49 protein-coding genes and 1 other annotated feature (2 of these 50 cut by a window edge) are annotated in these 57671 nt (G+C 36.9%); of the genes, 34 read left to right on the forward strand and 15 right to left on the reverse strand.

The features are described 5' to 3' along the window. The 5 genes from ytpR to AC3EA5_RS03600 form a co-directional block, all read left to right on the forward strand. Positions 1–258: the 3' portion of a YtpR family tRNA-binding protein gene (gene ytpR / locus AC3EA5_RS03580; RefSeq protein WP_488607099.1), read on the forward strand. Its footprint begins 348 nt before the window's first position; 258 of the gene's 606 nt are visible here — the last part of the coding sequence; its start codon lies off the left edge, out of view; its stop codon occupies positions 256–258. A 121-nt stretch (positions 259–379) separates the two neighbouring features. After that, positions 380–2659, forward strand: coding sequence for a DNA translocase FtsK (locus tag AC3EA5_RS03585; protein WP_488607100.1), 2280 nt, complete (start codon positions 380–382; stop codon positions 2657–2659). Positions 2660–2808: 149 nt separating this feature from the next. After that, the gene (gene murC / locus AC3EA5_RS03590; protein WP_488607101.1) at positions 2809–4107 is read left to right on the forward strand and encodes a UDP-N-acetylmuramate--L-alanine ligase; all 1299 of its coding nucleotides are present in this window, start codon (positions 2809–2811) and stop codon (positions 4105–4107) included. Positions 4108–4281: 174 nt separating this feature from the next. After that, complete coding sequence (locus tag AC3EA5_RS03595; protein ID WP_488607527.1) at positions 4282–4776, forward strand: DUF948 domain-containing protein; 495 nt, start codon at positions 4282–4284, stop codon at positions 4774–4776. Between the two features lies 1 nt (position 4777). Next, positions 4778–5338, forward strand: coding sequence for a YtxH domain-containing protein (locus AC3EA5_RS03600; protein ID WP_488607102.1), 561 nt, complete (start codon positions 4778–4780; stop codon positions 5336–5338). 53 nt (positions 5339–5391) lie between these two features. On the opposite strand, the gene pilM is transcribed toward AC3EA5_RS03600, so the two are convergent. Beyond that, a complete protein-coding gene (pilM, locus tag AC3EA5_RS03605; protein ID WP_488607103.1) occupies positions 5392–7533 on the reverse strand; it encodes a pilus assembly protein PilM in 2142 nt (713 codons plus the stop codon). A gap of 175 nt (positions 7534–7708) precedes the next feature. Between pilM and AC3EA5_RS03610 the strand changes: the two genes are divergently transcribed. Together AC3EA5_RS03610 and ccpA are read left to right on the forward strand one after the other, a co-directional pair. Beyond that, on the forward strand, positions 7709–8791 hold the full coding sequence (locus AC3EA5_RS03610; RefSeq protein ID WP_488607104.1) for a bifunctional 3-deoxy-7-phosphoheptulonate synthase/chorismate mutase: 1083 nt from the start codon (positions 7709–7711) through the stop codon (positions 8789–8791). Positions 8792–8978: 187 nt separating this feature from the next. After that, positions 8979–9986 carry a catabolite control protein A gene (gene ccpA, locus AC3EA5_RS03615; RefSeq protein ID WP_488607105.1) on the forward strand — a complete coding sequence of 336 codons (1008 nt, stop codon included), beginning with the start codon at positions 8979–8981 and terminating at the stop codon, positions 9984–9986. A gap of 688 nt (positions 9987–10674) precedes the next feature. Here ccpA and AC3EA5_RS03620 read toward each other — a convergent pair. From AC3EA5_RS03620 to AC3EA5_RS03630, 3 genes are read right to left on the reverse strand one after another with little or no spacing between them, the layout of a single operon-like run. Continuing rightward, positions 10675–11862, reverse strand: coding sequence for an acetoin utilization protein AcuC (locus tag AC3EA5_RS03620; protein WP_488607106.1), 1188 nt, complete (start codon positions 11860–11862; stop codon positions 10675–10677). Continuing rightward, positions 11832–12479 (reverse strand): acetoin utilization AcuB family protein, encoded by a 648-nt coding sequence (locus tag AC3EA5_RS03625; RefSeq protein ID WP_488607107.1) that lies wholly within the window; start codon positions 12477–12479, stop codon positions 11832–11834. The genes AC3EA5_RS03620 and AC3EA5_RS03625 overlap by 31 nt, the downstream gene beginning before the upstream one ends. A gap of 34 nt (positions 12480–12513) precedes the next feature. Next, positions 12514–13146 (reverse strand): GNAT family N-acetyltransferase, encoded by a 633-nt coding sequence (locus tag AC3EA5_RS03630; protein ID WP_394188386.1) that lies wholly within the window; start codon positions 13144–13146, stop codon positions 12514–12516. A 166-nt stretch (positions 13147–13312) separates the two neighbouring features. On the opposite strand from AC3EA5_RS03630, the gene acsA reads away from it, so the two are divergent. Continuing rightward, the gene (acsA, locus tag AC3EA5_RS03635; RefSeq protein ID WP_488607108.1) at positions 13313–15031 is read left to right on the forward strand and encodes an acetate--CoA ligase; all 1719 of its coding nucleotides are present in this window, start codon (positions 13313–13315) and stop codon (positions 15029–15031) included. Positions 15032–15161: 130 nt separating this feature from the next. Here the strand turns inward: acsA and AC3EA5_RS03640 are convergent, their stop codons facing one another. Further along, on the reverse strand, positions 15162–18119 hold the full coding sequence (locus AC3EA5_RS03640) for a transglycosylase domain-containing protein (RefSeq protein WP_488607109.1): 2958 nt from the start codon (positions 18117–18119) through the stop codon (positions 15162–15164). A gap of 107 nt (positions 18120–18226) precedes the next feature. Then, positions 18227–18428, forward strand: a binding site (T-box leader). Positions 18429–18479: 51 nt separating this feature from the next. On the opposite strand from AC3EA5_RS03640, the gene tyrS reads away from it, so the two are divergent. Continuing rightward, complete coding sequence (tyrS, locus tag AC3EA5_RS03645; RefSeq protein WP_488607110.1) at positions 18480–19745, forward strand: tyrosine--tRNA ligase; 1266 nt, start codon at positions 18480–18482, stop codon at positions 19743–19745. Between the two features lie 181 nt (positions 19746–19926). Here the strand turns inward: tyrS and AC3EA5_RS03650 are convergent, their stop codons facing one another. Further along, positions 19927–20742 carry a cobalamin-binding protein gene (locus AC3EA5_RS03650; protein ID WP_488607111.1) on the reverse strand — a complete coding sequence of 272 codons (816 nt, stop codon included), beginning with the start codon at positions 20740–20742 and terminating at the stop codon, positions 19927–19929. Positions 20743–20816: 74 nt separating this feature from the next. Then, positions 20817–21419, reverse strand: coding sequence for a 30S ribosomal protein S4 (rpsD, locus tag AC3EA5_RS03655; RefSeq protein ID WP_394188391.1), 603 nt, complete (start codon positions 21417–21419; stop codon positions 20817–20819). A gap of 374 nt (positions 21420–21793) precedes the next feature. Between rpsD and AC3EA5_RS03660 the strand changes: the two genes are divergently transcribed. Both AC3EA5_RS03660 and megL read left to right on the forward strand, forming a co-directional pair. Beyond that, positions 21794–23659: a sensor domain-containing diguanylate cyclase gene (locus AC3EA5_RS03660; protein WP_488607112.1), complete on the forward strand. Its 1866-nt coding sequence runs from the start codon at positions 21794–21796 to the stop codon at positions 23657–23659. 171 nt (positions 23660–23830) lie between these two features. Next, positions 23831–25048 carry a methionine gamma-lyase gene (megL, locus tag AC3EA5_RS03665; protein ID WP_488607113.1) on the forward strand — a complete coding sequence of 406 codons (1218 nt, stop codon included), beginning with the start codon at positions 23831–23833 and terminating at the stop codon, positions 25046–25048. A 324-nt stretch (positions 25049–25372) separates the two neighbouring features. On the opposite strand, the gene AC3EA5_RS03670 is transcribed toward megL, so the two are convergent. Then, positions 25373–25852, reverse strand: a complete 480-nt coding sequence (locus tag AC3EA5_RS03670; RefSeq protein ID WP_488607114.1) for a GAF domain-containing protein — start codon at positions 25850–25852, stop codon at positions 25373–25375. A gap of 20 nt (positions 25853–25872) precedes the next feature. Further along, positions 25873–26673, reverse strand: coding sequence for a histidinol-phosphatase HisJ (gene hisJ / locus AC3EA5_RS03675; RefSeq protein WP_488607115.1), 801 nt, complete (start codon positions 26671–26673; stop codon positions 25873–25875). Between the two features lie 146 nt (positions 26674–26819). Here hisJ and ezrA point away from each other — a divergent pair, with 146 nt between their 5' ends. The 5 genes from ezrA (at position 26820) to rarD (ending at position 32326) form a co-directional block, all read left to right on the forward strand. Next, positions 26820–28520, forward strand: a complete 1701-nt coding sequence (ezrA, locus tag AC3EA5_RS03680) for a septation ring formation regulator EzrA (RefSeq protein ID WP_488607116.1) — start codon at positions 26820–26822, stop codon at positions 28518–28520. A 67-nt stretch (positions 28521–28587) separates the two neighbouring features. After that, positions 28588–29721 carry a cysteine desulfurase family protein gene (locus AC3EA5_RS03685; protein ID WP_488607117.1) on the forward strand — a complete coding sequence of 378 codons (1134 nt, stop codon included), beginning with the start codon at positions 28588–28590 and terminating at the stop codon, positions 29719–29721. A 6-nt stretch (positions 29722–29727) separates the two neighbouring features. Continuing rightward, positions 29728–30930 carry a tRNA uracil 4-sulfurtransferase ThiI gene (gene thiI / locus AC3EA5_RS03690; protein ID WP_488607118.1) on the forward strand — a complete coding sequence of 401 codons (1203 nt, stop codon included), beginning with the start codon at positions 29728–29730 and terminating at the stop codon, positions 30928–30930. Positions 30931–31008: 78 nt separating this feature from the next. Further along, positions 31009–31209 carry an alpha/beta-type small acid-soluble spore protein gene (locus AC3EA5_RS03695; protein WP_394188399.1) on the forward strand — a complete coding sequence of 67 codons (201 nt, stop codon included), beginning with the start codon at positions 31009–31011 and terminating at the stop codon, positions 31207–31209. 214 nt (positions 31210–31423) lie between these two features. Further along, entirely contained in the window at positions 31424–32326 is a 903-nt protein-coding gene (rarD, locus tag AC3EA5_RS03700) for an EamA family transporter RarD (protein ID WP_488607119.1), read from the forward strand. A 48-nt stretch (positions 32327–32374) separates the two neighbouring features. Here the strand turns inward: rarD and AC3EA5_RS03705 are convergent, their stop codons facing one another. Then, positions 32375–33175, reverse strand: coding sequence for an NAD kinase (locus AC3EA5_RS03705; RefSeq protein WP_488607120.1), 801 nt, complete (start codon positions 33173–33175; stop codon positions 32375–32377). A 109-nt stretch (positions 33176–33284) separates the two neighbouring features. On the opposite strand from AC3EA5_RS03705, the gene sppA reads away from it, so the two are divergent. From sppA to AC3EA5_RS03730, 5 genes are all read left to right on the forward strand, one after another. Continuing rightward, entirely contained in the window at positions 33285–34298 is a 1014-nt protein-coding gene (gene sppA, locus AC3EA5_RS03710) for a signal peptide peptidase SppA (RefSeq protein ID WP_488607121.1), read from the forward strand. Positions 34299–34311: 13 nt separating this feature from the next. Beyond that, complete coding sequence (locus tag AC3EA5_RS03715; RefSeq protein ID WP_488607122.1) at positions 34312–34896, forward strand: RDD family protein; 585 nt, start codon at positions 34312–34314, stop codon at positions 34894–34896. Between the two features lie 27 nt (positions 34897–34923). Then, complete coding sequence (tpx, locus tag AC3EA5_RS03720; protein WP_488607123.1) at positions 34924–35430, forward strand: thiol peroxidase; 507 nt, start codon at positions 34924–34926, stop codon at positions 35428–35430. A gap of 81 nt (positions 35431–35511) precedes the next feature. Next, a complete protein-coding gene (locus tag AC3EA5_RS03725; protein ID WP_488607124.1) occupies positions 35512–36444 on the forward strand; it encodes a class I SAM-dependent methyltransferase in 933 nt (310 codons plus the stop codon). Between the two features lie 60 nt (positions 36445–36504). Beyond that, entirely contained in the window at positions 36505–37695 is a 1191-nt protein-coding gene (locus AC3EA5_RS03730) for an acetate kinase (RefSeq protein ID WP_488607125.1), read from the forward strand. A gap of 39 nt (positions 37696–37734) precedes the next feature. On the opposite strand, the gene AC3EA5_RS03735 is transcribed toward AC3EA5_RS03730, so the two are convergent. Both AC3EA5_RS03735 and AC3EA5_RS03740 read right to left on the reverse strand, forming a co-directional pair. Then, positions 37735–38184 (reverse strand): universal stress protein, encoded by a 450-nt coding sequence (locus AC3EA5_RS03735; protein ID WP_488607126.1) that lies wholly within the window; start codon positions 38182–38184, stop codon positions 37735–37737. Positions 38185–38257: 73 nt separating this feature from the next. After that, positions 38258–39571 carry a purine-cytosine permease family protein gene (locus AC3EA5_RS03740; protein WP_488607127.1) on the reverse strand — a complete coding sequence of 438 codons (1314 nt, stop codon included), beginning with the start codon at positions 39569–39571 and terminating at the stop codon, positions 38258–38260. A gap of 176 nt (positions 39572–39747) precedes the next feature. Between AC3EA5_RS03740 and ald the strand changes: the two genes are divergently transcribed. Further along, positions 39748–40863 (forward strand): alanine dehydrogenase, encoded by a 1116-nt coding sequence (gene ald, locus AC3EA5_RS03745; protein ID WP_488607128.1) that lies wholly within the window; start codon positions 39748–39750, stop codon positions 40861–40863. A gap of 101 nt (positions 40864–40964) precedes the next feature. On the opposite strand, the gene AC3EA5_RS03750 is transcribed toward ald, so the two are convergent. Next, positions 40965–42065: a M24 family metallopeptidase gene (locus tag AC3EA5_RS03750; protein WP_488607129.1), complete on the reverse strand. Its 1101-nt coding sequence runs from the start codon at positions 42063–42065 to the stop codon at positions 40965–40967. Between the two features lie 106 nt (positions 42066–42171). Here AC3EA5_RS03750 and AC3EA5_RS03755 point away from each other — a divergent pair, with 106 nt between their 5' ends. Together AC3EA5_RS03755 and AC3EA5_RS03760 are read left to right on the forward strand one after the other, a co-directional pair. Further along, positions 42172–42852: a metal-dependent hydrolase gene (locus AC3EA5_RS03755; RefSeq protein WP_488607130.1), complete on the forward strand. Its 681-nt coding sequence runs from the start codon at positions 42172–42174 to the stop codon at positions 42850–42852. A 108-nt stretch (positions 42853–42960) separates the two neighbouring features. Beyond that, positions 42961–44268 (forward strand): DRTGG domain-containing protein, encoded by a 1308-nt coding sequence (locus tag AC3EA5_RS03760; protein WP_488607131.1) that lies wholly within the window; start codon positions 42961–42963, stop codon positions 44266–44268. A gap of 35 nt (positions 44269–44303) precedes the next feature. Here AC3EA5_RS03760 and AC3EA5_RS03765 read toward each other — a convergent pair whose 3' ends face one another. Then, on the reverse strand, positions 44304–44612 hold the full coding sequence (locus tag AC3EA5_RS03765; RefSeq protein WP_394188418.1) for a YtpI family protein: 309 nt from the start codon (positions 44610–44612) through the stop codon (positions 44304–44306). Between the two features lie 94 nt (positions 44613–44706). Here AC3EA5_RS03765 and AC3EA5_RS03770 point away from each other — a divergent pair, with 94 nt between their 5' ends. The 8 genes from AC3EA5_RS03770 to AC3EA5_RS03805 all read left to right on the forward strand — a co-directional run bounded on the left by AC3EA5_RS03770 (position 44707) and on the right by AC3EA5_RS03805 (position 55092). Beyond that, positions 44707–45642, forward strand: coding sequence for a DHH family phosphoesterase (locus AC3EA5_RS03770; protein WP_488607132.1), 936 nt, complete (start codon positions 44707–44709; stop codon positions 45640–45642). A gap of 19 nt (positions 45643–45661) precedes the next feature. Then, entirely contained in the window at positions 45662–48745 is a 3084-nt protein-coding gene (gene dnaE / locus AC3EA5_RS03775) for a DNA polymerase III subunit alpha (RefSeq protein WP_488607133.1), read from the forward strand. 522 nt (positions 48746–49267) lie between these two features. Further along, positions 49268–49915, forward strand: coding sequence for a FadR/GntR family transcriptional regulator (locus AC3EA5_RS03780; RefSeq protein WP_488607134.1), 648 nt, complete (start codon positions 49268–49270; stop codon positions 49913–49915). Further along, on the forward strand, positions 49912–50781 hold the full coding sequence (accD, locus tag AC3EA5_RS03785) for an acetyl-CoA carboxylase, carboxyltransferase subunit beta (RefSeq protein ID WP_488607135.1): 870 nt from the start codon (positions 49912–49914) through the stop codon (positions 50779–50781). The genes AC3EA5_RS03780 and accD overlap by 4 nt, the downstream gene beginning before the upstream one ends. Next, positions 50774–51727, forward strand: a complete 954-nt coding sequence (accA, locus tag AC3EA5_RS03790; protein WP_488607136.1) for an acetyl-CoA carboxylase carboxyl transferase subunit alpha — start codon at positions 50774–50776, stop codon at positions 51725–51727. The genes accD and accA overlap by 8 nt, the downstream gene beginning before the upstream one ends. A 153-nt stretch (positions 51728–51880) precedes the next feature. Continuing rightward, a complete protein-coding gene (gene pfkA / locus AC3EA5_RS03795; protein WP_488607137.1) occupies positions 51881–52840 on the forward strand; it encodes a 6-phosphofructokinase in 960 nt (319 codons plus the stop codon). Between the two features lie 21 nt (positions 52841–52861). Further along, entirely contained in the window at positions 52862–54622 is a 1761-nt protein-coding gene (pyk, locus tag AC3EA5_RS03800; protein WP_488607138.1) for a pyruvate kinase, read from the forward strand. A gap of 86 nt (positions 54623–54708) precedes the next feature. After that, positions 54709–55092 (forward strand): FxsA family protein, encoded by a 384-nt coding sequence (locus tag AC3EA5_RS03805; RefSeq protein WP_394188427.1) that lies wholly within the window; start codon positions 54709–54711, stop codon positions 55090–55092. Here AC3EA5_RS03805 and AC3EA5_RS03810 read toward each other — a convergent pair. Next, positions 55079–56038 (reverse strand): AI-2E family transporter, encoded by a 960-nt coding sequence (locus AC3EA5_RS03810; RefSeq protein WP_488607139.1) that lies wholly within the window; start codon positions 56036–56038, stop codon positions 55079–55081. The genes AC3EA5_RS03805 and AC3EA5_RS03810 overlap by 14 nt on opposite strands. A 256-nt stretch (positions 56039–56294) precedes the next feature. Between AC3EA5_RS03810 and citZ the strand changes: the two genes are divergently transcribed. Next, complete coding sequence (citZ, locus tag AC3EA5_RS03815) at positions 56295–57410, forward strand: citrate synthase (protein ID WP_488607140.1); 1116 nt, start codon at positions 56295–56297, stop codon at positions 57408–57410. A 98-nt stretch (positions 57411–57508) separates the two neighbouring features. Further along, positions 57509–57671, forward strand: the start of a protein-coding gene (gene icd / locus AC3EA5_RS03820) for an NADP-dependent isocitrate dehydrogenase (protein WP_394188430.1). 1106 nt of this gene lie beyond the right edge of the window; the window shows 163 of its 1269 coding nt (coding positions 1–163); the start codon lies at positions 57509–57511; its stop codon lies off the right edge, out of view.

A 57671-nucleotide genomic window follows, 5' to 3' on the forward strand; every position in this document is an offset into this window, starting at 1 on the left:
CAAGTTAACGTTGGGAATGAGACCATACAAATAGTTTGTGGTGCGCCTAATGTCGACGAAGGTCAAAAAGTAGTTGTCGCAAAGGTCGGAGCTGTCATGCCGTCTGGTTTAGTTATTCGTGATGCAGAACTAAGAGGCGTACCTTCGAGCGGTATGATTTGTTCAGCAAAAGAGTTAGCAATCCCAGATGCACCAGCTGAAAAAGGCATTTTAGTATTAGAAGAATCGACAGAAGTAGGAATTCCATTTACAATCTAATACATTTTACAAGGCTAAGTATCCATTTTTAAGGATTCTTAGTCTTTTCTTTTTAGATTCATTTAAAACGCAAGGCAAAACTGATAAAATGGAAATATTGAAATGAAAAGAGGGTTTTATTTTGAAATGGTTGACCAATAAATTGCAACGCTTGTTTTCAACAGATCGAGAGGATTCTGTTGAAATCGAAAGTGAACTTGAATACACGGATACTAAAGTATACATAGATAAAAAAACACCGTTTCGTTTTCCTTTAATAAGTGATGACGAAAAAGAACATAAAAATGATGGTCACATTCCTCATGTGAAAGATGAAGAAGATCTAGAGGGAGACATCCAGCCTCTTTATATGCATAAGAAATGGCAACAAAATCGTCCGACTGCACCAGCCACTCAAACGATAAAAAAACCAGAAATCAAAGCGATTCCACAAACAAAGAAAATACCAGTGGCGACAAAAACGTTTACGCCGACTCAAGTTCCTTCACCCATACATGGATTTGCACGTCCGAATGTTAAAACGGGTAAGCCAATTGAAGAATTACTTGCTAAAAAAAATCTGGACGAGCCTAATGCGAGTAAAGCATTGAGGATTAGTACTGAGCCAGAACCATTAAAGATTAGTGAAAGACAAGAAGAAATACCGAAACCGATTATGTTATCTGAACCTACTCGGGAGATTCCAAATACTTCTGAATCCCAAAAAGAAATAATTATCAAAGAAGAAGTACATGAAAAAGAGATTCAAGCAGTTCAAGTTGAACCAGTTTTAGAAAAACCAACATCAAACAAAACCTTACCATTCAATGTCATGATGTTGAAATCGGATAAGCAAAAGCTTGAAAACAAAATGGACATGCCTTCTAAAGTACAAGCTAGTAACTCTTTTAACCAACCGGCTGCAACTGAAGTAGTTGCAACAAATATGGCACCTGCTATACCGATTGCACCAGTTCAAACGAAGCCAGCTGTTTTGCCAGCCGAAGAGAATGGGTACATCTTTCCGCCACATCAATTCTTAGTACCACCTGAGCAGAAAACACAGGACACTGAATGGATGGAAATGCAGGCAACGAGATTAGTAGAAGCGTTATCCTACTTCCAAGTAAAAGGTGAAATTATTCAGATGGTGCAAGGTCCTGCTGTCACTCAATTTGAAATGACAGTCGGGAATGGCACGAAAGTAAGTAAAATCAGAAATCTCGCAGACGATTTAAAACTGGCGTTAGCTGCAAAAGATATTCGAATTCAAGCACCGATTCCAGGTAAGAGTTCAATTGGAATTGAAATACCAAATCGAGTATCTAGACCGGTTCGTATTTCAGAAGTTGTAGATAGTGAGCCTTTTATCACGTCCGATTCACCATTAGAGGCAGCACTAGGACTAGACCTAACTGGTAAACCTGTGACCATTGATTTGCGAAAAATGCCGCATGGTTTAATTGCTGGAGCTACAGGTTCAGGTAAATCAGTATGTATTAACTCATTATTAATTAGTTTGTTGTACAAATCGAATCCTTCTGAACTGAAATTATTACTAATTGATCCGAAGATGGTGGAGCTCGCTCCATTTAATCATATTCCTCACTTAGTAAGTCCTGTTATTACCGATGTGAAAGCTGCGACTGCTGCTTTAAGATGGGCAGTTGAAGAGATGGAAAGACGTTATCAATTATTTGCGCATGTTGGCGTTCGTGATATTACTCGATACAACTCAATAGCAACTGAAAAACGTCAATTTGCACAAAAAATGCCTTATCTTTTAATCGTTATTGATGAATTAGCTGATTTAATGATGATGGCACCAACTGAGGTTGAGGAAGCCATTTGTCGAATTGCTCAAAAAGCAAGAGCTTGTGGCATACATTTAGTAGTATCGACACAACGTCCATCTGTAGATGTCATTACGGGCTTAATAAAAGCAAATATCCCAACTCGTATTGCTTTCTCAGTATCATCTCAAGTAGATTCTCGCACGATCCTGGATACACAGGGTGCAGAACGATTATTAGGACGCGGAGACATGTTGTACTTAGGAAATGGAATGTCAGCTCCAGTGCGTCTTCAAGGTACTTATGTGACCGATGATGAAATGGAAGCTATTATTGAACACGTAAGAAGCCAAGGAGAGCCTGAATACTTATTCGAGCAAGATGAGCTAGTACGACGACTCGAAGTTTCTGACGATCAAGACGAACTTTTTGAAGAAGCCTGTCGTTTCATTTTAGAACAAGGTTCTGCTTCTACCTCGTTACTCCAGCGTAAATTCCATATTGGATATAACCGAGCGGCAAGGTTAGTGGATTTAATGGAACAACATGGTTACGTCTCTGAGCAAAAAGGTAGCAAGGCGAGAGAGGTCTTTATTACTGAAAATGATCTCGAAGCATTATTTGGATGATTCATAGCGAATACATTTGTAAAAGGATGTATATGCTTTGTTAAATAGTAAGAAAAAACGTTCATTTCTTGAGAAGATTAATTGATGATATAATAGGGTAAGTAATTTAAGAGAAAAGTTCGGGTACCTTTCCCAGGAGGTTATATATAATGACATTGTTTCATTTTACAGGTATTAAAGGGTCAGGTATGAGTTCACTGGCTCAAATTTTGCATGATGCTGGAAATCAAGTTCAAGGGTCTGATATTGAAAAGCACTTCTTCACAGAAGATCCACTTCATAAAAGAGGAATTACGATTCTTCCTTTTAATAAAGATAATATTCAAGAAGGCATGACTGTTATAGCAGGAAATGCTTTTCGTGATGATCATGAAGAATTAGTTGAAGCTAAAAACAAGGGCATTGAAGTGATTCGTTACCACGTATTCTTAGGAGATTTAATGAACCAGTTTATATCAATCGGTATAACAGGATCTCACGGGAAAACATCAACAACTGGTTTGATGTCACATGTATTAGGTGGTCATGCGCCTACTTCATACTTAATCGGAGACGGAACAGGACATGGTACAGAAGATGCAACGTATTTTGCTTTTGAAGCATGTGAATACAGACGCCACTTTTTAGCGTACCACCCGGACTACATGATTATGACCAATGTAGACTTCGACCATCCAGATTATTTTGGTGGAATTGATGATGTATTTTCGGCATTTCAAACGATGGCCTTGCAGGTGAATAAAGCAATTATTGCTTGTGGTGATGATGAGCATTTGCAAAAAATTCAAGCGAATGTGCCGGTTGTATTTTATGGATTTGGATCTGAAAATGATTTTGAAGCTAGAAATGTAACCAAAACAACGACGGGTTCAACATTTGATGTGTTTGTTCGAAATGAATTCTATTACACATTTGAAATTCCATTATTCGGAGATCACACGGTTTTGAATGCCTTAGCTGTCATTTCACTTTGTCACTATGAAGGTATCAAAGCTGAGACAATACAAGCGCAATTAGCAACGTTTAAAGGTGTTAAACGTAGATTTACAGAAAGCGAAAAAGGTGGCCATATTCTGATCGATGATTATGCTCACCATCCGACTGAAATTAAAGCAACGATTCAATCTGCACGACAAAAATATCCTGAACGCGAAATTGTAGCTATCTTCCAACCACATACATTTTCTCGTACTCGAACATTTTTAAATGAGTTTGCTGAAAGTTTAGAAGGTGCGGATGCTGTTTATTTATGTGATATATTCGGTTCTGCTCGTGAAAATGTAGGAGATTTATCAATTGGTGATTTAAGTGAGTTAATCCCAAATTGTTCTGTCCTAACAACTGAAGAGATTGATCGGTTATTAAACCATAAAAATGCAGTCTTTTTATTCATGGGTGCTGGAGATGTACAAAAATTCCAACGTGCTTTTGAAGAAAAAATTATATAAAAGAGGAGCTCTAGCCATATTTGGCTAGAGTTTTTATTTTGTACGATGATATCGGTATTTATCAGCAGGATTTTTGAAGCTTTTGTAGAATAAAGATATCATTCACGTTTAATTACTGCTGTGAATGGGAACATAGTTTATATGAACATCATAGAGGAGGAATAAAGTATGGAGATGGAAATTATTCTATACATAGCTGCCTTAATCGCGGCAATAGGCTTTCTAGTCTTATGTATTAGTTTAGCCATGACGTTAACATCATTGAAAAAGACCCTTACAAACGTGTCTAATACAATGGCAGGATTAGAAGGGCAACTTCAAGGTGTAACGAGAGAAACGACTGAATTGCTTCACAAAACGAACGGTTTAGCGTCAGATCTTCAGTATAAATCTGAGAAACTAAACAGTGTAGTGGATGCAGTTAAAAATGTTGGTGAATCTGTAAATGGATTAAATACATCAGTTAGAAGAATTACGTCTTCTATTTCCACAGAAGTTGAAAGAAATGAAGACAAAATTGCTCAAGTTGTACAATGGAGCAATGTTGTCATGGGCATTCGAGATAAGTTTAAAGAAAGAAAAGCACTTGAAGAAGCAAGAGCAGGATATACGATTTACTCAAATAATCCTGATGAAGTAACTGCTAAACAAAATCAAGGAGGAATTTAATATGACGAACTACAAACCAAATTACAACGAAGCTCAATATAATCATGAATTCTACAATAACAAATCTAAACAAACGGAAGCTTACTTACCACAATCTTATGAATATCAAAATGGGCACCGCGATTCACTTTACTCAAATGATGAAGTCAATTCAAAAGACTTTGTAATTGGTGCATTAGTTGGTGGAATTATTGGTGCAGCTGCTGCACTGTTCCTTGCTCCAAAAACAGGTAGAGAATTACGTGAAAATGTTTCAACACAAGCCATGCAATTAAAAGACAAAACAGCTGATTTCTCATCAACTGCAAAAGAAAAAACTTCTCATTTGTCTACTCAATTAAAAGAACAATCTGGACAAATCGTTGATAAAGTAAAAGGGATGAAAACAAAATCATCAGCTCCAATGGATGATGGCACTGCTTCTTCTGAAGGAGAAGAGCCAATTGATTTCTTAGAAACGGTTACAAATACGGTAGACGAAGTAGCAGATGAAGGCAACAAAGGCTTAACGGCGACAGCTAAAGCTTTACAAGAAGCTGTAGAAGATCAAAATAATAAATAAGTTTTATGTTAAAAACCCCTCACACTTTTAAAAGATGTGAGGGGTTTATTTGTTCACGAACTAAAATTAATTTCTAACTGATCTCCACCAAAAATGGGTTCATCAAAAGTAGATGACTGTCCATTTCTTAAAATAACGAATTGGCCGGATTGTTGTTCAGAAAGTTTCCAATCTGTAAATCGGAAAACATCTTGGAAAATCCATGGATTCGTGTCTAACTTCTCAATAGTTACATGACTTCCAGCAGAAACAACATCATCTAATGTTGCACTAGTTCCATTGACGTGTACGGAAACACAATTTTTTTCTAGTTTAGTTTGCTTACCTTGAAATGAAATTGTTATCGTATCTTGAAGCTTTATTTGAAGTTGATCCGCAATGTTTTGAACAGATGGTGACATACTTTTAGATATGGACAATATATCAGAATCTTGAACAGGGTATTGAAGTTTAATGGGTAAATCATTGAGTAAAAGTTGTGAAGAAAATTCTGGGAATAAAACAGATTTTCCATCGACTGTTATAAAATAGGGTTTAATCTTTTGGAATATATGCGATTGACCAGTTGCTTTAATAATTTCTTCAGCAGAATCAATGGTTTTAATGGTTACTTTATCTCTTTCTTGTAGAGATGAATCGAGAGTTGCGGAATTGCCATTGACTTGAATTAATGGCTCAACCATATACATCGTACCTTCTATAATGACTGTTTTAATAGATGCATCATCGATTAAATCACGTACTGTCACTTGAGCATTAGCTCCGTCTCGTCCTTCAATTAAATGAATAATATCTCCATTTTTAATGAGAGACTTTGTAATGGCAGGTTCATTATTTACATGTAAAGTTGCAGGTTGACCATGCTCGCCAGGAATCATGATATCTCTACCATTTACGTTTACTGCTAATGCCATACCAGGTTTTCCGTATAAACTACGTGCGCGAATATTCGCTGCTAGAAGAGCATCTCCTACAGTCATTTCTTTTAATTCGAATAGTCGAATCACCTTTTCATTAACTTGTACAGACATATAATGAATCGGTGTTTTTCTTGCTGCAATGGCTATCCCAATCGGCGTTACTAATTCAGGTGAAGAAGAAACATGCTGGGCTTTCGTTAATGACTGAATAGCATCAAGACCTCTAACAGCTACGCGATTCTCTGGTAACTCTAATTCAGCTGCAATATGTTTTGTGATATCAGGAGTTAAACTTCCACCTCCTACTAACATGATGGCTTTAGGTGATTGCTGATTATTTAGTCTCAAAATTTCATGAGCAATAGATTTAGCTAAATTTGAGGTTGCTGGACGTAATGCTTCTATGACTTCGACCTTGGGGAAAAATTGGTCAAATCCTAAAATATCTTGGATACGGATTTCGTCAGAATGGTTAATCATTCTTTTTGCTTCTTCAGCTAAAGGGAAATCTAGTAAATAGTGATCACTCATAGCTTCCGTAATCTCATCACCAGCTGTTGGAACCATTCCATAGGCAACCACGGTACCTTTATCCGTAATCGCAATGTCAGACGTTCCAGCGCCAATATCAACCAGTGCAACATTTAATCGTCGCATAGAAGGTGGAATCAGCACGTTAATCGCTGCAATCGGCTCTAAGGTTAAGCCTTCCATTTCAAGGTCCGCTCTTTTTAACGCAGATAAAAGTGATTCCACAACAACTCGTGGCAGGAAGGTTGCAATAACTTCAACCGAAGCAGTCGAACCTTGTTGGTCGACTAAACTTCCAATTTCTTCACCATCTAATCTGTAATAAAGAACAGAATAGCCCACACAATAGTAATGACTATTTTTGTTTTCTAAATCGTCAGTGAGTAATTGTTGTTGAGCTTGCTGGACCGCTGCTAACTCTAATCGACTAATATCTTCTTCGGAAAATAGAGGACGATTTGTTACATCCATTTCAACTAAAGCTTGTTCGGTTTTTAAAGCACGACCAGCGGCTGCTACACTTACTTTAGTAAGAGGACCATGGGTTTGTTCAAGGTTTTCTTTTACGTGTCTGATGACATCTGCAACAGCTAGAACATTATGTATTTGTCCATCTAACATAGCCCGCTCTTTATGTTCTTCTACAACTAGGTCTGCTACATGGTAGGAATCATTTTTTTCTTCTAATATGATGCCAACTACTGATCTCGTTCCGATATCTAAAGCGAATAGTTTTTCAGCCAATCGAAAGCACATCCTTTTATCTTCATAATCCACTTTTACTTTCGCGCGTTGAAGCGATAAAGAAAATGCGTGACTTTCTAATTTTCATTGATTATAATAGTTCTATTATCTAAAAATGTATCATAGTTTTCGGTTCGCCGAAAGACCTGGTACCAGGAAGAGAGGAGATCACGGTATGAGCCATCAAGAATTAGATCATTTACGCACACGTGTTGATGAATTAAATTTAGAAATTTTAAAATTAATCAATGAACGTGCAAGCGTAGTTCAAGAAATTGGAAAAGTAAAAGAAAAGCAAGGTGTCAACCGTTATGATCCTCTTCGTGAGCGACATATGTTGAATTTATTGAAAGATAATAACGTTGGTCCACTGCCGCAATCGACAGTTGAACATATATTTAAAGAAATCTTTAAATCTGCATTAGAACTACAAGAAGATGATCATCGTAAAGCACTATTAGTATCGAGAAAGAAAAAAGCAGAAGATACGATTGTCGTGATTAATGGAGAACGCATTGGAGAAGGCGGTCCATCATTTGTATTCGGACCATGTGCAGTTGAATCATATGATCAAGTCGCAACAGTTGCCGGAGCCATCCAAGCAAAAGGTTTGAGAATGATTCGTGGAGGCGCTTATAAACCAAGAACATCGCCTTACGACTTCCAAGGTCTTGGATTAGAAGGATTGAAAATTTTAAAACGTGTAGCACAAGAATATAATTTAGCAGTTGTCAGTGAAATTGTGACACCTTCACACTTAGAAGAAGCTTTAGAATACATTGATGTAGTTCAAATTGGAGCACGTAATATGCAAAACTTTGAATTATTAAAAGCAGCAGGGTCTATTAAGAAACCCGTCCTATTAAAACGAGGAATGGCTGCAACGATTGATGAATTCATCAATGCTGCTGAATATATTATTTCACAAGGTAATGATCAAATTATATTATGCGAACGTGGGATTCGTACGTATGAGAAAGCGACACGAAATACACTAGATATTTCAGCTGTGCCAATTTTAAAGCAAGAAACACATTTACCAGTATTTGTGGATGTTACTCATTCCACAGGACGTCGTGATTTATTGCTACCTGCAGCTAAAGCAGCGATTGCGATCGGGGCTGATGGAGTAATGGCTGAAGTCCACCCAGATCCAGCTGTTGCCTTATCAGATGCAGCACAACAAATGAATTTACAACAATTCGATGAGTTCTACGATTCGTTGCAAAAATTCATGAAGAACTATGATATGAAATAATTTACGCTGTTTAAGGCATACAACCTAGTGAATGACATACGTTTCATATCAATGAAAGACTCACTGCCTCTTGTCCCAACTTGTGGATAAGAGGTGTTTTTCTATTTTTTTGTTATTGCTTTATAATGGCAGAAAACTATTATATGATGAATAAATAAGAATGGGTATGGGCGGGGAGTGAAGATAAATGACAATAACAATCTACGATGTAGCGCGAGAAGCAAATGTTTCTATGGCAACGGTGTCTCGAGTAGTAAATGGTAATCCAAATGTAAAACCAGCAACCAGAAAGAAAGTTCTAGATGTCATTGAACGTTTAGAATATCGACCAAATGCTGTGGCTAGAGGTTTAGCAAGTAAGAAAACAACAACTGTTGGCGTAATAATTCCAGATATCTCGAATGTTTTTTATGCTGAACTAGCAAGAGGGATTGAAGATATCGCAACGATGTATCGATATAATATTATTTTATCGAACTCCGATCAAAGAGAAGAGAAAGAATTACAACTATTAGAAACAATGTTCGGCAAACAAGTAGATGGGATCGTGTTAATGAGCGAACAAGTATCAAATGACCTGTTGCAAATGATGGAACGATCTCCAGTACCAATTGTATTAGCAGGAACAATAGATGCGACAGATCGGATACCATCCGTAAATATTGATTATCATCAAGCGGCATATGAAGCAGTGAGTAGACTTATTCAAAATAATCATAAACGAATTGCGTTTGTTTCAGGTTCACTTAGCTCAACAATTAATCGTGCCTTCAAATTTACAGGGTATGAAAAAGCACTAGAAGACGCTGGTCTAACCATCGATCAATCATTAGTCATCGAAAGTGATGCTACTTATGACGACGGTATCGAAGCATTTTTAAGTCTTCAAGGTATAGAAAATCCACCGACTGCTTATTTTGCAGGGAATGATGAATTGGCAATTGGTTTAATCCATGGTGCTCAAGATCAAGGCTTGAATGTCCCTGAAGACGTTGAAGTCATAAGTTTTGAAAATTCAAAGTTAGCTCGAATGGTTCGTCCAACATTAACGAGTGTGGTTCTACCCCTTTATGATATTGGTGCCGTTTCCATGCGTTTATTAACTAAATTCATGAGTAAAGAGAAGATAGAAGAAAAAACAGTTGTTTTACCACATCGCATTGAGGAACGACATTCTGTTAAACCTCTTCAATAAAAATGTGCTAAGCACTAAGAAATCAGTCCGGAGAGGAATTGATTTCTTAGTGTTTTTTTAGATAGAGAGTGAAGGAGTAAGTGACATTCTTGATTTCGAAGGTCTTATTCAAGGATTCGTTAAGGCTGCTCTCCATTTGGATGGTGCTATTCTAGAATTGGCCTGGCCGATTCAAGGATTCGAGCATCACATTCTAAAATTCATGATTTTAAAACAATTTAACTCACTTGAAATGGTGTCAGTTAATTAGTCAACTGACACTTTTATGTTAGTGAAGGTAAAATTTGTATCGCATCTATTGGACTTGATTAAAAATGAAGGTGGTCTGCCAACTTTAGGAAAATATGACTTGGAACGTCTCGATGCTTCCATTCAAATTAAGTTGTAATTGGCAAATTGATTTGCTATTTCTGAAGACTCCTGCAGAAAAACGAAATGCTTAACACACAAGTTTATAGGGAATCGCAAATTGGTATATTGTTATTTAAAGAATTTATAAATGATTGGAATGTAGGCGGCGACTCCAGCGGAATGAGCAAGAACTGAAGACCCTGGACTGAGCATCGCGAGGGAAGCGGCTGAAGTCTTGCCCGCGGAACGCGTCCGCCGAAATGGAAATCAACCTATAGTATTTGTATACAGTCAAAAAGGAATGAATGCGATATAAATAGGCATTCATTCCTTTTATTTAATCTGTATGGTTTCGAATAATATATAACGATTTTTGCAATACTTGGTGATTTTTTTCCGTAATCTCCGCTTTTCTTGGAATGGGTTCGTATAATTTTTCTGGGTCAGTCCAAGTAGGGATTAGAGTAACTGGAGACTCACTTTGCCAACTATCAATCCAATCTTGTGGCAAATCACCTTTTGGTAAGGGGAGACCTTTCATTTCCATCCATAATAAAGACCAAGCTCGAGGTACTACTCTCCATATATCATAGCCTCCACCGCCAACACCAATCCATCGTCCACCACAAAATTCATGTGCTAGTTCATGTGCTAACTTAGGAATTTCTTCATATATTTTCATAGAACCATAAAGATGAGTTAGGGGGTCAAAGTAATGAGCATCGGCTCCATTTTGACTAATAATCACATCGGGTTTAAAATGCTCAGCTATCTCACGGAAGGCTGTTTTATATAACTCTAAAAATGAATCATCTTCGGTAAATGCATCAATCGGAAGGTTAAAAGAGGTACCATATCCTTCTCCTGTACCTCTCTCTGTAACATTGCCAGTCCCAGGAAATAAATATCTTCCAGTTTCATGTATAGAGACAGTACAAACTGATGGATCGTCGTAAAATGTCCATTGCACGCCATCCCCATGATGGGCATCTGTATCAATATATAAGACACGTGCTTTATATTTTTCTTGTATGTATTTAATAGCTACTGAACTGTCGTTGTAAATGCAAAATCCAGAGGCTCGTCCACGAAATCCGTGATGTAAGCCACCACCTAAATTAAGTGCATGATATGCTTTATTTTCCATGACGTAATCCACAGCTGTGAGCGTACCTCCAACTAATAATGCGCTTGCTTCATGCATATTAGGAAAGATAGGAGTATCTTCCGTTCCTATTCCATAGCTTTCTGTTTGCTCGCCAGTGACCAAGCCTTTGCTCGCTTTTTTCACCATTTCGATATAGCGCTCATCATGAGCGAGAAGCAATTCATCATCTGTAGCCATTCGAGGAGCAATAATGTCTTCATCTGATAGAACGTTCATTTTACGTAGTAAATCTGTCGTTAATACAAGACGCTTTTGGTTAAATGGGTGTGTGTCAGAAAATTTATACCCTAATTGATTTTCTGAATACACAAATACTGCTTCTTTTTTTACGTGTTGATTCCCGGCATGTTTGGCCATAATACATCGAAACCTTCTTTGCGGATATCCTCTATAATTTGGAGAGGATTCATCGTTTTGACTCTGAAAACTAGTATTTTGTTTTCTTCACTTTTTGCATCAGGGTATACCAATACACTTAAAACGTTCGCGCTATGGTCATGAAAAACTTTCGAAACTTCGAATAATATGCCGGGTTTGTTAGGCACTCTCACTTCAATATGAGAACCGGGTTGATGTGCACCAGTTAATTCAATATATTTGTACAATAAATCAGTTTCCGTAACAATACCCACCAATTTTTCTTGACTGACAATTGGTAAACAACCTATTTGTTGATCGTAAAAAATCGTTGCAACTTCTTCCACGAAATCGAGTGGATGACCTAAAATGGGATTTTTTGTCATAATTTTATCAAGCGTAATCGTCATAAGTTCGTTATCATTATGATCTAAAATATTCGATGGAGTCGCTTGTTTAATATCCCGATCTGAAATAATGCCAATGACTTTACCTTCTAAATCTGTGATTGGCAAATGACGAATTTTATTCTCACGCAATACATGTATGGCATCTTTGATTGTGTGAGTAGGTTGCAAGGTGAGAACTTTTTTTTGCATCATTTCTTCAACAATCATGAGGCATAATCTCCTTTATATCCTGGGTTTTGAACTAGTACATAAAGCGGTTCATAAATCGGAGTTGATCGAAACGCTGAATCGATTCCATATCAATTCGACTACCGATTTTAGCCATTAAACAATTAGCAGGATGAGAACTAATTTCAGGATCATCCGTAGCGAAGTATTCCAAGCCGCCTGCATTCATCATTTTTTCCATTACTTTTCGGTATTCCCAGACATTTAAACCTGTACCTTTTAAATCCCAATGCCAGTAATATTCAGTCGTAATTGTAATATAATCTTCCATCATATCATCCATCATGGACACTTTTAATAAGCCTTTCCCAACGCCTGAACCACGGAATTTAGGGATGACTTCAATTGCGCCTAATTCGATTAAATTTTCCATTTGACCTTTAGACCAACGCTCAAGAGGGTCAGGATATAAGTACGTTACATAACCAACAATTGTAAAGTTATCACGAGCAATTAGAATTCTTCCTTCAGGCAACTTTGCAATTTCAGTAATTGCTTTATGTTGCTGTGCAGGTGGTCTAAATGCAACCAGGTCTTTGTGAAAATCCAAACGAGCTATATCTTCTGAGGACACAGGACCTTCAAGAATGAGACTGCCATGTTTTGTTTTTAATTCAATGGCATTATAGGTTTTTGTATGTTCCATATTTGCACCACCTAGTTTGACAATATGTTCATTATACATGAATTATAAAAGAGGAAAACGTTTTCACAAAATCAAAAGTAAAATTTTCGAAAAATAAAATAATTCGCTTTTTAATTTCTGATTGATGTAAACTAGTAAATGTATCGTATTCGAAAGGGTGGTAGAAATGAAACTTGAGTCACTTCCTGTTGTTCAAGGAGATTACTTACTCCAAAATTATGATGAGGCTGCTTCAAACTTTGATTGGGCAGACGTTGAGAAAGAATTTAGTTGGTCGGAAACGGGTAGATTAAATGTTGCTCATGAAGCAATTGATCGCCATGCTAACTCACATCGAAAAAATAAGGTTGCTCTTTACTATAAAGATGGAGTTCGAAAAGAAACCTATACGTTTAATGAGATGAAGAAATGGTCTAATAAAGCAGCAAATGTATTGAAAACGCATACAAATCTTGAAAAAGGGGATCGCCTGTTTATTTTCATGCCTCGATCACCAGAATTATATTTTTCACTGATTGGTGCTTTAAAAATGGGTGTTATAGTCGGTCCCTTATTTGAAGCTTTTATGGAAGGAGCAGTTTATGATCGTTTAGCGGATAGTGAAGCAAAAGTGATCGTGACAACTCCAGAATTGTTAAGTCGAATTCCAGTAGATAAATTACCTCATTTAGAAACGATTTTACTTGTGGGTGACGGAATAGAAGAACAAGGAAAAAACGTGGACTTTATGAAGTATCTCGAAACAGCTTCTCCCTATTTCCAAGTGGAGTGGCTATCGAAGGAAGACGGATTAGTATTGCATTATACTTCTGGTTCTACAGGAAAGCCTAAGGGTGTTCTGCATGTGCAAGAAGCGATGCTGCAACATTATCAAACGGCTAAATGGGTACTAGATTTAAAAGAAGAAGACATTTATTGGTGTACGGCAGACCCTGGCTGGGTAACTGGTACTTCTTACGGGATTTTTGGTCCATGGCTTACTGGAACAACTATGGTTGTTTTAGGTGGACGCTTCTCACCTGATACATGGTATAAAACGATTGAGGATTATGGTGTAACTGTATGGTACAGTGCCCCTACTGCATTCCGTATGTTAATGGGGGCGGGGGATGCGCTCGTGAAATCTTTTGATTTATCTTCATTGCGTCATGTTTTATCAGTAGGAGAGCCACTAAATCCTGAAGTTATTCGATGGGGGGCACAAGTCTTTAATCATCGTATTCACGATACATGGTGGATGACCGAGACGGGTGCTCAAATGATTTGTAATTATGCTTGTCTACCAATTCGTCCAGGTTCAATGGGCAAGCCGATACCAGGGGTAAAAGCAGCAATCGTAGATGATCGTGGTGTCGAGTTAGCTCCTTATCAAATGGGGAACTTGGCCCTGAAAAAAGGTTGGCCATCAATGATGCGTCAAATTTGGAATAATCCTGAAAAATATCATTCTTATTTCTTAAATGACGAGTGGTATGTTTCTGGAGATTCAGCTTATATGGATGAAGATGGCTACTTCTGGTTTCAAGGACGCGTAGATGACGTTATTATGACATCTGGCGAACGTGTTGGACCATTTGAAGTGGAAAGCAAGTTATTAGAACATCCAGCAATAGTAGAAGCAGGCGTTATCGGTAAACCCGATCCGATCCGTGGAGAAATCATCAAAGCATTTGTTGCATTAAAAGAGGGTGTTGAACCTTCGGATGAGCTAATCGCTGATATTCAACAATTTGTGAAAAAAGGTTTAGCTGCTCATGCAGCACCAAGAGAAATCGAATTCAAAGACAAATTGCCGAAAACACGTAGCGGAAAAATCATGCGCCGAGTTTTGAAAGCCTGGGAATTAGATTTACCAACAGGTGATTTATCAACAATGGAAGATTAATTATTACAGAAAAGCTGTACTACTCATCAATTTGAAGAGTAGTACAGCTTTTTATTTCCTTTTCTATTCTTGTTAATTCATGAAAAAACACAACTTGTCCATTTCGGGCAAGTTGTGTTTTCATTATACGTTATTCATCTTCACCTTCAGCAGGTGGCTCAACAGGTGGTTCAGGTGGTGTTCCACCATCCCCAGGGGGATTTCCAGGTTCATCCGTAGGCGGCTTCGGCTCACTAGGTGGTGGTGGTTTAGGACCAGCTGGTGGCTTAGTTGGCTGAGTCGGATTTGGTGTAGGTGTAGGTGTTGGCTCCGGTTTTGGAGCATCAATTTTCACGATATTAGAACTAGCTGATTGTTTGCCAGTAATATCTACTGCTACAACAAAGTACTCACCAGGACCGGATACTGAGAACTGATTTCCACTTGCTTCTAAAACAGAAGCTAATTTAACATTACTACTTCCTGAGCGTTGGAATACTCGGTAACCGACAACATCATTTGATCCCGAATTACTCCAAGATAAACTACTTCCAGATAGACTAGCAGTTACACCATTTGGTGACGCTCCATCTGCTTCAAACGTGTCTTCAGAAACGACACGATTTGCAAACCCTGAATTTTGTGGGAATAGCTTGCTCGGATCACCTTTTATTCTTCCAAACATACGATTTATAAAGTCTTCATTCACTCCAACTCCACCCTCAACTACAAATTCACTAGGTGTAGATGGCAATGAACGGAATCGTTTCCCTTTTATCATTACATAAGATGATGAAATGAAACTATCATCGACTTTTTGTGAAACATACGTATTACCATTGAACAAATCAGAAGTGACGAGTCCTGCTTTAGAACATCCATCTGATGGCGCAAGACCAGAAATCGAACAGAATGATTTAGAAACGACACCTTTAGGTGCTTTAAATTCAACATTTGGATCGACTAGTTCTGGGTTAACATCATATGAACTATTCATAATTCGAGCCCAAAGTAAATTGACGCGTGTACCAGGCTGTAAATAGGTTCCATTCGCAAGATTTAAGTTGGTTGGTTGATCGTAACCTAACCAAACACCTAAAGTAATAGAAGGGTTATAACCCATAAACCATACATCATGAGCGTCATTTGTTGTTCCTGTCTTTGCAGCAAAATCAGATTGGAATTTAAGTTCACCGTTTGCTCTAGTTCCTGTTCCTTCACTCAATACATCACGCAACATATCCGTCACAATGTATGAAGTTTGAGGGGAGTATACTGGTGTTGCTTCAGACTGATGTTGGAAAATAATATTGCCATCTGCATCTTCAATTTTTTCAATCATATACGATTCAATAAATTGTCCGCCATTTGCAAGTGTGGCGTAAGCATTTGTGTTTTCTTGAACTGTAACACCTCTAAACATACCACCGATAGAGGTCGAAATGTTCGTGTAATCTTGTTCTTCTAGACGTGAAAATTGAAGTTTCTCTAAAAATGTTGCAGGTCTCTTATCCAAGATTTGGTCATATAATCGTAAAGCTGCTAAATTTTGAGATGAAGCAAGGGCTTGTCGAGCTGGAATTATCCCAAGTTCTTGGTCACGATTAAAGTTACCCGGATTATAAGGATCTCCAGATCCATCAATATAATCCTCAAATGCAACATCGACTACTGGGCTTCCCGCACCAATTACACCATATTCAATAGCAGGAGCATAAACCAATAATGGTTTCATCGTTGAACCATTTTGTCTAAAGGCTGTCGTAGCATGATTTTGAGCTTCCAGTTTATGGTCGCGACCGCCAATGAAACTTAAAATTCGGCCTGTACTATTTTCCATTAACACACTACCAACTTGAACTGGCGCATCGACTTCTTCAACTTCACCTGTGTCAGGATTTGTTCTCTTTTTCTTCAAAGTAGGACCATAATTTTTAAATTCATCTTTAACTTTTTGATGTGCATCATACATATTTTTATCAATCGTAGAATAAATTCGATATCCATTTGTTCGCATTGCACGATCGGCAAGTATTTCATACTTCTGTTGTAAGGTTTCCTCATCTGCTAATCGTGAAGGGTCTATATTATCTTTTTCTGCTAGCATTTCAGAAATAATTACCTTAGCTTGTCTTTCTAATTCAAATGTTAAAAAAGGATATCTTTCTTGTGGTAATGGCTCGGGTTTTTTGAAATCTTGTGTAATGTCATATGATACTGCTGCATCATATTCAGCTTCCGTAATATAGCCAGTTTCTTTCATGCGATATAGTACGGTTAACATACGATCAATTCCTGGTTTTAAACCGGCCTCATCTTTTAACACACCTTTAGAAGTAAATGGTGTATGAGCAAATGGTGCTTGTGGAATTCCTGCTATAAATGCAGCTTGTGGAAGGGTTAAATCTTTTGCTGCTACATTAAAAATACCTTCCGCAGCTGTTTCAATTCCCGCGATATTAGCTCCAGATGCATTTCGTCCATAAGGAATAATATTTAAATAAGCTTCGAGAATTTCTTCTTTAGACATGAATTTCTCTAATCTAAGTGCCAATAAAATTTCTTTCGCTTTTCGTTCATATGAAACTTCGTTCGTTAAAATCTGATTCTTGATTAACTGTTGCGTTAATGTTGAACCACCTGTTTGACTATCTGAATTTGTTACATCTTGCATAAGACCTCGGAAAATTGCTTTTGGAACAATTCCTTCATGGACATTAAAATATTCATCTTCAGTTGCATATACAGCATCTAATACATACGGTGAGACTGAACTTAACTTCGTTTCATTTCGTTGAAGATCTGTTCGTAACTTTCCTAGATAGACGTTATTTGCGAAGTACACTTCTGATGTCTCTTCATAACTGAAAATGGATGAACGCATTTCTTCTTCCTTACGTAATGGCTCTTGATCAACTAATGAAGCAAAATATCCTGCTCCGACAGAACCTACAAAGACGATACTAGTAATAATAACAATCACGAATAGGAGAGCTAGATTCCAAAGAACACCTGAAGTGATTCTAAGTCCTTTTGCCCATTTTGCTTGTGTCCATTTATTCCACGTTTCATTTATGCGATTTAGCCAGTTTTTTGCCTGATCATTCAATTGAATCGACCCCCTAAAATCTTGTTACATTATATCATAATTTCTGGATATCTAATATATTTATTGACATTGGAAAAAAAGAGCGTAAAATGACCTAATATATAGTTTCTTAAGCGATGAAAAGTCCGAAGTAATGGATGCATAAACTGTTTAGAGAGTCAGCGGGTGGTGAAAGCTGATCAGTATGCAAACGTGAATTACAGGCTTGGAGCATAACGCATGCACAGCGATAAAGTGCTTGTTAAGCGGAAGGGATTTTTTCCTTCAAGCTGGGTGGTACCGCGCAAAATGTTAATTAGCGTCCCTGCATGATTCTTTATGAATCGTGTGGGGACTTTTTTATTTAGAGGAGGAATTAAAATGACTAACACATTAATCGAAGATTTAAAATGGAGAGGGTTAGCTTATCAGTTAACAGATGAAACCGGTATGGTTGATTTGTTGAATAAAGAATCGATTTCATTATATTGTGGTGTGGATCCGACAGCCGATAGTATGCATATCGGACATATCGTTCCGCTACTTACTTTACGTCGTTTTCAAATGCACGGGCATCGACCAGTATTACTAATCGGTGGAGCAACTGGGATGATTGGTGATCCTTCAGGTCGAAGTGAAGAGAGACAGCTTCAAACAACAGACCAGATCGATTTAAATGTAAAAGGCTTACAAAAACAAATGGAACGAATTTTTGATTTTAATTCAGATAACGGCGCAATCTTAGTTAACAATCGTGACTGGATTGGTTCAATGGACGTTATTGAATTTTTACGTGATTATGGGAAATATATTGGTGTGAATTACATGTTAGCAAAGGATACGGTAGCATCTCGTCTAGAAGGTGGCATCTCATTTACGGAATTCTCATACATGTTAATTCAAGCTATTGATTACAATCATTTATACAATGAACACCAGTGTCGAATACAAGTAGGTGGCTCAGATCAATGGGGAAATATCACAACCGGCTTAGAAATGATTCGTAAAACGCATACAGAAGAAACGAAAGCATTTGGTATGACAATTCCACTTGTGACAAAAGCTGATGGCACTAAATTCGGGAAATCTGCATCTGGTTCCGTTTGGTTAGATGCTGAGAAGACGTCTCCATATGAATTCTACCAATTTTGGTTAAATACTGCAGATGCGGATGTTATTCGATACATGAAAATCTTTACGTTCCTAACACGAGAAGAAATTGAAGCCTTTGAAGTGACTGTTACGGAAGAGGCACATCTTCGTAAAGCTCAAAAAGCTTTAGCAGAAGAAATGACGAAGATGATTCATGGAGAAGCTGCACTTGAAAATGCAATTCGTATTACAAATGCATTATTTAGTGGAGACATAAAAGCGTTGTCTGCTAATGAAATGAAAGAAGTATTTAAAGATGTTCCTTCTATTGAATTGACGAAGGAAGATAAAAATATTGTTGACCTTATTGTTGAAGGTGCTATTTCATCATCAAAACGTCAAGCTAGAGAAGATGTAACAAATGGTGCAATTTCGATTAATGGAGAAAAAATCACAGATGTAGGATACGTGATAAGTGCTGCTGATCGGTTGGATGATTCATTTGCCATTGTACGTCGAGGAAAGAAAAAGTATCATATGTTGAAATTTGTTTAATAGTAGAATGAAAAAGATGCCTTGAGACTTAAATCTCTTGGCATCTTTTTCATACTAATTTTTCGCTTCAAATCCAACTTGAAGTTGGTCACGAAGGGGCGTTTGCAGAGCAGAAGTCTTTAAATTTTTGTTCCATATTTCGAAATAAAAGTTATTCACCAGTGGTATTTACCATAGACGATTAACTAGCATTTGTTACCCAAGCAGGAAGGAGTAAGTCACTGTATATTTCTGGATGAAGTATATTCGCTAGTTTAAAGGCACCTTCAAGTAAGCGAGGGGAGGGGCGACAATAAAGTTCTTCTTCCATAATATAAAGTTGTTTCTTTTGGTCGTCACTAAGCCCGTCGTACCCAGGCCGTTTCTCAATAACTTTTGTATTCACTTTAGCTTGTGCTACACCTACCCAGGCTAAGAAAATATAATCTGGATTTCTACGTAACACATCATCCCAATCCGTTTGAATACTTGCTAACTCCACATCACGAAATACATTTCGACCGCCTGCAATCTCACTAACTTCCGTTAACCAGTTTATTTGCCCAGGCGTGAAAATCGGTTTTGGCCACCATTCCCAATATAGTTCTGGGCGGTAAGAGATAGTAGAGGCACGATTTTTCATGTCATTTATGAATTCATGGTATTCAGCGACAACTAATTTAGCAGTTTTAGAATGATTGCACGCATGTCCAACAGTTAATAAATCTTCTGCAATATTTTCTAAACTTTGTGGATTCAAGACAAGGTGAGGGATCCCTCGTGCAATTAATTCATCCACATTTTTTTCCATTCCAGGAACACTTAGTGACGCTAACACTAAATCAGGTTTCAATGCTTCAAGATCGTCCATACGAATAGATAAATCGGGACCGAGTTTAGGTAAATGTTGGACCGATGATGGCCAATCCGAAAAATCGTCCAAGCCAACAAGTTGATCACATAAGCCTAAATAAGCTAAAAGTTCGGTGTTACTTGGGCAAATTGAAATGAGTCTCATAACAAAACTCCTTTAATTGTTTTTTTAAGTTTAGCATAAACAAAAAAAGAGCCCCAAAAGGGACTCTTTCATGATTAACGTGAGTAGTACTCAACGATTAATGCTTCGTTAATTTCTGCATGTAATTCACTACGTTCTGGGTTACGAACGAATGTACCAACTTTTTTGTCTGCATCGAAAGTTAAGTAATCAGGAACAAAGTTGTTCACTTCGATTGACTCGTTTACGATATCAAGGTTTTGAGATTTCTCACGAAGAGAAATTTCTTGACCTGGCTTCAGACGGTATGAAGGAATATCAACGCGTTTTCCATCGACCATAACGTGACCGTGGTTAACTAATTGACGAGCACCACGACGAGTGCGTGAAAGACCTAAACGGTAAACGATGTTATCTAAGCGAGTATCAAGAAGAATCATGAAGTTCTCACCTGATTTACCAGGCATTTTAGCAGCTTTATCAAATAGTGTACGGAATTGACGTTCGTTTACACCATACATATGACGAAGTTTTTGTTTTTCTTGTAATTGTAAACCATATTCAGACATTTTTTTACGTTGGTTAGGACCGTGTTGTCCTGGTGCGTAAGGGCGTTTCTCTAATTCTTTACCTGTGCCGCTTAGTGATAAACCAAGACGACGAGACAGTTTCCATGCTGGACCTGTATAACGAGCCATGAGAGACTCCTCCTTTAAGTGGTTTTATTTTGTTGTAAAATAAGACCAGATGTATCAAACTTATTGTCATTTTATTTTCATGTACCTTCGCCCTCGCAGCCAAGGGTTACGCGATACCCCTTCCGATTTAATCGGAGGAATAAAATGAAACACATAAATCCATACAACTGCTGCATTTATTTTACACAAACTCCATTGTAACTAGAATAGGACAAAGTGTCAAGGTACTTCTTTAAAAACCAAAGTTTAGATATTTGAAATTAAATTCCAAATATCTCATTTCATAATAGTCAAAATGGCACATTAAATGTATACTAATAAATAGTTAGTAATTCATGGAATTTTTAAAATTCTTAATAAAATTAGGTGATATTATGTTAAATCATAATGAAACAATTGTTCATATAAAATCAGAAATGCTTGATTTGTGGAATGAAAATGGAATGAAAAATATTCCGGCTACTGGATGGTTTGATTTATTTAACCAACTATTAGAGAAATATTTTGGAATCCAAGAAAGTCATTTCATGTTATTTGATATGGATCGATTTATCCCTTTAAACTACAATCACTCAATTATGAAAAAAATGGACTCATTAACTTGGCAACAAGTTAGTTACGCATTCTCTACTTCATGTGTAGCAAATTTAAGCAAAGAATACTCTTCTGTGGATCCTTCAATGGATTCGGCACTGTTGTTTAAAAGCAGTGAAGGCACTCCCGAAGGATTAATGTTATTGAAGTCTACTCAACAATGGAATTCTTTTTCTAATTCGGATTATGTAGAGGAGTTTTCTACTATCTCTTCCTATTTAATCTCTAACATTAAGAAACAAATATTTATTGCTCAAAAAGAAAAACAATATAGAGAATTATTTAACGTCACGGAAATGTTCCATTCCACCATGGACATTGACCGAATCCTAGAAGGCGTTCTATTAGCGATGAATAGTGCATTTCCATCATTCCAAACAGATTTAGTTTTATCGAATGATCAGGATCGTCAAATGAAAATTGCGGTTAAATTATTTGATTATTTGTCTGAAAGGCCTTCAGCGATTGAAGCATTTGTTTCAGGAGAAATCACTGTAGAAAATGCGAGTGATTTAGATTGTCGATTATTAAATGCTCCGATAAAAGGGAGACAAGGAATTTATGGGATTCTGCAAGTAAGAACACCAGAAGATTACTTATTCTCTAATCGCCAAAAAGATTTCATTCGAATGTTAGCAAATACATCAGGGAATGCTCTCGAGAATGCAAAGCTATACCATCAATCACATAGATTAATAGCAGATTTGCAATTAATAAATGAAACTTCCCATAAATTAAATATGAATTTGAAACTTGAAGAAATGCTATATTTCCTTCAAAAGCAACTGACAAAATCATTTCATCCTATGCAGTCTTGTTTTGTCTTTATAAATGATGCTGAAATGGATATTACGACATCTTGTCCAAAGTTTATAGCATCCAAACCCGGACAAATGTATATTTCACATATTAGTAATCATTTCAAGAAGTCTAGAGATTCGCTGTTTATAGCCGATTTCACGAAATTCGCTGACGAAAAAGTTCCGTATCTTTCTTTGATGGCTGTTCCACTATTAGATCAGCAAGAGATTTTTGGTTACTGCTTCGTACTTCATGAAGAGCCGTATTTCTTTTCTTTTGATAGTTTTAAACTTATGCAATCACTTATTCATCACTGCACACTTGCCATTACGAACTCTAAACTAAGAGATCAGCTACAAGACATGGTGGATCGTGATCATTTAACCAAATTATATGCAAGAAGTTATCTCGATCAGTATGTTGAAGAGTCAATTGAAAAAGATCATTCAGGCGTCTTTATTTTGCTCGATATTGATAACTTTAAGCAAGTGAATGATACTTACGGACACCAGGTAGGAGATAAAATTTTGGTTCAAATCGCTCAGCTTCTTGATCAAACGATCGGTGGAAAAGGGATAGGTGCTCGATGGGGTGGAGAAGAATTAGCTGTGTTTTTACCTCATTTTACCGAAGATGAAGGAAAGAATCTTGGTCTGACTTTAGTAGATTTAGTACCAAAGATGACAAACCCACCAGTAACTATTTCATCAGGTCTTGCAAGTTGGGAACATTCAGGGAAAGAAGCATTTCATGATGTTTTTCATGCTGCTGATACGGCTTTATATGAAGCAAAGAATAATGGGAAAAATCAACTCCGAATTTTTGATTCAAACGTCTCTTTATAGAGGCGTTTTTTTATATGGATTTAACAAATTCAATTTAGAAATTCATTAAAAATCAACCATATAAGTAATTCTATATTTGTATAAATTTATTGACCTTTGCAAAAAGCAACGATTCAAGTAAAATGGAATAGGATGGAATGAAAGCGTTTACATCAAGAAGGGGTGTTTTATATGCATAATAAAGAAGTTAAAAAGGAAACATCACTTATCCACAAAGGCTATGTTTCTAAAAACCATCATGATAGTTTGACAATTCCTCTCTACCAAACATCCACTTTTGCATTTTCTAGTGCAGAGGAAGGTGAGCGTCGTTTTGCAGGTGAAGAAAGTGGAAATATTTATTCCCGTTTAGGCAATCCTACCGTGAGCTTGTTAGAAGAACGGATGATGGAACTTGAAAGTGGGAAAGGAGCACTTGCCTTTGGGTCGGGGATGGCCGCAGTAAGTGCTGTATTGTTACATGTTATCAAATCTGGTGATCATATTATGTGTTCGCGAGGAATTTATGGATGTACCTTTGGACTGTTCGAAATGTTTGAAGAAAAATTCAATATTTCACATAGTTTTCACGCGATGGAAACTGAAGAAGAAATAGAAGCAGCCATTCGACCAAATACAGCTTGCTTATATATTGAAACACCGATTAATCCAACAATGGAGATAGTTGATTTATCTCTAGTAATAAAAGTTGCTAAAAAGCATGGTATTAAGGTCATTGTAGATAATACATTCTCCTCACCATTTTTACAAAACCCATTAGAAATGGGAGCTGATTATGTCCTTCACAGTGCAACGAAATATATAAATGGTCATGGAGATGTAATCGCTGGTTTGCTCGTTGGAAATGATGCAGACGATATGATGAAATTACGTATGACTGTTCAAAAGGATGTTGGAGGAATCATTTCTCCATTCGATGCTTGGCTATTAATTAGAGGTCTTAAAACCTTGCATGTTCGAATGGATCGACATACTCAAAATGCAGGAACACTATTGTCTTTTTTAAAAAATGAGCCATTTGTTGAAAATATTTATTATCCTTTTGATGAGTCACATCCACAATATCACATTGCAAAAAAACAAATGAAAGCTGGAGGAGGATTAATTTCCTTTACCATTCGAGGTGGAAAAGAAGCAGCACAGCTCTTCTTGAATTCACTATCTCTTATAAAAATAGCGGTAAGTTTGGGAGATGCGGAAACGCTTATTCAACATCCTGCGACCATGACTCATTCAGTTATTCCAGAAATGGAACGAGAAAAAATGGGCATTACCCATTCGTTACTTCGAGTTTCGGTAGGATTAGAACATCCAAAAGATTTGATTAACGATTTAAAGCAGGCTTTTATAAAAGTCCAAGAGCAAATGCCAACAACGAATGTAAACTAAAAAAAGTATGGGACAAAACAAAAAACATCAAAATTTCTCACTGAGAAATTTTGATGTTTTTTGCTTATTCTAAATTGATTTCCGTTGCGGGGACGCTTTCCGAGGGCACGGCTCGAGCCTGTAGTCTCTCCCTCGTGCTGTTCCCCCAGGAAAGATTAGCAACAAAGAATTTGGTGCTAATCTTTGCGATGAAGCTAGCTTAGCGATGCAGGAGCAGATGTTATACGCCCCTCCACTTCAATCAATTCATGAAGTATCAATTTCTTAATATAGATTTTGCCTCATTTAAAGAAATTTTTACTTATGTTCCAGCCTTTTTTACTACTATATATGTTTCATTAATATTTGGACAAAACCTTCCAAACCTGCTTGATCTTCACTTGAGAATCGATTTTTTTCAGGACTATCGATATCAAGAACACCAATAACTTCTCCATTTTTTATTAGCGGAATCACAATTTCAGACTGAGATGCTGCGTCACATGCTATATGCCCTGGGAAGGCATGTACGTCAGCTACGACCATCGTTTCTTGTTTAGCGATAGTTGTACCACAGACTCCACGACCTACAGGAATTCGAACACATGCAGGTAGTCCTTGGAATGGACCTAAAACAAGCTCACCATTCTCCATTAAGTAAAATCCGACCCAATTAATCCGGTCTAAAAATTGATTTAATAATGCGGATGCATTACTTAAGTTAGCAATTTGATTTTTTTCACCTTCTAATAAGGCATTGAGTTGTTTACCTAACATGGAGTATTGCTCCACGCTGTTTCCTGCATAATCTGTCTTTGTAAACATAGGTGCACCTCTTTTAAATGTTATTTTAATGTAGTATAAACGTCTTCGTAATATTGGTGCAAGTCATCAGCACAATGAGCATCTGAACCAAAAACAAGTGGAATACCTTGCTCTTTAGCATATTGAATATAAGGTGAAGGTGGATATGTTTCTAAACAATATTTTTTAGCGAGACCCGCGCTATTCAGATCGATTTCATAATCGTGAATTTTAATATCTTGGAGTGTACGAACGATTAAATCGTGGTCATCCATTTTTTCTTGAAGGCTATGTTGAAATTTATGAATTAAAGTTGGGTGACCAATCCGGAATGGTTTATATGAACCTAGGTCAGCCACAATAGACTGTCTGACGGTATTGTAATAGTTTTCGTAAACGGTTTTTAATGAACCAACCTCACGAACATAATTATTGAAATGTTCGACAGAGTAATCAATACATTCATATTTCTTTTGATGTAAAAGAAAATGCACAGATAAAATGGAGTCATCCAAGTGGTGTCCAACTTTATTTAAGAAATTTTTTGTTTCCATTTCAAATCCTTGTATGTAATCGACTTCTAGGCCTATATTAATTTGAATTTTAGAAGAATATTTCATTTTAAGTTTTTGTAATTCAGTTATGTAAGGATCTAAATACTCCATTTTCATAAAGCTGTCTTGTTCAGGAACCGTGTCAATAAACCCTTTTGGTGCTGGAGCATGTTCAGTGAAAGTAATGTGAGTGAAGCGATTATTAATCGCTTTCTCAATATATTTTTCAAAAGAATCTGAAGAGCCGTGAGGACAAAAAGGGCTGTGTATATGACCGTCAATTTTCAAAAAAGGACACCTCCAAGTATAAAGAACCGAATTTTTTATATATTTCAGCAAAATTCTTGTAAATTCGTCAGCATATTTGCTTTATTCATGGTAAGATTACATGTATAAAATGGCATAGACCGTGATTTTGGAACAGGGGGCTTACGATGGATTATATCATTATTGCAATCATCGTACTAATAGCACTGATTATCGTTGGATTTTCTTTTCGACGAAAACATAATGCTGAAATAGAGCGTTTGGAGCATGAAAAACATCAAATTCAAAATAAACCAATCTTAGAAGAAATGACGAAAGTAAAACAATTGAACATGAATGGTCAAACAGAAGAAATGTTTGAGAGTTGGAGAAATAGTTGGACTGAAGTTATGGACATACATATGCCTAAAATTGACGCCTTATTGTTCGATGCAGAAGAATCAATCGATAAGTTTAGATTTAAACGTGCATCTGCTATTGAAAAAGAAATTAGTCAACGGATAAAAGAATGTGATGCACAGATGTCACAAATTTTAATCGAACTGGAATCTTTAATTGGTAGTGAAGAAAAAAATCGTATCGAAATTGACCAATTAAAAGAACAATATAGATCGGCTCGAAAAACATTATTAGCGCATCAGCATTCTTTTGGTGCAGCAGCTGTCCCATTAGAAAAGAAATTAGAAGAGTTTGTTCCATTATTTGAAGAATATGATCAACTAACCGGTTCAGGGAATTATCTGCAAGCACGTGAAATTGTGATAGCTCTTTGTCAAGAAGGTGAAAGAGTGTTCAGTATTTTGCACGACATTCCTTCCTTACTAACTGAAATTCAAAATAAGATTCCTTCTAATATCCATGACCTTCGAAGTGGCCAACGTGAGATGGAAGAGCAATCATATTATTTAGAGCATCTTGAGATGACAGAGCAATTGAATAAATTAGAGGAAGAATTAGTGTCCCTAAAAGAATCAATTATTAAACTAGAGCTTACTCATGTAATACCACGTGTGCATGAGATTAAGGATGAAATTGAAACATTTTATGATTTACTTGAAAAAGAAGTAATGGCGAAACGTTTTGTCGATCAAAATCGTCAATCCACAGAACTTCGTTTAGCAGAAGTGACAACCATCACAAGACAAACAAATGATGAAGCCGCTTATGTTCAACAAAGTTACCGTATTCCTGAAAAAGAAGCAGAGATTCCACAAGTTTGTTTAAAACAAATTGAATCTTTACAAAAACGATATGATTTACTTTCTCAAAGAGCGAGCGAAGATCAATTAGCTTACTCCATTTTACAAGACGAATTAACACAAATCGCTATAAATTTAGAAAATCTGTATGATGAGCAAGATGAATTTGCGAACAGTTTGAAAAATCTTCGAATTGATGAAAATCGTGCTCGTACAAAGCTTGATGAATTAAAGCGCTTATTGCATGAAACAGACAGGATGTTACATAAAGCAAATATGCCTGGAATTCCTGAAGAGATGGATGCTCGTCTAGAAGAAGCTGAGGAACATATTTACCTTGTTATGCAAAGCTTGCAGGAAGTACCATTGAACATGAAATTAGTGGATTCCTACTTAACAAAAGCTGATAAATGTATACATGAAGTTCATGAGAAATCCAAAGAAATGCTAGAAAATGTACTATTAATTGAACGGATTATTCAGTATGGAAATCGATATAGAGCGAGCCATCCTCAAATGAATCAACGTTTACTTGAGGCTGAAGCAGCATTTAGACAACTACGATATACGAAAGCGCTTGAGGAAGCCGCTACTGCAGTGGAAGAAGTGGAACCTGGTGCAATGAAACGAATCGAAGTGCTTGTCAAAGAAGATGCTTGGCGTTCATAATAGGAGCATCATTAACCACCACACAAGATTCTTGTGGGTGGTTTTCTTTTCGAAAGGAAGAGTGCAGTTGAATTATATGGATCATAGCGCCACTACCAAGCCACGTAAAGAAGTTCTTGATACTTTTATTAAGGTAAACGATAACTATTATGGGAACCCAGCTTCTATCCATGAAATGGGTGTAGAAGCGAATGCTTTATTGGAAAGAGCGCGTTCACAAATCGCAACGATGTTAGGTACAGAAAATCATAAAGTTATTTTCACTTCTGGGGGTACTGAATCTAATCACTTTTCGATAACAGGAATAGCAAAAGGATTAAAAAGTCGAGGTTCACATATAATTACCTCGAAAATTGAACATCCATCTGTCCTAGAAACAGTTAAGCAATTAGAAAATGAAGGCTTTGAAATTGACTACTTAGAAGTGAATAAAGATGGGAATGTTTCTATAGAAGATTTACGTACGAAACTCAGAAAAGATACTGTCCTTGTAAGTGTTATGCATATCAATAACGAAATTGGCTCAATTCAGCCAATCGCAGAATTAGCTGAGCATGTGAAGAAAAACAGTCGTGCGATTTTTCATGTAGATGCAATTCAAAGCTTTGGCAAATATCCTGTAGATTTAAACTCTTTGGGAGTTGATGTTTTATCTCTTTCAGGCCACAAAATAAATGGACTTAAAGGTACGGGGATTGTTGCTTGGAAACCCGAGTTAACCTTTTTCCCTGTGTTAGTCGGTGGTGGACAAGAGTTTGGATTAAGAAGTGGAACAGTTGCTGTTCCTCAAGCAGTTTCATTAGCCAAAGCCATGAGACTGACATTCGAGAACACTGCACAAGCTCATTCGCAATATGCAAAATGGTCCACTGAACTTAGAGAGTTTTTAAGTGAATTCCCATCCATTAAAATTATTTCTCCTTCTGATGGCGCTGTTCATATTTTGTCCTTCAGTGTGAGAAGTATAAAAGGTGAAGTATTAATAAATGCACTTCAAACTAGAGGGATAATTGTTTCGACATCCAGTGCATGCTCTTCACGACAAGTAAAAACTAGTCATGTGATTGAAGCATTAAAAATTGCAGATGACTATAAAAAAGGTGTACTTCGAATCAGTTTTGGTTATGGCATGGAGGACCAACAAATTCAAGATTTTAAATATCATTTTAAAGAAATAATGAAGCAGTTAAAAGGAGAATAATACAAAATGAATTGGAAAGAAATATTAATACGTTATGGTGAACTATCAACAAAAGGTCGCAATAGAAATGCATTTACCGGGAGACTTCGTGATAATATCCGCTATGCGTTTGCAGATTTACCTAAAATGGAAATTATTACTGAACGTGATCGTATGTTTATTCGACCAAATGAGGATGAAACGATGAAGGAAGTTTTGAGTCGCTTGCCACATATATTTGGGATCCAATCGTTTAGTCCTGTTGCATCTTGTAGTTTGGACTTAGAAGATATTAAAGATACAGCTGTGCGTGTTGTTCAAGCAATTGAGCGTGAAGGTAAGACATTTAAGGTAACAGTGAAACGTTCCTATAAACCATTCCCTTTAGAAACCAATGAATTACAGCTTTTGGTTGGATCACATGTATTGCGCAATTTCCCTGAAATTAAAGTTCAAATGAAGAAACCAGATATCGAACTTCGTGTAGAAATTAGACGTGAAGGTGCATATATGACAGCCGAGGTTATCCAAGGAGCTGGCGGATTACCGATTGGTTCTAACGGTAAATCGATTTTGATGTTATCTGGTGGAATCGATAGTCCAGTTGCTGGTTATCAAATGTTAAAACGTGGTGTTAGACTTGATGCAATCCACTTCCATAGTCCTCCTTATACAAGTGATCGCTCAAAAGAGAAAGTTATGGATTTAGCTGAAAAATTAAGTCGTTTTGGTGCATCTGTAAAGTTACATATCATTCCTTTTACAGAAATCCAAGAAGAAATTCAAAAACAAATTCCTGAAAATGTGTCAATGACCACTACTCGAAGAATGATGCTTAAGATTGCAGATCGAGTGAGAGAAGAAACGGGTGCGTTAGCTATTATTACAGGAGAAAGTTTAGGTCAAGTGGCTAGTCAAACATTAGAAAGTTTAACGGCCATTAACGCCGTAACTAATACACCAATATTAAGACCTTTAATAGCGTTTGATAAACAAGATATCATCACAATTGCTCAAGAAATCGATACTTATGAAGTGTCTATTCGTCCATACGAAGATTGCTGTACCATCTTTACACCAGCTAGTCCAAAAACAAAACCAAAATTAGAAAAAGTTGAGTTTTATGAGAGCTTTAAATCTTTTGATGATATGCTTGAAAAAGCAGTTACCGATCGTGAGATATGTGTTTTCCCGATTAAAAAGAACGATAAATTTTCGAATTTACTTTAATTCCATGAATTACTATTTTCCATGTGTGCATGAAAGTGAGCAAATCGCACATTCTATCTTCACAAGGAGGTGACACACATGGCAAATCAAAGTTCAAATCAATTAGTAGTTCCGGGTGTGAAACAAGCTTTAGATCAAATGAAATATGAAATTGCTCAAGAGTTTGGCGTACAGCTTGGACCAGATGCTACAGCGCGTGCTAACGGATCCGTTGGCGGAGAAATTACTAAGCGTTTAGTGCAAATGGCAGAGCAATCATTAAACGGTTACTCTAAATAATGGTATTAAGGGCCGGTAGCTTCTGCTACCGGTCTTTTTCTTTTTGAGTTAAACATTATTTTAGCCCGAAAAGTTTTTTAGATGAAAAGTTAATATTTCCAGCCAACCATACTTGAAAATGTTTTATGAGAATAATTTATTAAATTTACATTCCTTAAAAAGGACTCTATAATAAATTTATTATTTCGAGAGTCAAAAGGAATGGGGTGGAATCTTGTCAGATAGTCAAAAAGGCATTATATGGGCAACAGGTGCTTATGTAGTATGGGGAGTTCTACCGATATATTGGAAAACGTTGCAACATGTACCGAGTGCTGAAATATTAACTAGTCGTGTACTATGGGCATGTTTGTTCACGCTTATTATCGTAATTTTAATGGGGAATCTTTCAACACTTCGAAATGATTTAATTGCCTTGTGGAGAAATAAAAAAGCATTTTGGAGTTTGTTTAGTGCTTCCTTTTTAATAACGGCAAATTGGTTTTTATATATATGGGCAGTAAATTCAAGTCATATGGTTGAAACAAGTTTAGGTTATTACATAAATCCATTGGTTTCAGTATTATTAGGCATTTTCTTTTTAAAAGAAAGATTGACGAAAGCCCAGTTAGCTGCCTTTTTCATAGCGGCAATCGGTGTCTTAATTTTGACGGTTTCTTATGGAAGATTTCCGTGGTTAGCTTTCGCACTAGCCCTTAGCTTTGGTTTATATGGATTAATGAAAAAGACGATCAAATTGGATGCACTAAGAGGGCTTACGATTGAAACCATGTTTGTATTGCCCTTTGCTATTATCTTTTATATGTATTTATTTATAAATGGAAAAGCAGTTTTATTTCATGACACGTTCCAAACTGATTTCTTATTACTATTAACTGGCGCCGCAACGGCTATACCTTTACTGTTATTTACAAAAGGCGCACAAAATATTCCATTATATATGATTGGTTTCTTACAATATATCGCTCCAACATGTATGTTAATTTTAGGCGTCATTATATATGGAGAATCATTTGCTTTAATTGATATGATTTCATTTTCGTTTATTTGGTTTGCATTAATTCTCTTTACTGTTTCTAAGGTTCTAGAAGCAAGAACTCGAAGAAAAACAACATGAACAACTAGAAAAAAAGCAGGCAAGAAATGATTCTCGTCTACTTTTAATTTATAGATATGTTCTTTTTACTTTTTCCCAGAAAGAATTATTCTTTAATTTAACCGTTTTTACGACTAAATCGCTAAGTTGAATTTTTACCGCATCTACATGTTGAATGCTTAGCGATTCATTATCCATACCCATTGTTGGGAACACATTCCCATTTTGCTGTAGTTTTAATGTTAAGGTACGTTGACCGCTTAATATGAAAGAAGATCCTAACGTTCTAAATTTATTACTATTAACAGAGGCCAGTTCAGATACTTGTAAACAAGGAAGTAACGGATCTACAACAGCTCCATTTACTGACTTATTGTATGCAGTACTACCAGTAGGAGTCGCAATAATCATACCGTCTCCTCGGAACGTTTCAAAATGTAAATCATCAATATGGACATCTAAAACGAAGGTCTTCGTAATATTTGAACGAATACTGAATTCATTTAAACAATAAAAAGCTGGATTCTCATCCACAAATACTTGTAAGATAGGATAGCGACGTACTTCTATTTCCGCATTTTGAACATCACGAATCATGTTTTCTAAGTCGTTAAAGTGAAAATCGCAATACATACCTAGAGTACCGGTTGTGGAAATACCTGCGTATAAACAATCCTGTCTAAAACCAGTTTTTCGAACGGCTTGTAAAAACGCCCCATCTCCACCCAAACTCACAATAATGTTGGCATCATTTTCATCTTCAACAACCGAAAATCCAAATTTGTGTATGGTATCAGAAAGTGTTTTTTTATTGGCTAAAGAAGCCTCATCGTGTTTTGAATAAATAAATATATGTTTACGTTCAGACATGTATTTGGGCCCCTTTCAAAGAATTCTTGTCGTTATTTTAGCATGTTCTGAAACATTTCGACACGATATTCGTATAACTTATTGTAGAAACTAAGGAGGAAAGAGATTTATGAACACAAAACGTTGGATTGCATTAGGTGCGGCTGCACTCTTACTAGGAATTTCACTAGTCGTCAATATGGCATCACTTGCTTTTAGCAACAATTGGTCGAGCAGTTTTGAAGAGATGCTAGCTATACCCGAATCAGAATTCACTGAAACGATTCTAGAAGAAGGTAATATGGACGAAAAAATTGCTGTTTTAACAGTGGATGGCGTTATTCAAGATACAGGAAGTGCTAATTCATTGTTTGGAGCTGTGGGTTACGATCATCAGTTTTTTATGAATCAACTTCAAATGATTAAAGAAGATGAATCAGTTAAAGCAGTTGTTTTGCAAGTTAATTCACCTGGTGGTGGAGTTGTAGAATCTGCACAAATTTACGATAAGATTGTGGAGATTCAAGAAGAAGTCGGTGTACCATTCTATGTTTCAATGGGAAGTATGGCAGCTTCAGGAGGATATTACATATCAGCTCCAGCAGATAAGATCTTTGTGAATAAAGAAACTCTTACAGGGTCGATTGGTGTCATTATGGAAAGTATCAACTACGGAGATCTTGCTGAAAAATATGGCATTGATTTTGTAACCATTAAAACGGGTCCTTACAAAGATATTATGAGTCCAACTCGTGATATGACTGAGGATGAACGTGCGATGCTACAAGAAATGATCAATGATTCGTATGAGTCCTTTGTCGACATTATCGAAGACGGTAGAGGCATGACGGAAGCAGAAGTAAAAGCAGTTGCTGATGGTCGAATTATGAATGGTCGTCAAGCTATTGAAGCAGGTTTAGCGGATGAGACTGGTTATTTAGAAGATGTGATCGCAGCAGTGAGAACAGATTTTGATTTATCGAATGCGCAAGTGATTGAATATGGTTATTCCCAAGATTTAGCGAGCTTATTCTCTTTAAAAGCACAGTCATTATTTGGAGGCAACATTGAAAATCAATTGATAGGTAAATTGCTTTCTGATTACCACGCACCAAGAATGATGTACATTTACGGTGAGAAGTAAGGAGGATGACACAATGAACGAATCTCAAGAAACAATTATTTCAAATGAACATACATCCACTTCTCCAGTTCAAAAAGATCCTGCACAATTTGAAATGTATGATCGATTTGTTCCAAAGCCAGCAGGTTTTTGGACTCGTTTTTGGGCTTATTTAATTGATTTAATTGTGATTTCATCCATAACAAGCATATTTGTCTACCCACTATTCCGTATTTTTGAATGGGATTTACAAGGGACAACTTGGTATGCACCAATTGGAATCATCACGAGTCTCATTTTCTATTTATATTTTATATTAATGACTTTGTTCTTAAAACAAACGGTAGGGAAAATGATTTTCGGCGTACGAGTGATTTCTAGTAAACAGGATAAGCTTTCTTTTTCTACTATACTATTTAGAGAATGGATTGGTCGTTTCTTTTCAGCAACAATCTGGCCATTATACTGGCTAATTGGTTTTACTCCAAACAAACAAGGCGTTCACGATTTTATTGCTGACACAATGGTGATCCATGAACAAGCGTTTGAAAAGAAAACTTTCCGAAGAGTGATTACTACTGAAAGGTCGACTGAGTTGCCAGAAACAAACTCGATTTAGTAAGATAGAAAAAAGGGAGGCGTTATCTTGGTACAAGTTACATTTAAACACGAACCCATAACACTTATCGGAACTGAAGTGAAAATTGGAGATAGTGCGCCGAATTTCACTGTTTTAGCAAACGATCTAAGCCCAGTTACTCTGGAAGATTCAAAAGGCAAAGTACGTTTAATCAGTGTGGTGCCTTCATTAGATACGGGTACATGTGATGCACAAACGCGCAAATTTAATGAGAGTGCTTCTGAACTTGGAGAGAACGTTGTGATTTTAACGATTTCTAATGATTTACCATTTGCGCAAAAACGTTGGTGTGCAGCTGCAGGAATTGACGCAGTACAAACACTTTCGGATCATCGAGATTTATCATTTGGTGAAGCTTATGGTGTAGCGATTAAAGAATTACGTTTACTTACTCGTGCTATTTTCGTAGTCGATACAAATGATAAAGTTACGTATGTTGAATATGTACCTGAAGCGACTGAACACCCAAATTATGAAAAAGCAATCGAAGCTGTTAAAGCTCTTACAAATTAATGCGACGAAACCCACTCGAGAAATTTGAGTGGGTTTCCCATTTGCATGAAAGTAATAATCACATTTTATAAGGAGTTATATATGAACAGTTCATTGGAACAATTATTTACGTTTATAGATACACATGCGAAACAAATGCAAAGTGATGAAAATATCACCTATATCGAAGGTGTTTTAGAAACAACAGAACTTTGGTTGGATGGAGACATCTCACCCGAAGTGAATCAAATTGAAAAAGAAGATATTCGAAAAGCAATTCAACTAGCCATTTTAAAAGGCATGAAGGAACATGTGCAGCCCCATCATCAGATGACACCTGATTCCCTTGGATTACTCGTTGGGTACTTTGTGGATTTATTAACGAAAAACAAAGAGCAAGTATCTATTTTAGATCCAGCCGCTGGAACGGGGAATCTGTTATTTACGGTTCTAAACTTTTTACAAGGAAAAGCAATTTCATCGGCAGTAGAAATTGATGACATGCTTATCCGTTTATCAGCTTCAACTGGTGATTTATTGCAACATCCTGTTACGTTATATCGACAAGATGCCCTACAACCATTGATGATTGACCCGGTAGATGTCGTTGTTAGTGATTTGCCTGTTGGATACTATCCAGATGAAAAAACTGCTTCTAGTTATGAATTAAAGGCAAAGGAAGGCATGTCATTTGCTCATCATTTAATGATTGAACAGTCTATCCGTCACACTGTGGATGGTGGATATCTCGTTTTGTTAGTCCCTCAAGGTATTTTTGAATCTAATCAAGCAAAAGAGCTACACACTTATTTCTCTAAACATGCATGGATGCAAGCCGTCATTCAATTGCCGACGAATTTGTTTAAAAATGAAGCGCATGCAAAAAGTCTTCTTGTCATTCAAAAAAAATCGGCCGACTTAAAACAACCGAAAGAAGTCCTTTTAGCCAAAGTACCTAATATGTCTAACAAAGAAGCAATGTCCTTGTTTTTTGAAAAAGTGAACATATGGCATAAAGAAAACTCTAGTAGATAGTTGCCCGTCCCTTTTTTCCACTGTACAATTACCGTAACAGTGGAAAAGGGGCGTTTTTTTATGGTCAAAATTATAGCAATTAATGCTGGAAGTTCGTCATTGAAATTCCAACTACTTCAAATGCCTGAAGAACAGGTCATTGCAAAAGGATTAATAGAACGCATTGGCTTAAAAGATCCAATCTTCTCGATGACGACAAACGGAGAGAAAATAGAACTCATTCAACCTATTCAAAACCATCAAGATGCCGTGAAAATTCTTTTACATATGCTTATTGAACAAAAGGCGGTTTCATCATTGAATGACATTGATGGTATCGGACATAGATTAGTACATGGTGGAGAAGACTTTAGCGATTCGGTATTAATTACGGAAGATGCAATCACTCATTTTGAAAAACTATCCGACCTAGCACCTTTACATAACCCTGCTAACATAACAGGAATTAAGGAATTTCAAAAAGCACTTCCACAAGTGCCAGCAGTAGCAGTATTTGATACCGCGTTCCATCAAACGATGCCTGAAAGCTCGTTTTTGTACTCGATCCCATATGATTACTATAAGAAATACGGAATACGAAAATATGGATTTCATGGTACATCCCATAAATATGTTTCAGGCAGAGCAGCTGAATTACTAAATCGTCCAATTGAATCGATCCGATTAATTTCCTGTCATCTCGGAAATGGAGCGAGTATCGCTGCAATTGACGGTGGTCAATCGATTGATACATCTATGGGCTTTACGCCATTAGCAGGTGTAACTATGGGAACAAGATCAGGAAATCTAGACCCAGCACTTATTCCATTTATCATGGAGAAAACTGATAAAAGTGCAGAAGAAGTGTTAGACGTTTTGAATAAAAAGTCGGGCATGTTAGGGGTTTCCGGTTTCTCTAGTGATTTACGTGATATTGAAGTAGAAGCTTCTAAAGGAAATCCAAGAGCTCAGCTAGCCTTAGATGTTTTTGCGAGCAGAATTCATAAATACATTGGATCATATGCGGCACGAATGAATGGAGTAGACGCGATCATTTTCACTGCGGGAATAGGTGAAAACAGTGATGTCATTCGCGAAAAAGTTTTAGCAGGTCTGCAGTTTATGGGGGTCTACGTGGATCCAGATTTAAACAAAATTCGAGGCAAAGAAGCATTTATTAGCTATCCACATTCACCTGTAAAAGTGATCGTGATTCCAACGAATGAGGAAGTCATGATTGCGAGAGATACGGTACGATTAGCAAATTTATGACATGAAAATCCCGAGGCTATATGCCATCGGGATTTTTTTTTACTCGTGTTCGTCAGTACGGACAACCAATACGTCACATTTAGCAACACGTACGATATACTCTGATACACTGCCGATTAAGAAACGCTCGACTGTACTTAGTCCTGTTGCTCCACAAATAATTAAATCAGCTTCTACTTTGTTAGCTAAGTCTTTTGCAATAACTGACTTTGGTGAACCATAATCTACAATGACATTTACCTTTGTGACACCAGCTGCTTCAGCTTCTTTTTTATATCCAGCCAAAAGTTCTTCTGCAAAAGCCTGAGCTTTGTCGGCAATGGAGCGATCGTAAGCTTCAACTGCAGCAAATGATCGAGTATCGATCACGTTTGCTAAGTTTAATGTAGCGTCGTTACGCTTAGCAATTGCAACTGAATTTTTGAAAGCCCATTCTGCTTCTTTTGAACCGTCTACCGCGACTAGAATATGTTTATAAGTGATTGACATTCTGTTTCCTCCTTTATTTGTTCTCTATGATATTATTCGACAAGTTAGCTTAAAATCCTTTTGTCAGGCCTATTTATTTTATTATTTTAAAAACATTTTTAGCTAGGATAAGGTAAAGTAGTGAACTACTTATGAAAATGAGCATCCCAGGAGAAAACGTCTGAGGAATCATTAAATAGACAATACTCATACTAGCAAATGTGAAAATTGCAGCAAGATTTAATTGATATGAACCACTAATTACTTTTAATAGTACATCCTCTGAAATGATGCCTTTTTTAATTAATAAATAATCTGTCACTAATATGGCAGAAAGAGGAATAATACCAGCCCCTAGATAGGAAATGAAATAAGAAGCTTCAGAAGCTAAAGTTGGGAAACAACTAAAAGTAATACCCACTACACCAAATAGAAGTGAACTCCTAATGCGTCCAAGTGACGGCCATGTATTTAGTAAACTGAAACTTCCCGTATAGGCATTTCCAATATTGATTGAAATCATGGCAAGTAAGCCACTGAAGGTGATAAATAACTCAACTAATACATGAGGGGCACTTTCACTTAATACAACAAAGGGATTAGTTGAATTAAAATAGGAACCAACAAGTGTGCCAATAAGTGCTGTCATAAAGTAACCAGCTGCATTGCCAACAAACATGCCAGTAAATCCTTGCTTAGCGGTTTTTGCATATCTTGTCATGTCACTTGAAGCACTAACACCAGAGACAAATTGGACAAATGCTAAACTCATATAGAAAAGAAAAGGTCCCCATTGAAATGAGGTAAATGAAGCAACTTCACTATTCTCAAAAGATATTTGAGATAAAATCACAAACAGCATTAGACCTTGACCAATCAAAAGAACGGGCAGAAATAGTCTCGTTATTTTCTTGACTGCGTCATATCCTACAATAGCCAAATATGCCATAATCCCTGATGTACAAATAGCGAGTATTGGGAATGGTATTTCTATCTTTAAAAAATTAGAAATAACTGTTTGTAATATGAATGTGCCGCCTATTGTTTGAACACTAAACCAATACAATGAGGTGATCACTCGAATAGGCGAAGCGATTTTTGTAGCAAGCCATGATCCAGTAAAAGCCCTAACGATGTATTGTCCAGGTAAACCATATAATGCACCAGGTATAGATAGAGCTGAGACTAAGAGGAAAGCTAGAAGTGCTCCTATCCATACTGCTAAAAACGCTGCTTGCCAAGTTAAGTTTCCTTGAGTTACAGCTAATGTCGGTACTAAAAAGTTTCCTGCATTCACAGAGAATGCGAATGTAATAATTGCGTATTCTTTCCAACTGGATTGTTTAAGAGATATAGGAACGGGTTCTAACCCGTATCTTTCGAATTTACTCGTATTCATATTAGTCATCGTATAAAACACCGTCTTTCAATTATCAGAAATATTGAAAAATCATTTCTCGAAATATTTTTAAAGCCATTTTCAATTATATCTGATAGAATGGATTTGCTTTGAGATATTTTATTAATGTCAGCACATCTGACTTATGATTATGAATCTATATATACACACAGGAGGGTTTTTCAATGAAAATTGGAGTGCCAAAAGAAATAAAAAATAACGAAAATCGCGTTGCAATGACACCAGCTGGTGTTGTCAATTTATCTGTATTTGGTCATGAAGTATTTATTGAATCAGGTGCAGGTCTAGGTTCTGGTTTCACTGATGAAGCATATGAATCTGCTGGCGCAACAATTGTTGCAACTGCAAGTGAAGCTTGGGCTAAAGATATGGTCATGAAAGTGAAGGAGCCAATTGCTTCAGAATATGGTTACTTCTCAGAAGGACTTATTTTGTTCACATATTTACATTTAGCACCTGAGCCAGAGTTAACAAAAGCTCTAGTTGATAATAAAGTCGTTGGTATCGCGTATGAAACAGTACAATTACCGAACAACTCATTGCCATTGTTAACTCCTATGAGTGAGGTAGCGGGTCGTATGTCTACACAAATCGGTGCACAATTCTTAGAAAAAATCCACGGTGGAATGGGTATTCTTTTAGGTGGAGTTCCTGGTGTTTCTCGTGGGAAAGTAACGATTATTGGTGGAGGAATTGCTGGAACGAACGCTGCACGTGTTGCAGTAGGTATGGGAGCAGATGTTACGATTATCGACTTGAGTCCAGATCGTTTGCGCCAATTAGAAGAATTATTTGGTCGCGATGTACAAACATTGATTTCAAATCCATTCAATATCGCAGAATCTGTAAAAGAATCTGATTTAGTTATTGGTGCTGTATTAATTCCAGGTGCAAAAGCTCCTAAATTAGTTACAGAAGAAATGATCATGTCAATGAAACCTGGTTCAGTGGTTGTTGATATTGCAATTGACCAAGGTGGTATTCTTGAAACGTCTGATCGTATTACAACACATGATAATCCAACATATGAAAAACACGGCGTTGTACATTATGCGGTAGCAAATATGCCTGGTGCGGTTCCAAGAACTTCTACAATGGCATTAACAAATGTTACGGTTCCTTATGCAGTGCAAATTGCAAACAAAGGATATAAACAAGCTTGCTTAGATAATAACGCACTTCTAAAAGGTGTAAACACTTTAGATGGTAACGTGACGTATCAAGCAGTAGCTGAAGCTCAAGATCTACCATATGTGAGTGTAGATTCTCTTTTAAGATAATCGTTAGAAAAGACCCTTTTCAATATGAAAAGGGTCTTTTCGATTTTATATATAGAAATATTTTATTTTTGAAAAGTTTAACGACTTTCAAATTCTATTCACTATTCTGCAGAAACGATAACCAATTCTTTTGGATATTTTGTTAAAACTTCGACGCCATCTTTCGTCACCACAACATCATCTTCAATTCGAACACCCGTAATACTTGGATCGTAAATTCCAGGTTCGATTGTAAACACCATTCCTTCGCTCAATTCCATCTCATTATTCCCTGTTACTGATGGGAATTCATGTACGGAAATACCAAGACCATGGCCTAAGCGATGGGTGAAGAATTCGCCATAACCCGCTTCAGTAATAATATCTCGTGCAATCTTATCTAATTCCATAGCTTTTACACCAGGTTTAACAGCGTCTACTGCAGCTTGTTCTGCTTTGCGTACCGTTTCATAAACCTCTTTTTGCTTAGTTGAAGGTTCACCAAAAGCCACTGTGCGTGTTATATCCGAGCAATATCCTTTGTAAATAACACCGAGGTCAAATAATACAAGGTCACCTTTTTGGATTTTACGATCACCAGGCTTGCCATGTGGAGAAGCAGTTTTGGGTCCACTTAAAACCATGGTGTCAAATGACATATGGGAGATCCCTTTTTTCTTTAAAGCTAATTCGATTGCCGTTAAAATCTCAAGCTCGGTTTTTCCTTCTGCAATTTCACTTACTCCGACTTCAATCGCATAGTCAGCATATGCAGCTGCATCACGAAGGATAGCTAATTCGTTTGCGTCTTTTACAACACGCATCGAATTGAGTTGATCATCAAGTCTAGTGAAAGTAACATCTGGGTATAATTCTTGAATAGCTTCTAAACGTTCAACCGTCATATGTGATTTTTCAATAGCTATTTGTGACGGAGTTATTTTTTTGTTTTCGATGGCTTGTTTTAATAATTGCCATGGCTGATCCGTATCTTGATGTCCGACAACATCAAAATTCCATCCTGCATTTTTTGCATCGGGTACTTCCATTTGAGGAAGAATCATTAGAGGTTCAGTGTCTTGAAAGACTAAAACGCCAAGTAACCGTTCATGAGGATTGCTTCTAAAACCAGAAACATAAAACACGTTATCAGGTGTTGTAATAAAAGCCGCATCTATATTATGCTCTTTTAAATAAGTGGAAATTTGATTGATTTTACTCATGGTAGCACTCCTTTTTGTATTGTTTTCCTAAATAGCATATCAAAAAACAGGATTCTCGGCATTTTTATCGAATAAAGAACAATATCCACAGAAGGAGGTTATAAAAATGTATGTATCTTTCCATGGACATTCAGTTGTCAAAATTAAAACAGGGGACTTTACAATTCTGATTGACCCTTTTATTTCCGGAAATGGCTTAACAGATTTAATTGCTGAAAATGAAAAACCAAATGTTATATTGTTGACGCATGGACATAATGATCATGTCGGCGACACGGTAGCCATAGCAAAGGCTAATGATTCACTTGTTATCGCACCATTTGAACTTGCTGAATACTTAGAGTGGCAAGGAGTGCGAACGCACGGGATGCACATCGGTGGAGCTTACCAATTTGAATTTGGGAAAGTGAAATTCACACAGGCTTTTCATGGTTCATCGTATGTCACAGAAAAAAATGAAATTATTTACACAGGAATGCCAGCGGGAATTTTGTTCTCGGCAGAAGGTAAAACCATTTACCATGCAGGGGATACTGCATTGTTTGGAGATATGAAATTAATTGGGGAACGTCATCCAATCGATCTTGCTTTTTTACCAATTGGTGATAATTTCACAATGGGAATCGAGGATGCTGCCTATGCAGTAGAGTTATTGAAACCCCAAGCAGTCGTTCCGATTCACTACAATACGTTCCCACCAATAAAACAAGATCCTAATGACTTTAAAGAATTGGTCAAACATTCAAACGTTCATATTTGGGAAGCAGGAGATGGAACAGAAATGTAGTGTGTAGCACGGAAAGTCTTTGACTTTTCGTGCGTTTTTTATGGCTGAAAAATGATACCTTTGTGATACACTAACAATAGAACGATTGTTTGGGAAATAGGTGATGACATGGCAACTAAGCATGAACAAATTTTACAATATATCGAGTCACTACCCGTTGGAGATAAAATCTCTGTGCGACGTATTGCGAAAGAACTTCAAGTCAGTGAAGGGACCGCTTACCGAGCGATAAAAGAAGCAGAATCTCAACGGTATGTGAGTACCATTGAACGAGTTGGTACGATTAGAATTGAAAAGAAAAAGAAAGAAAATATTGAACGATTAACATTTGCAGAGGTCGTCAATATTGTAGATGGTCAAGTGTTGGGCGGGAAAAGTGGTTTACATAAAACGTTAACGAAATTTGTTATTGGTGCCATGCAACTGGATGATATGATGCGATATACAGATGCAGGCAGTCTATTAATCGTCGGAAATCGGACGAAAGCGCATTTTACTGCTTTAAAAGCTGGAGCGGCTGTTTTGATTACTGGAGGATTCGAAGCTTCAGACATGTTAAAAAAATCAGCAGACGAGCTGGAATTACCCATTATTTCAACGAGCTATGACACGTTTACAGTTGCAACCATGATTAATCGTGCGATCTATGATCAATTAATTAAAAAAGAGATTCTCTTTATTGAAGATATTTATGTACCTTATCAAGAAACAGATTTTTTAAAGGTAACAGACGAAGTGAAAAGTTATCACGAGCAAAATGCCTTAACAACCCATGGTGGATTCCCAGTGATCGATGCCAATCAAAAGTTGGTTGGAATTGTTACAGCTAGAGATGTCATTGGGATTGACCATAATGAATCTATAGAAAAAATAATGACCAAAAACCCACTAACTGTATCGATGAAAACGAGTGTTGCAACTGCTGGACATCGAATGATATGGGAAGGCATTGATTTAATGCCGGTAGTAAATGACGCGGGGAATTTAGAAGGTGTCATCAGTAGACAAGATGTTTTGAAAGCATTGCAATTAGCTCAACGACAACCTCAGCATGGTGAAACAATCGACGATATCGTAAAAAGTCAAATGAAGGTTTTAGATGAGAATGATTTAGCGGTGGAATTTACTGTTACTCCACAAATGACCAACCAATTTGGCGCGATTTCTTATGGCGCATTTACAACGCTGCTCGCTGAAGTTGGAAATCATGTTTTAAAGAAAAACAAACGCGGGGATAGTGTTGCTGAAAATATGACCATCTACTTTATTAAGCCGATGCAAATGGATAGTGTCATTACAGTGAAGCCAAGCATTTTAGACATGAGTAGGAAATTTGTGAAAATGGAATTTGATGTGTATCAATCAACTTTACTTGTTGGTAAAGCCATGATGATGTTCCAACTCTTAGAAAGATAGAGATGGCAAAGAAAAAAGTGATGCGGTAAAACGCATCACTTTTTATTCAAACGAAATTCTTCTTCTACAAACTGACCATAATGTTTCATTACTTTGGCATAATGAACGATGGTAATTAAACCGATGACAATAAAAATGGCTGAAATGACATATGTTATGGTTGTAGAAAATAAGAAAAGTTGGTTTAAGCCAAAGAAGAAAAGTAAACTTCCGAGAGCAACCATTGCTCGATTGGCATACCATTTTTTTGCAATAGGTAATTCACTTCGCAATTGTTTCACTTTCATGTAAAAGTAAAAAACAGCTGAAATGATTATGAAAAAGACAAAAACTGCATTTATCATCGTAAACCTCCTGGAATATGTGAAACTGTCATAATTGTAACGACATTTCCTAGAAAATGCGAATGGTATTAATTTTAACTTGGAGGGAAATCACATGAAACGTCAAATCATTGACACAATAGCTAAGTACGAAACAATCATCATTCATCGCCATGTAAGACCTGATCCAGATGCCTATGGTTCAGCATTTGGCTTACGCGAAATTTTAAGAGCGACTTACCCAAATAAGAAAGTTTACACTACTGGAGAGCATGAAGAAACACTCTCGTTTTTAACTATGCCTGATAAAGTGACAGATGATCAATTTAAAGATGCATTAGTTATAGTGACAGATACCGCAAACACAGAACGAGTGGATGATCAGAGATATAAAACGGGTGCTTTTTTACTGAAAATTGACCATCATCCGAATGATGATCCTTATGGCGATTTGCTTTGGGTTAATACAGATGCTAGTTCAGCTAGTGAAATGATTTACGATCTTTATGAAGAAGGAAAGAAAGTGGCCGACTGGACTATGTCCGACGAAGCTGCAAGATTGTTATTCGCAGGTATTGTAGGAGATACAGGTCGATTTATGTTCCATAGTACAAGTCGAAAAACGTTTGAAACAGCTGGCGATTTAATTTCTTATAATTTTGATCGAACTGAACTGTTTAATGGAATGTACGAAGTCGATCGTAATTTATTGAATCTGCAAGGTTATATATATCAGAAATTCGTTATTGATGATAATGGAATGGCGTATGTCAAATTAACAATGGACACATTAAAAGAATTTGGCGTAACGTCGAGTGAAACATCATTATTAGTTGGATCTCTTGGAAATGTAAAAGGAATTCGAGCGTGGGTTATTTTCATCGAAGAATCAGATCAAATTAGAGTTCGACTTCGTTCAAAAGGACCGATTATAAATGAATTAGCGAAAGAATTCGGTGGCGGCGGGCATCCCCTTGCTTCAGGAGCATCGGTTTATTCATGGGAAGAAGCAGATCGAGTAATCGAAAAATTAAAAGGTATATGCCAATAAAGAGAAGGGAGAAAATCAAGTGAATCCAGTATATCCACATGTACAAACATCAGCAGATTTATTAAATAGTACGGTACGACTGGAATCACTGATTCCTTTCTTACAAGAACAAAAAGCGTCGGCTGTCGCAATTACGAATCGGAGAATGTATGGCACACTTCCATTTTATAAGTCTGTAAAAGCCGCTGGAATTCATCCTGTCATCGGGTTGAGTTGTGACGTTGAATTTTCAGATACGATTAAATTACCTATTCAAGTGTACGCCAAGTCGAATAAAGGGTACCAAAACTTGTTGAAAATTAGTAGTGCTCTTGAAGTGAAAGGGTTAGTACAGCTTCCACTAAATTGGTTAAGAGCATATAAAGAAGATTGCGCCATCATCTTAGCTATACCAGATACTGATGATTGGTCGGATAGTCAAATTGAAGAAGTTGTATCCGACATGAAACAACTTTTTTTAGATGATGTGTATGGTGGTATTGAAAGACCTGGTGGTATTGTTTCGCCGCGTGAAAACTTCATTGTTTCCACTATGAATCAACAAGGAATTCCTGTCATAGCGACACATCATGTTAAATATGAACATGCGGATCATGCATTCTCTTATGAAGTGGCTCAAGCGATTTCTAATGGAGTAAAACTGCAGGATTCATCACGTGTAAAACCAAGCCATACGAATTCATACTTGCCAAGTGCTCGGGATTGGATTGAATGGTTTGCTGACCATCCAGAGTGGTTAGATTCTTCTGAAAAACTTTTACATAGTTGTTTAGTGGACATTCCATTACATAAAATGTACATGCCTGCATTTCCAGTGACTCCTCCTTTAACATCCGCGGAAGTACTTAAATCACAATGCTTATCTGGGCTTTCCCAACGCTTAGGAAAAGTATCTCACGAGTATTTCGATCGACTTGACATGGAACTTTCGATTATTAATCAAATGGGATATGCAGATTATTTCTTAATTGTGGCTGATTTTATGGCCTATGCAAAAGAGAAAAAAATCCTTACTGGACCAGGACGTGGTTCTTCAGCAAGTTCACTCGTTGCATTTTCTTTATTTATCACTCATGTAGATCCTTTAAAGTTTGGTCTTTTATTCGAGAGATTTTTAAATCCAGAACGAGTCACGATGCCCGATATTGATATCGATTTTGTAGATAACCGTAGACAAGAAGTTATTCAATACGTAGCACAAAAATATGGTCAAGCTTTTGTCGCGCAAATCATCACGTTCGGGACATTATCAGCAAAAGCAGCTGCTCGTGATGTAGCTCGTGTTTTTGGTTTTAGTAATGATGTATTAGAAATGATTTCAAAACAACTTCCGAATAAAGCTGGGATTTCCTTAAAAGAAGGTATAGACTCCTCGTCTATTCTAAAAAAATGGATAGAATCTGATGCGTTACACAAACGTTGGGAAGAAGTAGCGTTACAATTAGAAGGTTTGCCTAGAAATGGTTCGACTCATGCAGCTGGAGTTGTTTTATCTCCAGTTCCTTTAGTTGAGCTTTTACCTATTGAAGATGGACAAGAAGGAATTTATTTGACGCAATGGCCGATGCAAGATGTCGAGCAGAGCGGTTTGTTAAAGATGGATTTCTTAGGTCTCCGCAATCTCACAATTCTAGATCGAATCCGTTCTATGATTTGGTATGATACAAAAAAATGGTTAGATTTCGAGAAAATCCCTCTAGATGACTCTCAAACCTTTCAATTGTTGCAAGCGGGCGATACAACAGGCGTATTCCAGTTAGAATCCGATGGGATGAGACAGGCGTTAATTGATATTAAACCATCTCATTTTAATGATATTGTAGCGGTAAATGCCCTATATCGTCCCGGACCAATGGAGCATATTGCGACCTACAAGCGTCGAAAACATGGTGAGGAAAAAACAATTTATCAACATCCGATTTTAGAGCCGATTTTAAGTGACACTTACGGCGTAATTGTCTATCAAGAACAAATCATGCAAATAGCATCACAAATGGCAGGATTTACTTTTGGTGAAGCTGATATTTTACGAAGAGCCGTCAGTAAAAAGAATAGACAAGTGTTGGACGAGCAACGCCAACACTTTGTTACTAAATCAATGGCTAAAAACTTTACTTCTCATGAAGCAGAGAGTATTTATGATTTAATCGTTCGTTTCGCAGATTATGGATTTCCAAAAAGTCATGCTGTCGCATATAGCATGATTTCGTATCAAATGGCTTATTTAAAAGCCAAGTATCCCGCTTATTTTTATGCTTCTTTATTAACAAGTGCAATCGGAAATAGTGATAAAACCATGAAAATTTTACAAGAAGTTAAACAAAAAAAGATTTCCTTATTACCGCCCTCCCTATTAAATAGTGGACTTACATTCCGAGTAGAGAATGGGGCAATTCGATTTGGATTATCTGCTGTAAAAGGAATTTCTTATGAATTTTTAAAACGGATCATTGAAGCTCGTAAATCTGCTATTCCACAATGGAAAGATATCTTTGAATTAGCCGCGAGTTTGTCTGCTCAATATTTTTCGAGAAAACACATAGAACCATTAATAAAATCTGGGGCATTGGATGAGTTTCATCAAGATCGATCCACTTTACTAGCCACATTGGACGCTGCTGTTAAATATGCTGAACTTGTACGTCCTAAAATGGAAGTGGATCTATTTGAAGGGGATTTCAATTCTTTTGGGAAACCAAAATACATTGTGAAAGAACCTTTGCCAGATATGATGAAATTACAGTTCGAAAGAGAAACCCTCGGCTTCTATATGTCTAGCCATCCAATCGGAAGATGGAAAGAGACCTTAAATCAACCATTCATAGATCTTCAAAATTTGGGGAATAAAAAGAATGGAGAGCATGTTTCCGTACTTGGCATGATTGAGGAAATACGCCGAATTCGCACGAAAAAGGGAGAATCAATGGCTTTTGTTACTCTTCAAGATGAAACCGGAGACGGATCAATTACTATTTTCCCTAGCGACTACGCTAATATTAATCTTATTTTAAAAGAACAAGAGATTGTTAACGTCGAAGGCATTATCGAATGGCGTCAAGGTAAGCCACAAATCATCTTAAAACAAATGAAAAGCTTTAAATAATTTAAGAACCAGAGGCTATCTCAAAAGTCATTAAGTGACGGAGAGATAGTCCTTTTTTTATGAATTGAAAAGTACAGGTTTGGTTGTTTAATGATGGATATGATTGTTTTAATTTGCAGCAGTTTGTGTTTGAACCTTGAAATAGAGCTTTCACTGGCATTATCAATCAAAATGGAGATTTATCAATCAAATTGAGGATTTATCAATCAAACTAGAGATTTATCAATCAAAATCGCACTTTTATCAATCAAACCCGTTTCATAAGCAAGTCAACTTCTTGAGAAAACCACTCATCTCTATTGAAATCCAGAAAGTTGCTGTTTCTATACCGCCACACTAGCTGCGTTGAAAAACAATTAACGTACCAATCTTTTCATTCAAAACAAATCTTTTATGAATACCCGACTAACACATTAAGACATTTTCAAATAATGCCCATTGCAACCAATCGAATTTTTTTGTATGATAGTCACATTGAGTGGTCAGACCACTTTGTAAATAATGGAAGCAAGAGGGATGCACATGGACAAACAGTCCACTAAAATGTATTTGCAAATTGTTCGAGAACTCAGGCTCCTTATTCAATCAGAAAATATTAAACCCGGTGGCAAATTGCCTTCTGAAAGAGAATTAGTTGAACGACTTAAAGTTGGGCGGTCGACTGTTCGTGAAGCACTTAGAAGTTTAGAATTATTGGGATTAATTGAAACAAAACGTGGAGAAGGAACTTTTTTAACAGATTATCGTAATCATAAACTAGTTGAGATTTTATCAACTTTTATACTACAAGATACAAAAACAATTAATGATGTCCATTTAACTAGACAGACTCTTGAAAAAGAAGCGATCCGTATTGTATCTGCTTCACCTAATTTAATGGAGTTGCCCGTCTGGGAGAGTTTATTAATAAAGTTAGAAGAAGAAGGAACTGTTCAACGTGAGGACATCATTCGTGAAATTTTAATCGTAAGCAATAATCGGTTGTCTTTAAAAATGTGGTTTTTACTAAAACAATATGGTGAAGAGCCCTATCAAGGTTTCACAAATGAAGATGAAAATACCTACCTTATACAATTGCTACAAGCAGTCAAGGATGGCGAAATTGAACAAGCTGTCGAAGCATATAATGCTTGGACGAATTTATTAACAAAGGGGAGAGAGAATGTATGATACGAGATATTTTTTCAAGAAATCGTAAACACAAATATGCGACGATTCCAAATCTCGCTTCCAAAACGGATGTACCTGAAGGGATTATGACAAAATGTCCTGAGTGTAAATATATAGGTTTAACTAAAGATTTAATGTCGAATAAAAAAGTTTGTCCGGGATGCGATCATCATTACAAAATGACTGCCTATGAACGAGTAGCTAATTTCTTAGATGAATCTACTTTTGTTTCTATGGATGATCATCTAGAAACAGTTAATCCGCTTAATTTCCCTGGTTATACAGACAAAATAAAATCAGATAGTAAAAAAACTGGCTTAAATGAGGCTGTGCTGACTGGTACTGGGCAAATCAATGGTCAGAATGTAGTGGTTGCGATAATGGATGCTCATTTCCGAATGGGTTCTATGGGGTCTGTTGTTGGTGAGAAAATCACACGTGCTGTAGAAGAAGCGACGAAACAAGGCGTACCTTTTATTATTTTCACTGCAAGTGGTGGAGCAAGAATGCAAGAGGGTGTTCTTTCTTTAATGCAAATGGCGAAAACAAGTGTTGCTCTTAAGCGTCATAGTGAAAAAGGTTATTTGTTCATCTCGATTTTAACTCATCCAACTACAGGTGGAGTTTCAGCAAGTTTTGCATCGCTAGGAGACATTAATTTAGCTGAACCAAAAGCTTTAATTGGTTTTGCTGGTCGACGTGTAATTGAACAAACGGTGAGAGAAAAACTGCCTGAAAACTTCCAAACAGCTGAATTTTTACTGGATCATGGACAATTGGATGCAGTCGTTCATCGAGCATCGATGAAAGATACTGTATCAACATTAGTGAAACTACATTCGAAAGGGGAAAACAAAAATGGTTAAAACATTACCTTTCGAAGAACCAGTTATTCAACTAAGAGCGAAGATCAGTGAACTAAAAGATTTCACTTCTAATGCAGAGGTTGATCTTTCAACAGAGATTCAACAATTAGAAGATCGACTTCAAAAACTAGAAACAGATATTTATGAGAATATGCAACCTTGGGATCGTGTTCAAGTAGCAAGACATCCTGAGCGACCAACGACACTCGATTACATTCGTGACTTATTTACAGATTTTATTGAACTTCATGGGGATCGTTTGTATGGAGATGATGAAGCGATTGTTGGAGGTATTGCCTCATTCAATGGCCAACCTATTACCATAATTGGTCATCAGCGCGGAAGAGATACAAAAGAAAATATTAGACGAAACTTTGGAATGCCTCATCCGGAAGGCTATAGAAAAGCCCTTCGTTTAATGAAACAAGCTGAAAAATTCAATCGACCTATTATTTGCTTTATTGATACAAAAGGAGCTTACCCTGGTAAAGCCGCTGAAGAACGGGGACAAAGCGAAGCCATTGCTCGAAACTTGTTTGAAATGGCGGGATTGAAAGTACCAGTCATAAGTGTAGTAATCGGCGAAGGTGGAAGTGGCGGTGCATTAGCTTTAGGCGTTGCCAACCATATTCATATGTTAGAAAATGCAACGTATTCGGTTATTTCACCAGAAGGAGCAGCATCAATTCTTTGGAAAGATGCCGCACTTGCTCAGCAAGCAGCTGAAGCGATGAAAATTACAGCACCAGATTTAAAAGAAATGGGAATAGTAGACGAAATTATTCCAGAATCTACAGGAGGTGCGCACCGAGATCCAAAACGACAAGCCGTATTAATGGGAGAAGTTTTACAACGTTCCCTTGACGAATTGTTGAAGTTAAATGAAGATCAATTAGTCGACACTAGATATGAGAAATTTAAATCGATTGGTGAATTTATTGAATAACAAAAATATGAGCTTGTCCCAAAACGGGGCAAGCTATATTTTTCATTCATTTCTTTTCTACTTTTACGTATGATCAAATATACAAGATTGTATAAACCATGTTAATGTGAATTAATGATCTATAAAATTGCCGATTTGAAGGAGGATATCCTAATGAAAAAAATTGCTGTTTTAACCAGTGGTGGGGATGCACCAGGTATGAATGCTGCTATTCGAGCAGTCGTTCGAAAAGGAATTTACCATGGCTTAGAAGTTATGGGTGTCTATAATGGATATCAAGGATTAATCGAAGGAAATATACATAAGCTTGACCTAGGCTCGGTTGGTGACATCATTCAAAGAGGTGGTACAAGACTTTATTCGGCTAGATGTCTTGAATTTATGACAGAAGAAGGTCAGTTAAAAGGAATCGAGCAAATGAAGAAACATGGGATCGAAGGTTTAGTCGTTATTGGTGGGGATGGTTCTTATCGAGGTGCAATGGCTTTGACAAAAAGAGGTATCCCAGCTGTAGGTATTCCTGGAACAATTGACAATGATATTCCTGGCACAGACTATACAATTGGTTTTGATACTGCATTAAATACAGTGATTGAAGCCATAGATAAAATTCGTGATACGGCTACTTCACATGAACGAACTTTTATTGTAGAAGTTATGGGTCGTGACGCAGGAGACTTAGCTTTATGGGCTGGTTTAGCAGGTGGAGCTGAAACAATCGTGATCCCAGAAGATCCGTATCAACTTGATGATATTGTTGCAAGATTAAAGAGTGGACACGAACGAGGCAAAAAGCACAGTATCATCATTGTTGCTGAAGGTGTGATGAGTGGAAACGCTTTGGCCAAATTAATTGAAAAGCATGCAAATATTGAAACACGAGTTTCTGTTTTAGGGCATATTCAACGTGGAGGTTCACCAACAGCACGTGATCGTGTCTTAGCTAGTCAATTTGGTGCTAGAGCAGTGGAGCTTCTAATGGAAGGTCAAGGAGGACTAGCTGTTGGCATGCGCAATCACCAAGTGGTAGACTATTCTATGACAGAGGCTTTTCAAGGAAGCCATAAAACGGATCTTTCAATGTATCAATTATCTAAAGAATTATCGATATAACGTAACGGAGAGGATATTACTATGAGAAAAACCAAAATTGTATGTACAATCGGACCAGCGAGTGAATCACCAGAAATGCTGGAACAACTTATTGAAGCGGGAATGAACGTGGCTCGTTTAAACTTTTCACACGGCAATCACGAAGAACATGGAGAACGTATTCGTCGAATTCGCGAAGCTTCTAAAAAGACGGGTAAAATTGTTGGAATATTGCTGGATACGAAAGGACCTGAAATTCGTACACATCAAATGGAGAACGATGCAATTGAGTTAACTACTGGGCAAACGATTGCCATATCGATGAAAGAAGTATTAGGAACGAAAGAAATGTTCTCTATCTCTTACGATCATTTGATTGAAGATGTTCAAGAAGGCTCGGTTATTTTACTAGATGATGGATTAATTGAACTGCGAGTAAAGAGCATTGATGCAGCTGCAGGATTAATTCATACAGAAGTATATAATGCAGGCACCCTTAAAAATAAAAAAGGTGTTAATGTACCAGGAGTATCAGTTCAATTACCTGGTATTACTGAAAAAGATGCACAAGATATTTTGTTTGGGATTTCACAAGAAGTTGATTTCATTGCCGCTTCTTTCGTAAGAAGAGCAAAAGATGTTATGCAGATTCGTGAATTATTAGAGAAAAATGATGGCTCTTACATTCAAATCATTCCTAAAATTGAAAACCAAGAGGGCGTCGATAATATCGATGAAATCATCCAAGTATCTGATGGATTAATGGTTGCCCGTGGAGATTTAGGGGTAGAAATACCAGCTGAAGAAGTACCTTTAGTACAAAAGAGTTTAATTGCAAAATGTAATGAAGCAGGAAAACCGGTTATTACTGCGACTCAAATGTTAGATTCGATGCAGCGTAATCCTAGACCAACTAGAGCTGAAGCTAGTGATGTAGCAAATGCTATATTCGACGGAACAGATGCAATTATGCTTTCTGGTGAAACGGCTGCTGGAATGTATCCAGTTGAATCCGTAAAAACAATGGATAAAATTTCAATTCGCACAGAAGCTGCACTTGATTATCGAGCAATTGTTACAGCAAAAAGTAAGAGCAAAGATGTAAATATGACGGATGCGATTGGTCAAGCTGTAGCTCATACCGCAATCAATTTAAAAGTGAAAGCGGTAATTGCTCCTACTGAAAGTGGTCATACTGCGAAAATGATTTCCAAATACCGTCAAGGTGCACCGATTATAGCTGTTACGTCAACTGAACAACCATCACGTAAACTCACTTTGGTTTGGGGCGTATACCCAATCGTTGGAGAAAAAGTAGGATCAACAGATGAGATTTTAGAGTTATCAGTTGAAGAAAGTATTAAACATAATTATGTAAAACATGGTGATCTAGTTATTATTACAGCGGGTGTTCCAGTTGGTGAAGCCGGTACAACCAATTTAATGAAAGTTCATCTAATTGGAGATATGGTTGCTAAAGGACAAGGCATTGGAAAATCAGTTGCTGTTGGTCGAGCAGTTGTGGCAAACAACGCAAAAGATGCTCTTTTAGCGAATGTCGATGGTGCCATCTTAGTAACACTTGGTTCAGATCGTGACATGATGCCAGCCATTGAAAAGTGTGCAGGTTTAATAACGGAAGAAGGCGGTTTAACGAGTCATGCGGCTGTGGTTGGTTTAAGCCTAGGAATTCCTGTAATTGTCGGTGTCAAAGATGCAACTAAGCTAATTGAAAACGGTCAAGAAATTACGATGGATGCTGAATCCGGTGTTATCTACCATGGTCATGCAAGTGTATTATAAGTAACAGAGATAAAAATACCTCAACGCATATTGTGTTGAGGTCATTTTTTTACACATATGTAATGTAAGGAAGGGAGATGTTTACAATGAAATGGTTGCTTTTTGTATTAATCGTAGCTCCAGTGATTGAAATAAGTGTGTTAATTTGGTCAGGAAACCAATTTGGAATTCTACCAACAATATTAATTATTCTTAGTACCGGAATTTTAGGTGCGTTTCTAGCCAAAAAACAAGGACTAAAGGCAATTCGAGATATACAAAACCAAATGAAGAATTTCGAAGCTCCAGGCGATGCTATGGTGAATGCCCTTTTTGTATTTGCAGGTGGAATCATGTTACTATCACCAGGCTTTGTAACAGATATTTTCGGTTTCTTATTTTTATTTTCACCAACAAGACAGTTGTTCAAGCCAATCATTTATAAATGGATTCGAACTAAAATGAAAAAAGGTCAGCTTATTGTGATGTGAACCAATGGTGTTCTCTAAAATGAACAGCTGCGAGTAAAAGAAATGGACTTAATAGGATTCCAGGAACACCAAACATCAATAGTGAACATGCACTAATAAAAAATACATGAATCGCTCGAATATGCATGGTATTTGCCCACAAAAAGGATTCAAGTAATTGTCGTGTCAATAAAATAAATGCATATAACAATATAATAACAATTCCTAATGTAGATTGATTGGTTAGCATAAAGAAGACAGCCATTGGTATGAGAATGATACCTGTCCCTAAAAACGGCATGACATCAGCAAAAGAAATTAAAAAAGCGAGTCCAATTGGGGATGAAAAGTTCAACGCATAAAAACCAACTGCTAGCTGGGCAAAAGTGGTGAGAAACAGGACGATTTCTACTTTTGTAAACTTTTCAAATAATTGAGTGGCACTAATAAATAACGGTTTAATGGTTTTGCGAGTTTTAGTTGGGATATAAATGAAAAACCAAGTACGAGACTTGATTGATTCTAATAATGCAAAGTAAAAAGCGATGATAAAAACAAATGTCTCGACAAATTGTTCAGGTAAATGTTGAATGAACAAGCTGATTTTTTTAATCATCGTTTCACTTAATAAAGAAAAAGCCTCTAAAGCGGATTTCCAATTCGCTTTATTTTCATTTACTAACACTTTTAATTCTTCTAAGTGAAAGCGAAGAGGGTAGACAATTTCAAATAGCTCTTTAACTACTAATGTAGCGATAGCGATCAACGAAACGATTAAGATGCTTTCAAATAGAAAAACAGTCAGCCATCTTGGTAATCTAGTTTTTTGATGGATCCATTTAACAATTGGTTGAAAGAAATAGGCAAATAATATGGCTAGACTTACCGGATAGATAATCCATGTGATGATTAAAATAACGATGACAGGAAGCCATTTTTTAAAATTGTTCATTATATTTTCATACATTATGTAGGCCTCCTTAGCAGAAATAGTACCTAAAACCGTAGCATTTCGCTTAAACAGAATATTTCTACTTTAAGACAAATTCTCTTAATTTTTTCGAATTTTTACGAAAAACGAGCGTTTTCATTCACAAAGGCGTCAATATTGATTATAATGTTCAATGTAAGCGATTAAATAAAGGTTCATAAGAGCAGATGAGCCATCATTCTGCGTTTTTTTTGTGGGATGATGAATTTTATAAGAAGAAGGAGCGGTATACATGACGACAACAAAAGGTCTCGAAGGAGTAGTAGCAACTCAATCAGCTATTAGTTCAATAATTGACGATACACTTACATACGTTGGCTATGATATTGATGATTTAGCGGACCATGCAAGTTTTGAAGAAGTAATTTATTTGTTATGGCATCAACGTCTGCCTAAAGCAGCAGAATTGGCTGAGCTTAAACAACAATTAGCGGATAATATGGCTGTACCTCAAGAGGTATTAAACCATTTTAAAGCTTATCCAATTGATAAAGTTCATCCAATGACAGCACTTCGTACGGCAGTATCTATGCTTGGATTGTATGATGAGAAAGCAGAAGATATGTCACAAGAAGCTAACTACTTGAAAGCGATTCAACTTCAAGCAAAAATGTCCACTTTAGTAACAGCATTTGCTCGCGTTCGCAAAGGACAAGAACCAATCGCACCTAAAAATGATTTAAGCTTCGCAGCTAACTTCTTGTACATGCTTAACGGAGAAGTTCCTGAAGCAATTGAAGAAGAAGCGTTTAACAAAGCGTTAGTTTTACATGCTGACCACGAATTGAATGCATCAACATTTACTGCTCGTGTTTGTGTAGCAACACTTTCAGACGTTTACTCTGGAGTAGTTGCAGCAATCGGTGCTCTTAAAGGACCTCTTCACGGCGGTGCAAATGAGCAAGTAATGAAAATGTTAATGGAAATCGGTTCAGTAGAAAATGTAGATTCTTACATTAATACAAAGCTTGAAAACAAAGAAAAAATTATGGGATTCGGCCACCGTGTTTATCGTAAAGGTGATCCTCGTGCGAAACACTTACGTGAAATGTCTCAAAAATTAACGAAACTTCGTGGTGAAGAGAAATGGTACGAGATGTCAATTAAAATTGATGAAATCGTAACAGGTCAAAAGAATCTACCACCTAATGTAGATTTCTATTCTGCATCTGTGTATCATTCTTTAAATATTGACCATGATTTATTTACACCAATTTTCGCAGTATCACGTGTTTCTGGATGGTTAGCTCACATTTTAGAGCAGTATTCAAATAACCGTCTAATTCGTCCACGTGCAGAATACATCGGTCCTGGTATGCAAAAATATGTACCAGTTAGCGAGCGTTAATTTTTAAATTACACATTATAGGGCTGTGCTTGATTATAAGATTTTTACATCTTTAATCGTACATGCCCTATGACTATGATTATAGGAGGAATTTTATTATGACAAACGGTGGAAAAATTTCAGTTGAAAACGGCGTATTAAATGTACCAAATAATCCAATCATCCCTTACATTGAAGGTGACGGTATTGGTCCTGATATTTGGGCAGCTTCAGAACGCGTTTTAGAAGCAGCTGTTGAAAAAGCATATAACGGCGAAAAAT

The organism is Paenisporosarcina sp. (assembly GCF_057785155.1).

Excerpts from the sequence above, each read along its gene's own strand:
- AC3EA5_RS03620 (WP_488607106.1), bottom strand. The coding sequence starts at position 11,862 with ATGGCCAAACATGCCGGGAATCAACACGTAAAAAAAGAAGCAGTATTT.
- pfkA (WP_488607137.1), top strand. The coding sequence starts at position 51,881 with ATGAAAAAAATTGCTGTTTTAACCAGTGGTGGGGATGCACCAGGTATG.
- rpsD (WP_394188391.1), bottom strand. The coding sequence starts at position 21,419 with ATGGCTCGTTATACAGGTCCAGCATGGAAACTGTCTCGTCGTCTTGGT.
- AC3EA5_RS03660 (WP_488607112.1), top strand. The coding sequence starts at position 21,794 with ATGTTAAATCATAATGAAACAATTGTTCATATAAAATCAGAAATGCTT.
- AC3EA5_RS03610 (WP_488607104.1), top strand. The coding sequence starts at position 7,709 with ATGAGCCATCAAGAATTAGATCATTTACGCACACGTGTTGATGAATTA.
- acsA (WP_488607108.1), top strand. The coding sequence starts at position 13,313 with ATGAAACTTGAGTCACTTCCTGTTGTTCAAGGAGATTACTTACTCCAA.
- AC3EA5_RS03625 (WP_488607107.1), bottom strand. The coding sequence starts at position 12,479 with ATGATTGTTGAAGAAATGATGCAAAAAAAAGTTCTCACCTTGCAACCT.
- AC3EA5_RS03755 (WP_488607130.1), top strand. The coding sequence starts at position 42,172 with ATGTATGTATCTTTCCATGGACATTCAGTTGTCAAAATTAAAACAGGG.
- ald (WP_488607128.1), top strand. The coding sequence starts at position 39,748 with ATGAAAATTGGAGTGCCAAAAGAAATAAAAAATAACGAAAATCGCGTT.
- ccpA (WP_488607105.1), top strand. The coding sequence starts at position 8,979 with ATGACAATAACAATCTACGATGTAGCGCGAGAAGCAAATGTTTCTATG.
- ezrA (WP_488607116.1), top strand. The coding sequence starts at position 26,820 with ATGGATTATATCATTATTGCAATCATCGTACTAATAGCACTGATTATC.
- citZ (WP_488607140.1), top strand. The coding sequence starts at position 56,295 with ATGACGACAACAAAAGGTCTCGAAGGAGTAGTAGCAACTCAATCAGCT.
- AC3EA5_RS03750 (WP_488607129.1), bottom strand. The coding sequence starts at position 42,065 with ATGAGTAAAATCAATCAAATTTCCACTTATTTAAAAGAGCATAATATA.
- thiI (WP_488607118.1), top strand. The coding sequence starts at position 29,728 with ATGAATTGGAAAGAAATATTAATACGTTATGGTGAACTATCAACAAAA.
- AC3EA5_RS03740 (WP_488607127.1), bottom strand. The coding sequence starts at position 39,571 with ATGACTAATATGAATACGAGTAAATTCGAAAGATACGGGTTAGAACCC.
- AC3EA5_RS03600 (WP_488607102.1), top strand. The coding sequence starts at position 4,778 with ATGACGAACTACAAACCAAATTACAACGAAGCTCAATATAATCATGAA.
- AC3EA5_RS03760 (WP_488607131.1), top strand. The coding sequence starts at position 42,961 with ATGGCAACTAAGCATGAACAAATTTTACAATATATCGAGTCACTACCC.
- AC3EA5_RS03650 (WP_488607111.1), bottom strand. The coding sequence starts at position 20,742 with ATGAGACTCATTTCAATTTGCCCAAGTAACACCGAACTTTTAGCTTAT.
- AC3EA5_RS03765 (WP_394188418.1), bottom strand. The coding sequence starts at position 44,612 with ATGATAAATGCAGTTTTTGTCTTTTTCATAATCATTTCAGCTGTTTTT.
- AC3EA5_RS03630 (WP_394188386.1), bottom strand. The coding sequence starts at position 13,146 with ATGGAACATACAAAAACCTATAATGCCATTGAATTAAAAACAAAACAT.
- AC3EA5_RS03705 (WP_488607120.1), bottom strand. The coding sequence starts at position 33,175 with ATGTCTGAACGTAAACATATATTTATTTATTCAAAACACGATGAGGCT.
- AC3EA5_RS03730 (WP_488607125.1), top strand. The coding sequence starts at position 36,505 with ATGGTCAAAATTATAGCAATTAATGCTGGAAGTTCGTCATTGAAATTC.
- AC3EA5_RS03670 (WP_488607114.1), bottom strand. The coding sequence starts at position 25,852 with ATGTTTACAAAGACAGATTATGCAGGAAACAGCGTGGAGCAATACTCC.
- AC3EA5_RS03725 (WP_488607124.1), top strand. The coding sequence starts at position 35,512 with ATGAACAGTTCATTGGAACAATTATTTACGTTTATAGATACACATGCG.
- pyk (WP_488607138.1), top strand. The coding sequence starts at position 52,862 with ATGAGAAAAACCAAAATTGTATGTACAATCGGACCAGCGAGTGAATCA.
- AC3EA5_RS03780 (WP_488607134.1), top strand. The coding sequence starts at position 49,268 with ATGGACAAACAGTCCACTAAAATGTATTTGCAAATTGTTCGAGAACTC.
- AC3EA5_RS03695 (WP_394188399.1), top strand. The coding sequence starts at position 31,009 with ATGGCAAATCAAAGTTCAAATCAATTAGTAGTTCCGGGTGTGAAACAA.
- AC3EA5_RS03595 (WP_488607527.1), top strand. The coding sequence starts at position 4,282 with ATGGAAATTATTCTATACATAGCTGCCTTAATCGCGGCAATAGGCTTT.
- AC3EA5_RS03805 (WP_394188427.1), top strand. The coding sequence starts at position 54,709 with ATGAAATGGTTGCTTTTTGTATTAATCGTAGCTCCAGTGATTGAAATA.
- AC3EA5_RS03770 (WP_488607132.1), top strand. The coding sequence starts at position 44,707 with ATGAAACGTCAAATCATTGACACAATAGCTAAGTACGAAACAATCATC.
- AC3EA5_RS03810 (WP_488607139.1), bottom strand. The coding sequence starts at position 56,038 with ATGTATGAAAATATAATGAACAATTTTAAAAAATGGCTTCCTGTCATC.
- accD (WP_488607135.1), top strand. The coding sequence starts at position 49,912 with ATGATACGAGATATTTTTTCAAGAAATCGTAAACACAAATATGCGACG.
- AC3EA5_RS03735 (WP_488607126.1), bottom strand. The coding sequence starts at position 38,184 with ATGTCAATCACTTATAAACATATTCTAGTCGCGGTAGACGGTTCAAAA.
- tyrS (WP_488607110.1), top strand. The coding sequence starts at position 18,480 with ATGACTAACACATTAATCGAAGATTTAAAATGGAGAGGGTTAGCTTAT.
- sppA (WP_488607121.1), top strand. The coding sequence starts at position 33,285 with ATGAACACAAAACGTTGGATTGCATTAGGTGCGGCTGCACTCTTACTA.
- accA (WP_488607136.1), top strand. The coding sequence starts at position 50,774 with ATGGTTAAAACATTACCTTTCGAAGAACCAGTTATTCAACTAAGAGCG.
- AC3EA5_RS03715 (WP_488607122.1), top strand. The coding sequence starts at position 34,312 with ATGAACGAATCTCAAGAAACAATTATTTCAAATGAACATACATCCACT.
- megL (WP_488607113.1), top strand. The coding sequence starts at position 23,831 with ATGCATAATAAAGAAGTTAAAAAGGAAACATCACTTATCCACAAAGGC.
- murC (WP_488607101.1), top strand. The coding sequence starts at position 2,809 with ATGACATTGTTTCATTTTACAGGTATTAAAGGGTCAGGTATGAGTTCA.